The organism is Arthrobacter sp. E44 (assembly GCF_041877125.1).
Classification (GTDB): Bacteria; Actinomycetota; Actinomycetes; order Actinomycetales; family Micrococcaceae; genus Arthrobacter.
This window is the reverse complement of sequence record NZ_JBHDJA010000024.1, coordinates 1-56199: the sequence shown is the minus strand read 5'-3', so window position 1 is coordinate 56199 and position 56199 is coordinate 1. Positions and strand designations below refer to the sequence as shown.

The 56199-nt window shown below is 66.8% G+C and carries 50 protein-coding genes and 2 pseudogenes (1 of these 52 only partly in view); 19 read left to right on the top strand and 33 right to left on the bottom strand.

The window, feature by feature from the left end; translation table 11 throughout:
• Positions 1-484 carry the final stretch of a C40 family peptidase gene (locus tag ACETK3_RS18055; RefSeq protein WP_306968632.1) on the top strand. It extends 1022 nt beyond the left edge of the window, so 484 of the gene's 1506 nt are visible here — the last part of the coding sequence; its start codon lies off the left edge, out of view; it ends in the stop codon at positions 482-484.
• 60 nt (positions 485-544) lie between these two features.
• On the opposite strand, the gene ACETK3_RS18050 is transcribed toward ACETK3_RS18055, so the two are convergent.
• The 5 genes and pseudogenes from ACETK3_RS18050 to ACETK3_RS18030 all read right to left on the bottom strand — a co-directional run bounded on the left by ACETK3_RS18050 (position 545) and on the right by ACETK3_RS18030 (position 7559).
• Positions 545-1405, bottom strand: coding sequence for an ABC transporter permease (locus ACETK3_RS18050; protein ID WP_373993305.1), 861 nt, complete (start codon positions 1403-1405; stop codon positions 545-547).
• A 13-nt stretch (positions 1406-1418) separates the two neighbouring features.
• Positions 1419-2396 carry an ABC transporter ATP-binding protein gene (locus tag ACETK3_RS18045; protein ID WP_306968631.1) on the bottom strand — a complete coding sequence of 326 codons (978 nt, stop codon included), beginning with the start codon at positions 2394-2396 and terminating at the stop codon, positions 1419-1421.
• 44 nt (positions 2397-2440) lie between these two features.
• Complete coding sequence (locus ACETK3_RS18040) at positions 2441-3601, bottom strand: outer membrane lipoprotein carrier protein LolA (protein ID WP_373993300.1); 1161 nt, start codon at positions 3599-3601, stop codon at positions 2441-2443.
• 9 nt (positions 3602-3610) lie between these two features.
• Positions 3611-6464: pseudogene (locus tag ACETK3_RS18035) on the bottom strand (PEP/pyruvate-binding domain-containing protein).
• 54 nt (positions 6465-6518) lie between these two features.
• Entirely contained in the window at positions 6519-7559 is a 1041-nt protein-coding gene (locus ACETK3_RS18030) for a universal stress protein (protein WP_236800856.1), read from the bottom strand.
• A gap of 473 nt (positions 7560-8032) precedes the next feature.
• Here ACETK3_RS18030 and ACETK3_RS18025 point away from each other — a divergent pair, with 473 nt between their 5' ends.
• Positions 8033-8671 carry an NAD(P)-binding protein gene (locus ACETK3_RS18025; RefSeq protein ID WP_236821967.1) on the top strand — a complete coding sequence of 213 codons (639 nt, stop codon included), beginning with the start codon at positions 8033-8035 and terminating at the stop codon, positions 8669-8671.
• 55 nt (positions 8672-8726) lie between these two features.
• Here ACETK3_RS18025 and ACETK3_RS18020 read toward each other — a convergent pair whose 3' ends face one another.
• Entirely contained in the window at positions 8727-9362 is a 636-nt protein-coding gene (locus ACETK3_RS18020) for a copper resistance protein CopC (RefSeq protein WP_373993299.1), read from the bottom strand.
• Positions 9363-9473: 111 nt separating this feature from the next.
• Between ACETK3_RS18020 and ACETK3_RS18015 the strand changes: the two genes are divergently transcribed.
• Entirely contained in the window at positions 9474-10916 is a 1443-nt protein-coding gene (locus ACETK3_RS18015) for an NCS2 family permease (protein ID WP_373993298.1), read from the top strand.
• 78 nt (positions 10917-10994) lie between these two features.
• Here ACETK3_RS18015 and ACETK3_RS18010 read toward each other — a convergent pair whose 3' ends face one another.
• Positions 10995-12299: a sodium:proton antiporter gene (locus ACETK3_RS18010; RefSeq protein ID WP_236800851.1), complete on the bottom strand. Its 1305-nt coding sequence runs from the start codon at positions 12297-12299 to the stop codon at positions 10995-10997.
• A 205-nt stretch (positions 12300-12504) separates the two neighbouring features.
• Between ACETK3_RS18010 and hutG the strand changes: the two genes are divergently transcribed.
• Positions 12505-13491, top strand: a complete 987-nt coding sequence (gene hutG, locus ACETK3_RS18005) for a formimidoylglutamase (protein WP_373993297.1) — start codon at positions 12505-12507, stop codon at positions 13489-13491.
• Between the two features lie 39 nt (positions 13492-13530).
• Here the strand turns inward: hutG and ACETK3_RS18000 are convergent, their stop codons facing one another.
• Both ACETK3_RS18000 and ACETK3_RS17995 read right to left on the bottom strand, forming a co-directional pair.
• Positions 13531-14196 (bottom strand): response regulator, encoded by a 666-nt coding sequence (locus tag ACETK3_RS18000; protein WP_236800849.1) that lies wholly within the window; start codon positions 14194-14196, stop codon positions 13531-13533.
• The gene (locus tag ACETK3_RS17995; RefSeq protein ID WP_236802766.1) at positions 14193-15773 is read right to left on the bottom strand and encodes a sensor histidine kinase; all 1581 of its coding nucleotides are present in this window, start codon (positions 15771-15773) and stop codon (positions 14193-14195) included. Before ACETK3_RS17995 ends, ACETK3_RS18000 begins: the two co-directional genes overlap by 4 nt.
• Positions 15774-16091: 318 nt before the next feature.
• Between ACETK3_RS17995 and ACETK3_RS17990 the strand changes: the two genes are divergently transcribed.
• The 4 genes from ACETK3_RS17990 to ACETK3_RS17975 are packed head-to-tail and all read left to right on the top strand — an operon-like array spanning position 16092 to position 19569.
• Positions 16092-17102 carry a tripartite tricarboxylate transporter substrate binding protein gene (locus ACETK3_RS17990; protein WP_236800848.1) on the top strand — a complete coding sequence of 337 codons (1011 nt, stop codon included), beginning with the start codon at positions 16092-16094 and terminating at the stop codon, positions 17100-17102.
• Positions 17099-17602, top strand: a complete 504-nt coding sequence (locus ACETK3_RS17985) for a tripartite tricarboxylate transporter TctB family protein (protein ID WP_236800847.1) — start codon at positions 17099-17101, stop codon at positions 17600-17602. The genes ACETK3_RS17990 and ACETK3_RS17985 overlap by 4 nt, the downstream gene beginning before the upstream one ends.
• Positions 17602-19140, top strand: a complete 1539-nt coding sequence (locus tag ACETK3_RS17980) for a tripartite tricarboxylate transporter permease (protein ID WP_236800846.1) — start codon at positions 17602-17604, stop codon at positions 19138-19140. The genes ACETK3_RS17985 and ACETK3_RS17980 overlap by 1 nt, the downstream gene beginning before the upstream one ends.
• Positions 19141-19176: 36 nt before the next feature.
• Entirely contained in the window at positions 19177-19569 is a 393-nt protein-coding gene (locus ACETK3_RS17975; RefSeq protein WP_236800845.1) for a universal stress protein, read from the top strand.
• Position 19570: 1 nt separating this feature from the next.
• On the opposite strand, the gene ACETK3_RS17970 is transcribed toward ACETK3_RS17975, so the two are convergent.
• The gene (locus tag ACETK3_RS17970; RefSeq protein ID WP_306968623.1) at positions 19571-20461 is read right to left on the bottom strand and encodes a fumarylacetoacetate hydrolase family protein; all 891 of its coding nucleotides are present in this window, start codon (positions 20459-20461) and stop codon (positions 19571-19573) included.
• Between the two features lie 192 nt (positions 20462-20653).
• Between ACETK3_RS17970 and ACETK3_RS17965 the strand changes: the two genes are divergently transcribed.
• Positions 20654-20914: a hypothetical protein gene (locus ACETK3_RS17965; protein WP_236800842.1), complete on the top strand. Its 261-nt coding sequence runs from the start codon at positions 20654-20656 to the stop codon at positions 20912-20914.
• Between the two features lie 132 nt (positions 20915-21046).
• Here the strand turns inward: ACETK3_RS17965 and ACETK3_RS17960 are convergent, their stop codons facing one another.
• The 5 genes from ACETK3_RS17960 to ACETK3_RS17940 form a co-directional block, all read right to left on the bottom strand.
• The gene (locus ACETK3_RS17960; protein ID WP_236800841.1) at positions 21047-21292 is read right to left on the bottom strand and encodes a hypothetical protein; all 246 of its coding nucleotides are present in this window, start codon (positions 21290-21292) and stop codon (positions 21047-21049) included.
• Positions 21293-21454: 162 nt separating this feature from the next.
• Positions 21455-23047 carry a histidine ammonia-lyase gene (gene hutH, locus ACETK3_RS17955; protein WP_373993296.1) on the bottom strand — a complete coding sequence of 531 codons (1593 nt, stop codon included), beginning with the start codon at positions 23045-23047 and terminating at the stop codon, positions 21455-21457.
• 91 nt (positions 23048-23138) lie between these two features.
• Positions 23139-24845, bottom strand: a complete 1707-nt coding sequence (locus ACETK3_RS17950) for a urocanate hydratase (protein ID WP_236800839.1) — start codon at positions 24843-24845, stop codon at positions 23139-23141.
• Between the two features lie 125 nt (positions 24846-24970).
• Entirely contained in the window at positions 24971-25813 is an 843-nt protein-coding gene (locus ACETK3_RS17945) for an IclR family transcriptional regulator (RefSeq protein ID WP_373993295.1), read from the bottom strand.
• Positions 25814-25950: 137 nt separating this feature from the next.
• Positions 25951-27396 carry a hypothetical protein gene (locus tag ACETK3_RS17940; RefSeq protein WP_373993294.1) on the bottom strand — a complete coding sequence of 482 codons (1446 nt, stop codon included), beginning with the start codon at positions 27394-27396 and terminating at the stop codon, positions 25951-25953.
• Between the two features lie 455 nt (positions 27397-27851).
• On the opposite strand from ACETK3_RS17940, the gene ACETK3_RS17935 reads away from it, so the two are divergent.
• Positions 27852-29330 (top strand): amino acid permease, encoded by a 1479-nt coding sequence (locus ACETK3_RS17935; protein WP_373993304.1) that lies wholly within the window; start codon positions 27852-27854, stop codon positions 29328-29330.
• Between the two features lie 34 nt (positions 29331-29364).
• On the opposite strand, the gene ACETK3_RS17930 is transcribed toward ACETK3_RS17935, so the two are convergent.
• From ACETK3_RS17930 to ACETK3_RS17920, 3 genes are all read right to left on the bottom strand, one after another.
• Positions 29365-30294: a hydroxymethylglutaryl-CoA lyase gene (locus tag ACETK3_RS17930; protein ID WP_373993293.1), complete on the bottom strand. Its 930-nt coding sequence runs from the start codon at positions 30292-30294 to the stop codon at positions 29365-29367.
• Positions 30294-31616, bottom strand: a complete 1323-nt coding sequence (locus ACETK3_RS17925) for a CaiB/BaiF CoA transferase family protein (protein ID WP_373993292.1) — start codon at positions 31614-31616, stop codon at positions 30294-30296. The genes ACETK3_RS17930 and ACETK3_RS17925 overlap by 1 nt, the downstream gene beginning before the upstream one ends.
• A 140-nt stretch (positions 31617-31756) precedes the next feature.
• Entirely contained in the window at positions 31757-32530 is a 774-nt protein-coding gene (locus ACETK3_RS17920; RefSeq protein WP_236800831.1) for an IclR family transcriptional regulator, read from the bottom strand.
• 230 nt (positions 32531-32760) lie between these two features.
• Here ACETK3_RS17920 and ACETK3_RS17915 point away from each other — a divergent pair, with 230 nt between their 5' ends.
• The 3 genes from ACETK3_RS17915 to ACETK3_RS17905 all read left to right on the top strand — a co-directional run bounded on the left by ACETK3_RS17915 (position 32761) and on the right by ACETK3_RS17905 (position 35610).
• Positions 32761-33600: an ABC transporter ATP-binding protein gene (locus ACETK3_RS17915; RefSeq protein ID WP_373993291.1), complete on the top strand. Its 840-nt coding sequence runs from the start codon at positions 32761-32763 to the stop codon at positions 33598-33600.
• Positions 33597-34463 (top strand): ABC transporter permease, encoded by an 867-nt coding sequence (locus tag ACETK3_RS17910; protein WP_373993290.1) that lies wholly within the window; start codon positions 33597-33599, stop codon positions 34461-34463. Before ACETK3_RS17915 ends, ACETK3_RS17910 begins: the two co-directional genes overlap by 4 nt.
• Positions 34464-34527: 64 nt before the next feature.
• Positions 34528-35610, top strand: coding sequence for an ABC transporter substrate-binding protein (locus tag ACETK3_RS17905; protein WP_373993289.1), 1083 nt, complete (start codon positions 34528-34530; stop codon positions 35608-35610).
• A 102-nt stretch (positions 35611-35712) separates the two neighbouring features.
• Here ACETK3_RS17905 and ACETK3_RS17900 read toward each other — a convergent pair whose 3' ends face one another.
• Positions 35713-36576 carry an SDR family oxidoreductase gene (locus ACETK3_RS17900; RefSeq protein ID WP_373993288.1) on the bottom strand — a complete coding sequence of 288 codons (864 nt, stop codon included), beginning with the start codon at positions 36574-36576 and terminating at the stop codon, positions 35713-35715.
• Between the two features lie 139 nt (positions 36577-36715).
• Between ACETK3_RS17900 and ACETK3_RS17895 the strand changes: the two genes are divergently transcribed.
• Positions 36716-37090 (top strand): winged helix-turn-helix transcriptional regulator, encoded by a 375-nt coding sequence (locus tag ACETK3_RS17895; protein ID WP_373993287.1) that lies wholly within the window; start codon positions 36716-36718, stop codon positions 37088-37090.
• A gap of 166 nt (positions 37091-37256) precedes the next feature.
• Positions 37257-37520: a hypothetical protein gene (locus ACETK3_RS17890; protein WP_373993286.1), complete on the top strand. Its 264-nt coding sequence runs from the start codon at positions 37257-37259 to the stop codon at positions 37518-37520.
• 6 nt (positions 37521-37526) lie between these two features.
• On the opposite strand, the gene ACETK3_RS17885 is transcribed toward ACETK3_RS17890, so the two are convergent.
• Positions 37527-38276 carry a 3-hydroxybutyrate dehydrogenase gene (locus ACETK3_RS17885; protein ID WP_373993285.1) on the bottom strand — a complete coding sequence of 250 codons (750 nt, stop codon included), beginning with the start codon at positions 38274-38276 and terminating at the stop codon, positions 37527-37529.
• Between the two features lie 124 nt (positions 38277-38400).
• Positions 38401-39780, bottom strand: a complete 1380-nt coding sequence (locus ACETK3_RS17880) for an MFS transporter (protein ID WP_373993284.1) — start codon at positions 39778-39780, stop codon at positions 38401-38403.
• A gap of 127 nt (positions 39781-39907) precedes the next feature.
• Here ACETK3_RS17880 and ACETK3_RS17875 point away from each other — a divergent pair, with 127 nt between their 5' ends.
• The gene (locus tag ACETK3_RS17875) at positions 39908-40825 is read left to right on the top strand and encodes a LysR family transcriptional regulator (RefSeq protein ID WP_373993283.1); all 918 of its coding nucleotides are present in this window, start codon (positions 39908-39910) and stop codon (positions 40823-40825) included.
• Between the two features lie 28 nt (positions 40826-40853).
• Here the strand turns inward: ACETK3_RS17875 and ACETK3_RS17870 are convergent, their stop codons facing one another.
• From ACETK3_RS17870 to ACETK3_RS17820, 11 genes are all read right to left on the bottom strand, one after another.
• On the bottom strand, positions 40854-41783 hold the full coding sequence (locus ACETK3_RS17870) for a spermidine synthase (RefSeq protein WP_373993282.1): 930 nt from the start codon (positions 41781-41783) through the stop codon (positions 40854-40856).
• A 75-nt stretch (positions 41784-41858) separates the two neighbouring features.
• Positions 41859-43394, bottom strand: coding sequence for a D-glycero-beta-D-manno-heptose 1-phosphate adenylyltransferase (gene rfaE2, locus ACETK3_RS17865; protein WP_373993281.1), 1536 nt, complete (start codon positions 43392-43394; stop codon positions 41859-41861).
• Positions 43391-44842: an aldehyde dehydrogenase gene (locus tag ACETK3_RS17860; protein WP_373993280.1), complete on the bottom strand. Its 1452-nt coding sequence runs from the start codon at positions 44840-44842 to the stop codon at positions 43391-43393. The genes rfaE2 (ACETK3_RS17865) and ACETK3_RS17860 overlap by 4 nt, the downstream gene beginning before the upstream one ends.
• 103 nt (positions 44843-44945) lie before the next feature.
• Complete coding sequence (locus tag ACETK3_RS17855; protein ID WP_142131363.1) at positions 44946-45662, bottom strand: SDR family oxidoreductase; 717 nt, start codon at positions 45660-45662, stop codon at positions 44946-44948.
• 46 nt (positions 45663-45708) lie between these two features.
• Positions 45709-47106: a D-glycero-beta-D-manno-heptose 1-phosphate adenylyltransferase gene (gene rfaE2 / locus ACETK3_RS17850; RefSeq protein ID WP_373993279.1), complete on the bottom strand. Its 1398-nt coding sequence runs from the start codon at positions 47104-47106 to the stop codon at positions 45709-45711.
• On the bottom strand, positions 47103-47753 hold the full coding sequence (locus ACETK3_RS17845; RefSeq protein WP_373993303.1) for an SIS domain-containing protein: 651 nt from the start codon (positions 47751-47753) through the stop codon (positions 47103-47105). Before ACETK3_RS17845 ends, rfaE2 (ACETK3_RS17850) begins: the two co-directional genes overlap by 4 nt.
• A gap of 71 nt (positions 47754-47824) precedes the next feature.
• Positions 47825-49099 carry a glycosyltransferase gene (locus ACETK3_RS17840; protein ID WP_373993278.1) on the bottom strand — a complete coding sequence of 425 codons (1275 nt, stop codon included), beginning with the start codon at positions 49097-49099 and terminating at the stop codon, positions 47825-47827.
• On the bottom strand, positions 49096-50130 hold the full coding sequence (locus tag ACETK3_RS17835; protein ID WP_373993277.1) for a glycosyltransferase: 1035 nt from the start codon (positions 50128-50130) through the stop codon (positions 49096-49098). The genes ACETK3_RS17840 and ACETK3_RS17835 overlap by 4 nt, the downstream gene beginning before the upstream one ends.
• A complete protein-coding gene (locus ACETK3_RS17830; protein ID WP_373993276.1) occupies positions 50127-51215 on the bottom strand; it encodes a glycosyltransferase family 9 protein in 1089 nt (362 codons plus the stop codon). The genes ACETK3_RS17835 and ACETK3_RS17830 overlap by 4 nt, the downstream gene beginning before the upstream one ends.
• Positions 51215-51751, bottom strand: a complete 537-nt coding sequence (locus ACETK3_RS17825; protein ID WP_236800812.1) for an HAD-IIIA family hydrolase — start codon at positions 51749-51751, stop codon at positions 51215-51217. The genes ACETK3_RS17830 and ACETK3_RS17825 overlap by 1 nt, the downstream gene beginning before the upstream one ends.
• A 312-nt stretch (positions 51752-52063) precedes the next feature.
• Positions 52064-53020, bottom strand: coding sequence for a sigma-70 family RNA polymerase sigma factor (locus ACETK3_RS17820; protein ID WP_373993275.1), 957 nt, complete (start codon positions 53018-53020; stop codon positions 52064-52066).
• Positions 53021-53167: 147 nt separating this feature from the next.
• On the opposite strand from ACETK3_RS17820, the gene ACETK3_RS17815 reads away from it, so the two are divergent.
• A complete protein-coding gene (locus ACETK3_RS17815) occupies positions 53168-54208 on the top strand; it encodes an NAD-dependent epimerase/dehydratase family protein (RefSeq protein WP_373993274.1) in 1041 nt (346 codons plus the stop codon).
• Between the two features lie 51 nt (positions 54209-54259).
• On the opposite strand, the gene ACETK3_RS17810 is transcribed toward ACETK3_RS17815, so the two are convergent.
• Positions 54260-54907 carry a hypothetical protein gene (locus ACETK3_RS17810; protein ID WP_373993273.1) on the bottom strand — a complete coding sequence of 216 codons (648 nt, stop codon included), beginning with the start codon at positions 54905-54907 and terminating at the stop codon, positions 54260-54262.
• Positions 54908-55092: 185 nt separating this feature from the next.
• Between ACETK3_RS17810 and ACETK3_RS17805 the strand changes: the two genes are divergently transcribed.
• Both ACETK3_RS17805 and ACETK3_RS17800 read left to right on the top strand, forming a co-directional pair.
• Positions 55093-56097, top strand: a complete 1005-nt coding sequence (locus tag ACETK3_RS17805; RefSeq protein ID WP_373993272.1) for a hypothetical protein — start codon at positions 55093-55095, stop codon at positions 56095-56097.
• Positions 56097-56199: pseudogene (locus ACETK3_RS17800) on the top strand (phage holin family protein); the annotation flags it as partial. The gene ACETK3_RS17805 and the pseudogene ACETK3_RS17800, both read left to right, overlap by 1 nt.

Below are 56199 nucleotides of genomic sequence, written 5' to 3'. Positions count from 1 at the left end.
CCCCGCACCCGCGCCCGCTGCTCCCGCACCCGCGCCCGTCGCTCCGGCACCCGCACCTGCCCCCGCACCCGCGCCCGCTCCGGCGCCGGCGCCAGCACCTTCAACGGGTTCGGGCACATATGAAGCAGCAATCTCCGTGGCCCTGGGAAAGGTGGGCGCTCCGTATTACTACCAGTGGGGCGGAACCGGCGTCTATGGTTTCGACTGCTCCGGATTGGTGCAGAACGCCTTCGCCGCAGCCGGCACCTACCTGCCGCGCACCGCTTCCCAGCAGTACGCGGCCGCCCCGGTCCACGTCCCGATTTCACAGGCCCGCCGCGGCGACCTGCTGGTCTGGGGCTCGGCACCGAACTTCTACCACGTGGCGATCTACCTGGGCAACGGCCAGGTGGTGCAGGCCCTCAACCCGCAGGAAGGCATCACCGTGTCCAGCATCAGCTCCATGGTGGGCATGGAGCTTTACCCGTACGCGGCCCGCTACTGATCCTCACCCACGCGGACCGTCCGCCGGGCGGCGCGGCATTGAAATCCGCCGCCGCCGTCGTCAGCTCAGAATGTCCTTGGTGACGAACCGGCCGTAGGCGAGCGCCCCGAACACTGCCACGTAGCCTGCCTGGAGCAGCGCGTTGCTGGCGAAAGAATCCCACACCACCGGCTGGCGCAGCATGTCGCCGAAGCCAAGCCAGTAGTGGCTGAAAAGCCACGGGTGCAGCCACTCCAGCTGCGGCAGCTGGTCGGCGACCTGCGACACTACCGAGACAACCACGGTGGCGGCCATTGCCCCGACGGGAACCACTGTCAGGGTGGACAGGAACAGCCCAATCGCGGAAAGGCCCGCCAGGGATATCGCCAGGTAGGCGGCGATCAGCACGATGCGCAGGGCAGCTTCGCCCGGCTGGACCACACCCCCGGAGAGCAGCGTCACCGGGCCTACCGGGAAAAGCGCGGCTCCGATGGCCGCACCGGCTGCGCCCACCGTTAAGGGTGCCGCGACGCAGAAGGCCAGCGCGCCTGCGTACTTGACCAGCAGGAGCCGCACCCGTCCCGCCGGCGCCACCAGCAGGTACCTGAGGGTTCCCAGGTTCGCTTCCCCGGCGATGGTGTCCCCGGCCACCACGCCCACCGCGAGCGGCATGAACAGCGGTACGGAGACCAGCATGGCGGTGAAGGCAACGAACAGGCCGTTTTGGGTGATCCGGTCAAGGAAGGCGGGACCCCGGCCAGGCGGAACGTTGGAGGAGACCCTCACTGCGATGGCGATGAGGACCGGGATGGCCGCCAGGGCCAGGAGCAGCGCCCAGGTGCGCCGGCGCCCGAACAGGACCTTGAGCTCGGACCCAAGCAGGGAAAATCCGGAGCTTCGCGGGGCTGCTACCGGCCGGGCCGTTCCGGCGGCTTCGGGCATGTCGGCGGGCACGCTACTGGGCAACGTCGAATCCTTCCCCGGTAAGGGCAACAAAGCGGTCTTCAAGGCTTTCACGCTCGACGACGAAGCCCCGGACCCGGACGCCGGCCTGCACCAGGTGCGCCACAACGTCCTCCGGGAGCACCCCCGGCTGTTGGGCGCCGGTTTGAAGCACCGCTACAACAGTCTCCCCGTCGGGTTGAGAACGCGGTCCAGCCTGTCCGGGTTCAGGCGCCAGCCCGAGGCGGGCCAGGACCTCCCGGGCACTCCCGCCGTCGGGTGTCACCAGCCGGAGCCGGGTGGACCCGGCTTGCCGCAGTTCAGCGAGCGGCCCCTGCGCCACGAGCCTGCCCGCGCTCATGACGGCGGCGTGGGTGCACATCTGGTCCACCTCGGCCAGCAGGTGGCTGGAGACAAAAACGGTGGTGCCCTCATGCGCCAGCGACCGCACCAGGTTGCGGACTTCCCTGGTGCCCTGCGGATCCAGCCCGTTGGTGGGCTCGTCCAGCACCAGCAGGTCCCGCGGCGAGAGCAGGGCGTTGGCAATGCCCAGCCGCTGCTTCATTCCCAGCGAGTACGCGTGCACCCGTTTGCCTGCTGCGTGCTCCAGGCCAACGCGTTCCAGCGCCTGCTGCACGCGCGCCTTCCGGGTGGCGGGCACAGTATGCCGGCTGGCTGAATCCAGCCGGTGGAGGTTGGCGGCGGCGGAGAGGAAAGGGTAAAAGGCCGGCCCTTCAACCAGGGCCCCCACGCGCGGCAAGACCTCGTGGAGTTTGTCCGGCATCTCGCGGCCCAGCAGGCTTACCGTCCCGGCGGACGCAGCCGCCAGCCCCAACAGCATGCGGATGGTGGTGGTCTTGCCGGATCCGTTGGGCCCCAGGAAGCCAAAGACCGTCCCGTGCGGAACGGCCAGGTCCACGTGGTCGACGGCGGCCTGCTGGCCAAAGTGCTTGCTCAGGCCACGGGTTTCAATCGCCAGCGCGCCGCTCACCGCACCAGCCCCCGCCCGACCACCACTCCCCGTCCGGCCACCACTTACTGGGCCGCTGCTGCTGACTGCAGCCGTTCCGGCGGCACCATCCCCGCGAAGATCCGTCCGTCGTCGGTGACCAGGACGTTGACGAGTGCCGTGGAGAGCAGCCGGCCGCCGGGTACGGCGACGGCAGCCTGGGACAGCAGTGGATCCTTCAGGACGGATTCGGCAGCCGAGGCATTGCCATGCACCGTGCCCACCACGGTTTCCCAACCGGTGCCGGTGACGGACACCTGTCCCTTGGCACCCTTGTGCATGGCGTCCTGGTGGGAACCGTCCGGACGCTCACGGGACTTGTCCTGAACGGGGAGTTCCTTGACGGTGCTGCCCGGCGGCGGGGTGAAGGCGAAGACGGACTGGTCGGGGACGGCCAGGGAGAGGCTGGTGAAACCAGAGCTGAAAGCGGGCTTGTCCGCTCCACGTGCGGTCACCTGGACGGACAGGGGCAAGCCGTTGCGACCGTCGACGGCGATGGCCACCTTGCCCACCAGGGTTGCGTCGCTGCGTGGTTCGATCAGCAGGTTGTATGCTGCCCGGCCGGCAACGGAAACGTCCGGCCCCACGGAAACGGCGGTGGTGTGGTCAACCTTGGACAGGAACTGCTGGGCCACCTCGGCCGGGGTATGCACCCCGCCCGCCCCTTGATGGTCTTTTGGCTGTGCAGGGTCATGGGCGGGCAACGCCAGGTGCGCCGCCGTGTTGTCCTTCGACGAATAGAACCACACGTCGCTGCCGTGGCGGACCACGTCCCGCTCGGCCAGTTGGTCCATCACCTGGACCCGGGCATTGTCCTTTCCATCCAGGAAGACCCGCGCACTGTGTTTGCCGGACAAAAGCTCAATCACCGAAGCTACGCTGCCCGGGGAGGCAGGCGTGGACGGCTTTCCGGCGGCAGGCAGCTCTGGCAGCCCCAGGTCGGCCGACTGCTCCACGGTCCCCGAGAGTGCCTGGACCTGGTGGCTGGCTGCCAGTTCCAGGACCTGGGCGGGCGTCTTGGCAGGCAGGGGGTCGCTGGCCCCTGCCGGGAGGGATCCAGCGAGGGCGCCCGCGGCTATGACTGCCGGGGCCGCCACGGCAGGCAGCCACCGCAGCCACACCCGGCGACCTGGTGCTGTTTTATTGACCTGCAAGCGTCCGCTGGAACCCAGCCTGTTGGAGCCCATAAAGAAAGACTACGCCTGTGCTGGTGGCTCCGCGCCCCTTGGCAGCCCTCCATCCCGGAGCGTTCCTGGATGTTCCGGCACCACGGTTCCCGCGCCGCCGTCGACCGTTATTCTTTGGCCTGTGCTGATGCGCGCGGTGGCGTCCGCCACTCCCACTACGGCGGGAATGCCGTACTCCCTTGCCACCACGGCGCCGTGTGAGTTCGCTCCGCCCATCTCCATCACCAGCCCTCCGGCCGTGAGGAACAGCGGTGTCCAGCCGGGGTCCGTGGAGGGCGCCACCAGGATCTCGCCCGGCTCGAGGCGGGCGCCGACCGGATCCAGGATGACCCTTGCCGGGGCAGTGACCATACCCGCCGAAGCCGGGCTGCCGGCCAGAATTCCATTCCCGGAAGCTCCGTCCCCGGAGTTTCCGACGGCGGCCCGCACCGCTTCCGGTTCGGTCCCGTCCGAGAGCAGCACCCGGGGGATGTGCCGGCGCCTGAGCTCCCTTGCGTACTCCTGGCGGCGGGCTGCGACAACCCGCCGAAGGCCCTGGCCCGGCCCTTCGGTGTCCCGGGCGTTGTCCGCCAGTGCTTGACGGGCCTCAGCGAAGTCCAGGAAGAAGACGTCCTCCCGGCACTCAATGGTGCCCGCCTGCTCCAGCTCCCTGCCCACCAGGAGCAGCTGCCTGCGGACTTCCCCGAGGCCGGTCACCAGCAGGTACTTTGGCAGCTCCCGAAGGCCGGCAAACAACCGCGCCCTCCGCAGCGCAGCAGCCACCAGCATGCCCCTGATCCTGCCACGGGCGGCGGCCTGGGCGACCAACCGGGCCACCTGCTCTTCCGCGTCCTCGGCTGCCTTGCTGAACTGGGCATCAGGTGCCAGGGCCGGGTTATCCAGCCGGAGGTAGTTGGCAAGGACTCCCAGGATGTGTGCCGGCTCCTCCAACCATCGCGGCAGTCCGACGTCGATTTCACCCACTGCCCGCTGGCCGTACCTGTCCAGGAACCTTCCCAGGCCGGCGTCCAGGCGAGCCGGCAGCTCCCCGGCATGGAAAGCGGCCGCCAGGTCGGAAGGATTCTCCGTCAGGAGCGCGGTGCGTGAGTCAGCATCTTCCTGGATGGCCGTTGCGAGGCGCCACAATTCCAGGTCCATTTCCGTGGTGACATTGTGCGGCAGGCCGCGGATCACCGGCTGCAGTTCGTCCCAGGCATCCCCGCCAAGCAGCTTTCCGGCAAGGCCCAACATGGCGAAGCCCAGGGCGGGAAGGGGCAGGATGGCGGGCACAATCAAGAACAGTCGTGACCCAACCAGCGATTCGGCGTGGTCGAGGCGCGCCATGGTGTCAACGCCCGTATCGGGAGCCAGTGAGGCCTCAAAGTCCCGGGTGAACTGGTCCAGCCGGTGCAGTGCCGCGCGGGGCCGGAGGAGGGCATGGACGAGAGTGGTGGGAACCTTGGCGCGGATCGCCACTGGCGCGACGTGGCGCAGCAACCCGAACGGCGTCCTCCTGGTTACCGAAAAGGCCGGGTCCTCCATCAGGCGGCGCATGACGGGCGGTCCGCGCTTCCATGATGTCGAAGACCCGGGGAATGATGCGCCGGCCTATGGCGCTGCGGATGGGGGTGGTGAAGTCGACGTAGATCCGCTGCCCGGCCTCGGCATAGGGTGACGGTCCGCTCCGGGGATCAGGAACAGGAAAGCCGGCGGCCGTGGCCACGGAGGAAGCAATCAGGCGGACAGCCGCGAGCCCCATGGGGGTGAGCGGCCGGGTCAGCCCCTGGGCCAGGCTGAAGCAGAGGTACGCCCTGGTGCCGGCAACGGATTTCGCCCGCGGAGCCAGGCCCGCGGCACCGTTGCTCCTCGGAACCGGGTACAGAGTGGTGATCGGCCGGGACTGGGTGAGCCAGAGGACGCCTGCGTGGTCTACGGCCCACTCAGTGTCCTGCGGGGCGCCGAAGTGCTCCTGGGCCTGCAGGCCCAGGCTGGCAAGCGCACGCAACTGGCTGCCCGTCAGGCAGGCAGCAGCATGGCCTTCCGGCAACTCCCGGATCTGCGTCCCGCCACCAGGAAGTGGCCGCACCTCGATGCCCTTGACGCCCAGTTCCTGTTCCACCACCCTGCCGGTCAGCGCATCGACCACGAAGTGGTCCGGATTGACCGCGCCGGAGACCACCGCCTCGCCCAGGCCTGGACTGGCGTCCAGCATTACCTGCCGGCGGCTGCCGGTGAGGGGATTCGCCGTGAACATGACACCCGCGGTCTCGGCATCCACCATCCGCTGCACCACCACCGCGAGCGCCACCCCCGCAGGGTCAATCCCCAGGCTCGCCCGGTACGCCGTTGCCCGGTCTGTCCACAGCGAGGCCCAGCAATGCCGGACAGCCTCCAGCACCGCAGGCACTCCCACCACGTTGAGGTACGTGTCCTGTTGCCCGGCAAAACTGGCGAAGGGCAGGTCCTCAGCGGTGGCCGAAGACCTGACGGCGACCGGTACGTCGGGACCGAGGGCGGCGTAAGCCTGTTCCACGGCTTGGGCAACAGTGCCCGGAATTGGAGCTGCCAGGATTGCTGCCCGTGCGGTTCCGGCCAGCCCGGCTATGTCGGGTGTGTCCTCGGCGCCGGCCCGTGCTGCCTCCCCCAAGGCTGCGTAGACCCCTGCCAGCGCGGGAAGCAGGGTGTCTGAAGCGCCGATGGCCTGCCGGTACCCAACGGTCGTCAGGCAGAACCCGTCAGGGACCGGCAATCCGGCAGACAACAGCTCACCGAGGTTGGCTGCCTTGCCGCCCACCAATGCCAGCATTCCGGCGCCGAGGCCGCGCAACTCCAGCACCAGTGCGTCCGCGCCGGTGCCGGCCGACGGCGACCCTTGCTGCGCCATGTTCCAGGTGCCGTATGCCTGAAAGCCGTGCTGCCTGGCAGTCCCGGGCCTGGCCTAGGCGACGTCGCCCAGGATTGGGCCGAACCGTCCCCGGTCCGCCATGCGCGGGTCCTCCCTGTCCGGGACCACCATGACCGGTCCCTTGGCGTGGTGAAGCACGCCGTCGGACGTCGAACCCAGGAGCATCCCGGTGAAGCCGCCGCGGCCGCGGGTGCCCACTACCACCAGCTCCACGTGGCGGCTTTCTTCAACGAGCACGTCAACCGGCGAACCGTCCTTCAGCTCGTACTCGGCCTCAAGGTGGGGGTAGTGGCTGCGAAGCCAGGCCATGCCGGCCTCCAGGGTGACCCGGATGTCGTCGAACAGGGCCTTGCGGTCCATCGGCGCCGGCACCCAGGCCAGGGAACCGCTGTACTGGGGTACGGCGCACACCACGCGCAGGGAGGCGCCAAGACGTTCGGCCTGGTCAGCTGCTTCGAGGACGGCAACGCGCGCCTGCTCGGAACCATCCACCCCGACCACCACAACGTTCTCCACTTGCCGGTGCCCGGACTTGGCCTGCTCAGCCTTGACCCGGCGGTCCTCAGTGGTCTCGCCGAGCCGGTCCGAGCAGAACAAGGGCACCGTCACTGTGGGGCATTTGGCATGGGCGGGAAGTGCACTGCTGACCGAGCCCAGGAGCCGGCCCACGAAACCGCCGCGGCCGCGGGTTCCCACCACCAGCAGTTCCGCGCTTTCGGAGATCTCCAGCAGCACTCCTGCCGCGTCACCGTTTTCCACGGAGGAAGTCACGTCCACGTCGTACGGCGCAATCTTCTCCAGCGCCTGCTTGAGGATGGCCTCGGCACCTTCACGGATGACGGAATCGTCCACCGTGGCGTAGCCGCCGTCCAATCCGGACGCGGCGAAGATCGGGACAGAGTAGGCGGTGACGATATGGAGGGGACGACGGCGGCGCTGGGCTTCCCGTGCGGCCCACACCAGGGCGCACTGGCCATGGTCCGAGCCGTCAACGCCCACCACGATGCCATGGGGAGCGTCAGACGCACCGCCACCATCCCGGGCCGGGTCCGGATGCAACTCTCGTGAGCCCATGGGGGCCGCCTCCTCGCGATACGCCTAATGTTGCGGCTATTCTGCCAGAAAACGGCCCCTCCCCCGCACATCCCGATTCCGGGCTGCACCGGCAGGAAAAGACTGTTTCCCGCTTCCCACTATTCTCCGTCCCCACAGGCTTAGCAAGCCTGTTCAGAGGCGATTGAACCCGGTTATCCACAGGCTCGGCCAGGCTGCTCAGGCGTCGTTGGCTCCAGCTATCCACAGGCTTTCCGGCGGCCGCCGGAAAGCGCCTTCACGGCCGCAGGAATGTTTTCTCCATTGGGCTATTCACAGCCGCTTTTGTTCTGTAGTCTTCAGGACATTGTTGGTCCGGGACGCCAAGCGCAACTTCCTGCCAGGACGTTTCCGGCCATACTCTGCGTCCGGACTTTGGGAGTACCGGGACGCGGGCCGGCGAGGATGCCGGCGCCTGCTGAAAGCTTCGAAGGAGGGAAACTGTAGTGTCAAGCGTGCCTGGGGATGCGGGGACCGAACAGACCACCACGGTGATCATTGGCACGGGCCTGTCCGGGCTGGCCGTGGCCGCCGAACTGAGCCGCCACGGGGTGGACTCCATCGTGGTGGACGGGCTGGACATCCTTGGCGCCAACCAACCCGCCAACACCTCCTCACTCCAGCGCTGCGATGCGGCAGACAGCGATACCCTCCGGGAACGGAACGAGATCCTCCGCCATCTCCGCAACTACGCAGCAAGCCATCGTGTCGATGTCCGGAACACCACCCGCGCCGTGCAGCTGACCATGCTGGAAGGCCCGGGACACGAATCGACCCCGCAGTGGCACGTGCACACCCCCACAGGCGTCCTGGTGGCCGACCACATTGTGCTGACCCGGTGCGCCCACAGCCAACTGCGGCGCATGCTCAATGACTTCGGCATTACGGTTGGCCGCAACGTGGCCGCGGCTATGCGGGCCATCGGCATCTACCTGGTGGGCGTGGGCGAACTGATTACGCCCTCGCCCAAGGAAGTACTGCGCCAGGCCAAGACCGTGGGCCAGGCAATCTCCGCCAAGGTCAACCAGGGCACCGCCCAACTACCAGGCGGTACCTTCCCGGCAACGGGGAGCCTTGCGGTGCTGAGCTGCTGACGCTCCACCCCCTTCCCGCCGTCAGGCCCGGGCCTTCCGGCCCTGCTTGCGGCAGCTACTCCCCGCCCTTCCCTCCCGCGTCCCCGTCGCCGTTCAGCCGGCGCCGGGCCAGCACCCCAAGGGCCACCAGCAGCCCCACCGCGACGAGGGCAAAGATCACAATGCTCCATTGGAAGGGCTCCCCCGTCTTAGCCGGCCTGGATGGCTCTTCCGTCACTCCGGGCTGTGCCGTGCCCATGCTCGGTACCGTACCCGCCGCCGTCGAACTTTTCGCCGGGGAAGTTGCGGAGGGGGCAGCCCCAGCTGCGCCGACGGCCACGGTGAAGGTGAAGGTGCCTTCGATGGGGTGGGAGTCCGAGCCGACCACGCGCCACGCAACGGTATACGCACCCGACGGGCCTCCCTGCCGAAGCTTCTGGGTTGCCACGTTGTCGACAATCCGGACGGAGCCGTCAGCCCATTCCGTGCCGCCCGCATCCTTGATCGAGAAGGACGATCCGATGCCCAGCGGCGTGTTGCTGAAGGTCACGGAAACCTCCTCCGGCGGCGCGGCGAGCGAAGCGCCCTGGGCGGGACTGGTGGACTCTGCAGCATCATGGGCCAAAGCCGGGCCTGCCAGCCCCAGCGCTGCGGCGGCAAAGACAAAGGATCCGAGCACGAGGCCCAGCAACTGGCGGCGGATTTGGCGCATGTTTGGGCTGCTCCTTGTGTTGGCTTCCTTACAGACTAGGCGAATTTGGCGCCCCGCCCCGGGCCGCACCATTAGGATGCAGGTATTCCCACACACTCCCCCGGAGGACTAATGCTTAAGCAAGGCTCTGCCCTGGACCGGTATTTCAGGGTCACCGAGCGCGGCTCCAACCTTTCCCGCGAGATCCGCGGCGGGTTCGCCACGTTCTTCGCCATGAGCTACATCGTGGTGCTGAACCCCCTCATCCTGTCCGGCGCGGACTCCAACGGCACCACCCTGGGCTTCACCGCCGTCGCGGCCGTAACCGCACTGGTGGCCGGCGTCCTCACCATTCTCATGGGGGCCTGGGGACGGCATCCCTTCGCCCTGGCCACCGGCCTTGGCGTCAACGCCTTCGTGGCTGTCACCGTGGCCACCAACCCCGGTCTCACCTGGCCGGACATGATGGGCCTGGTGGTCCTGTCCGGCGTGACCATGCTGATCCTGGTCCTCACCGGTTTCCGGACCGCGGTCTTCAAAGCCGTACCGGAGGGACTCAAGACCGCCATCGTCGTGGGCATCGGGCTTTTCATCGCCTTGATTGGCCTGGTTAACGCCGGCTTCGTGCGGCGCATCCCGGACGTTGCAGGCACCACCGTTCCGGTCGGCCTGGGCTTCGAAGGCAAGCTTCTGGGCTGGCCCACCGCCGTGTTCGTGTTCGGCCTGATCCTGACCATCGCCCTGGTGGTGCGCAAGATCAAGGGCGCCATCCTGATCGGCATCATCACCTCCACGGTGCTGGCCGTCATCCTTGAGACCACCCTGCACATCGGGCCCAGCTTCGACGGCAAGAACTTCAACCCGCAGGGCTGGTCCCTGGTGGCGCCCGCATTCTCCGGCTGGGCCGCACCTGATCTCTCCCTGATCGGCAAGGCGAACCCCTTCGGTGCCTTCGGGCACCTTGGTTTCGTGGCCGCCACGCTGCTGGCCTTCGTCATCCTCCTCAGCATTTTCTTCGACGCCATGGGCACCATGGTGGGCCTGGCCAACGAAGCCGGCACGGTGGACGAGCATGGCAACATCCCCGACGTCGACCGTGTGCTCCAGGTGGACGCACTCGGCGCCATCATCGGCGGCGGCGCCTCAGTATCTTCCAACCAGATCTACGTTGAAGCCGGCGCCGGCATTGGAGAGGGTGCCCGGACGGGCATCGCTTCGATCGTGACCGGCCTGCTGTTCCTCGTGGCCATGTTCTTCACCCCGCTGATCAACCTGGTGCCGTTCGAGGCAGTGGCTCCGGCCCTGGTGGTAGTGGGCTTCATGATGGTGTCCCAGGTGGGCAAGATCGACTGGCAGGACTGGGGCATCGCCATCCCGGCGTTCCTGACCTTCGCCCTGATGCCGTTCACCTACTCGATCGCCAACGGCCTGGGCGCCGGCTTCATCAGCTACGTCCTCATCCGCACCGTTCAGGGCCGCGCCAAGGACATCCACCCCCTCATGTGGGCCGTGGCGGCAGCCTTCCTGCTGTTCTTCTCCATCGGAACCATCGAGGCCGCACTGGGCATGAAGTAACCCTTGCCTGCAGAAGGGGCTGGTGCGGCGGATGCCGTACCAGCCCCTTTGTGTATGACCGGGTTTCTGCAGGCGCGCCTACACCGGGGTGTTCGGGGCCAGCCCCTCGTCCCCGGATACTGCCAGGGCTTTGCGCTGCCGCAGCCGGTCGAGCCGGTTCATCAGCGGTGATGTGGTGGCACCGTGGATCACGATGGACAGCGCAATGACCAACCCAATGAAGGACCAGAGCCAGCGTGCCTGGTCCGTGAAGTGGCCCTCCGCCAGCGCAAACGCAACGTAGTACACGGAACCGATTCCGCGGATGCCGAAGAAAGACAGTGCCACGCGTTCCCGCGGGCCGGTCTTGCCGCCCAGCAGGCCCAGCCAGCCTGCCAGCGGCCGAACCACCAGCAGGAAAGCCAAGGCCACCAGCACTTCCGCAGGGCCGACGCCGGCAAGCAGCCCCCGGGCAATGGCTCCGCCGAGCAGGACCAGGATCACCACCGTCAGAAGCCGTTCCAGCTGCTCAACGTAGGAGTGCAGCACCCGGTGGTAGCCGTGGGTGCGTTCTGCAGCACGGATGGTCACGGCGCAGACAAACACTGCGATGAACCCGTAACCCTCCACCATGTCCGTCAGCCCGTAGGCCAGGAACGTCGCCGCCAGTGCCACGAACCCTTCCGAGTGGTTTGACAGCCGCAGGCTTTCGGCGCGGGCTGAAAAGAACAGCTTGGCCAGCAGCTTGCCGGTGAGGAAGCCGCCGAGAAGCCCGATGGCCAGCCGCCACAGCACGTCCAATCCAAACCATTCACCGAACCACGCGGACGGGCTGGCCCCGGCGACGCTGATGGCAATGGCAAGGTACACGAACGGGAACGCCAGGCCGTCGTTGAGCCCGGCTTCCGAAGTAAGGCCGAACCGGACCTCATCCTCCTTGTCCGCGTGCTCGTCCTGGTCTGCGGGCTCGCCCACCTGTACCTCCGAAGCGAGCACGGGGTCGGTGGGCGCGAGGCTGGCGGCCACCAACAGCGCCGCGCCCAGCCCCAGGCCCAGGAACCACATGCCCAGCAGGGTAAGTCCCACGATGCACAGCGGCATGGCGATGCCCAGGAGCCGCCAGGTGGTGGCCCAGCGCTTGCGTCCCACCGGCCGGTCCAAAGCAAGCCCGGCACCCATCAGCGAGATGATCACGCAAACTTCGGCAAGGTGCATCACGAAGTCGCTGTGTTCCACCGGGTTCGGGTCCGGCAGCGAGGGGATCAGGGCGAAGGCACCCATTCCTGCGCCAAGGAAGACCATCGGCATGGACAGCGGCATATTGCGCAGCAGCTTGGGCAGTACCGCGGCGATGAAAACGGCCAGGCCGGCCGCAGCAAAAAGGATGTCGGGGGGTTCAAACATGGGCTCTCCAGCCTGGAATTGTTGGGGTTGACGGCCGGCAGGAATTGCATGCTGCCGCGGACCCGCTGGGTCTCACCCTATTCCCTGTACCCATCGCGGGCGCGGTTTCCCGCCAATGACTGGCCACCGGCAGGGTTCTTGGATCCCGGACAGGACGACGGCGGTATTGCTGGCTTTCGCCGCCGGCATGCGATGAGCTTGGAGAATGTCGTTCCAGCTCTCCGCACTAGATGTCCCGCCCCAGCCTTGGACAGGAAGGTACGACGGCGACGGTCCCGGCCACCGCCGCTGGTGGCAGGCTGTGAATTCCGGCAGTGCGTCGTGGCAGGGAGCGGCCGGGGCTCCGGACAAGGGGTTGCCTCAGCCTGCCAGCCGGAAGCCTGCCGCCTTGCTGGGTTTCGCCAGCGATGAGGGCGTACGGCGCAACAAGGGCCGTACCGGGGCCTCCGCGGCCCCGGCTGCCCTGCGGAAAGCCCTTGGCCCGCTGGCCTTCCACCTGGACCGCGCGGTGGCTGACGTTGGTGACGTGGTGGTGTCCGGGGAAGGCCTGGAAGCCGGCCAGGAACGGCTTGGCCGGGCGGTGACGGCCCTGCTCGACGCCGGGCACCAGACTGTCGTGCTGGGCGGTGGCCACGAAACTGCCTACGCCAGCTACCTCGGCGTCGCCGCATCGTCCGCCGTCCAAGGTGGGCAGCGCCTCGGCGTCCTGAACCTTGACGCCCACTTCGACCTCCGGGACGAGCCCATTCCCAGTTCAGGGACGCCGTTCCTCCAGATGGCCCGCGCGGAAGCGGACGCCGGCCGCGGATTCCGTTACGCCGTCGTTGGTATCTCGGAACCGAACAATACGCAGGTCCTGTTCGACACCGCCGACAAGCTGGGCGTCCGGTACCTGCTGGACGAGGAGTGCGACGCGGACCGGGTGCGGGACTTTGTCGACGGCTTCCTGGCAGACATTGACGTCCTGTACCTGACCATCGACCTGGACGTGCTGCCTGCCGCCGTCGCGCCCGGGGTGAGCGCACCTGCGGCCTACGGCGTGCCGCTGCCGGTCATATCGGCGGCGTGCCGGCAGGTGGCGCAAAGCGGGAAGCTGCTGCACCTGGATGTAGCGGAACTCAATCCTGCGTTCGATATCGACGGCCGCACCGCCCGCACCGCGGCACGGTTGGTGGACACCCTCCTGCGCTGACGGCCTGTCGGGCTTGGCAGCCTCTTCCCGTTGGCCCGGTCAGGCCTTGAGCACGTACCGGCGCTCCGGACGGCCCACGCCGTACTTGAGCCGCACGTCCAGCGTTCCTTCGTCATGCAGATACTCCAGGTAGCGGCGCGCGCTGACCCTGGAGGTTCCGAGTTCCTCGGCCACTTCCGCCGCAGACACGTCGCCGGTGGCAGCGTTCAGGGCGGCCTCCACCAGCCTGAGCGTCTCGATGCTGCAGCCCTTGGGGAGTGGACGTTCAGCGCGGTCCAGGCCGAACACCCGGTTGACATCAGACTGTTCCGCAACGTCCTTGGACGCATCCAGGCTTTGGTAGGCGTTGCGGTAGTGCTCCAGCCGTTCCTGCAGGTCCGACTGCGAAAACGGCTTGATCAGGTAGTGGACAATGCCGCCGCGCAGGGCCTTCCGCACGGTTTCCACCTCCCGGGCGGCGCTGATCACCAGCACGTCCAGCTCGGGAGCCACGTCGCGCAGGCGCTGCATCAGGTCCAGGCCATTGATGTCCGGGAGGTGGATGTCCAGCAGCACCAGGTCGGGCTGGAGCCGTCCGGTTTCCGCGATGGCCTGGGCGCCGGTATGCGCCGCGCCCACCACGGTGAAGCCCGGCGTGCGCTGGATAAAGCCGGCATGCACCTTGGCCACCATGAAGTCGTCGTCGACGATCAGGACCTTGATCATGGCTGGTTGGTTCCTCGTTTCAGCACAGCAGTAAAGACAGCCCCATTATCGTTGGCCACGGTCAGGTTCCCGCCAGTCCGGCGGCAGACCACCCGGGACAGCGCCAGGCCAAAGCCGCGGCTGCCGGCGGGGCCCGGTTCCTTGGTGGTGAAGCCCTGGCGGAAAATACGGTCGGTGGAGCCACCCGGAACGCCGGGACCGTTGTCCCGCACCGTCACCACCACGTCTTCACCGGCCCTGCCATCCACCAACACCCTCACGGCTGCGTGCGGGAGGCCCGTGACGGCGTCGAACGCGTTGTCCACGAGGTTCCCCACCACTGTGGTGAGATCCCTGGACAGCGCGTCATCGACCCTGTCCAGCACTGAGTCCGGGTCCAGCTGCAGGGCTGCGCCGCGTTCGGCGGCAAGGCTGGACTTGGCGATCAGCAGGGCCGCGAGCGCCGGGTCCTTGATCCGGCCGGTCACCTCATCGTTGAGTCGGGTCCGGTCCACGGTGGCACCGTTGACGAACTGGACCACGGAATCGTACTCACCGATCTGGATCAGGCCTGAGATCACGTGCAGCTGGTTGGCGAACTCGTGGGCTTGGGCGCGGAGGGTGTCCGTGGCGGTGCGGGTGGTTCCCAGTTCCTGCTCCAGCTCGGAAAGTTCCGTGCGGTCGCGCAAAGTGGTGACGGAGCCGATCACGCGGCCCCGGGATTCGAACGGCAGCCGGTTCATCACCACCAGCCGGTCCCCCACCAGCAGCAGCTGGTCCGGCCCGGGCTGCTCGCGGGTGAGGACTTCCTTCAGGGCAGGTTCGACGGCGAGTCCCGCCACGCGCTTGCCCACACAGTCGGGCGGGAGGCCCAGCAGGGCACGGGCGCTGTGGTTGGCCACCGTGATCCGGTCGTGCAGGTCCAGCGCAACCACGCCTTCCTTGAGGCCGTGCAGCATGGCCTCGCGGTTTTCCACCAGGCTGGTGATTTCGCTCGGCTCCATGCCCAGGGTCTGCCGCTTCACCCGGCGCGACAGCAGCAGGGACCCGGCCACGCCCAGGACACTCGCAACACCCAGGTATGTCAGGAGGTTGGGGACGGCCTCGCCCAGCCGCTCAAGCATGGTGGGATAGCTGCGGCTGATGGAGGCGATCCCGATCATGTGCCCGGTGTCATCCAGGACCGGGACGTGCGCGGACAGCAGCGGGGCCGGCGTCCCGCCCACCACTCCGGTCCAGGCCCTGCCTTCCATCACCCTGCTGGCACCGAGCTCCAGCGGCTCGCCCAGCAGGCTGGGATCCGAGGACGCCACCACGGTCCGGTCGATTCGCGCCAGGGCCACCCTTGAGGAGCCCGACACGATGCGCACCGATTCCGCCACTGCCGGCAGCACGGCGCCGCCGCGCGGTTCCGTCTCGGGGAGGAGTTCACGCACCACCGGGTTTCCGCCCAGGGCTTCTGCAGCGGACAGGGCCCGCCTGCCTTCAGTGCGCTCGAAGGCGGCAGCGGACTGGGCCAGCGAGATGGCCACCACGCCCACCAGTACTGCGAGGACGATGAGCAACTGCAGCAGCAGGTATTGCCCCGCGAGGGACATTCCTCGTCGTCGAGTCACAATGGTCTTCCTGGTGGTGCGGCTGGGCGGGTTCTCCGGCACGGCGGGCTGGCGGGCGAAGTGCGCGCAGCAGCATGGGCGCAGGGCCGGGTGGTACCGGGAACTATATCCCAAAGCCGCGCTCCCGAAGCTCGGGCGGGGCGCCGTGGGGTTTTGGAAACGTGAACGCAATGAACACAACTTTCTCTGCGTACACAAGAGTGATCGGCGTCACGGCCGCCCCTAGCATCGGAACCGCAAGGCATCGGAAACACAAGTCAACTGATGCTGATCAGATTTGTTTTGAGAGAAGAGGAACACATGCGCCAGATCCGCGCATTGCGAATTGCCGCCGTTGCTGCCGGCATCGCCCTGATGGCAACCGGCTGCGGTGCCACCGGCAAGAGCTCCACCGGTTCGGAAAGCACCGGCGCCGCCGCCGGACCCATCACCGGCCTGCAGATCATGGTCCCCAACTCCCCGGGCGGCGGCTACGACACCACGGCCCGCGCCGCTGCGAAGGTCCTGGACGACGCGAAGATCTCCACCAACACCGAGGTCTTCAACCTGGCCGGTGCCGGCGGGACGGTGGGCCTGGCCCGGATCGTCAATGAGAAGGGCAACGGCGACCTGGCCATGCTCATGGGCCTGGGCGTCGTGGGTGCCAGCTACACCAACAAGTCCGAGTCCAAGCTGACCTCAACCACCCCGCTGGCCCGCCTCATCGAGGAACCGGGTGCCATCATGGTTGGCAAGGATTCGCCCTACAAGACCATTGACGACCTGGTGAAAGCCTGGAAGGCCGATCCCGGTTCCATCGCCGTGGGCGGCGGTTCCTCCCCCGGCGGCCCGGACCACCTGCTGCCCATGCAGCTGGCCGGTGCCGTGGGCATCGATGCCACCAAGGTCAACTATGTGGCCTACGACGGCGGCGGCGACCTCCTGCCCGCGATCCTGGGCAACAAGCTGGGCTTCGCCGCCTCCGGCGCCGGCGAGTACCTGAAGCAGATCGAATCCGGCGAAGTCCGCGTCCTGGCCACCAGCGGCGAGAAGCGGCTGGACGGAGTGGACGCACCCACGCTGAAGGAATCCAACATCGACCTGGTGTTCACCAACTGGCGCGGCGTCGTGGCCCCTCCGGGCATCAGCGACAAGGACAAGGAAGCACTGATCGCCGCCCTGGAGAAGATGCACGGCACCGACGGCTGGAAGGAAGCGCTGAAGACCCACAGCTGGACCGACGCCTTCATCACCGGTGACCAGTTCAAGACCTTCCTCACCGAGCAGGACAAGCGGGTGGCGGACGTCCTCACCAAGCTTGGGTTGGCGTGACCTCCCTGACCACAGGTCTCAAAGGCCGCTCCGAGCTGGGAGTCGCACTCCTGCTCGGGGCGGCCGGCGTCCTGGTCTTCCTGGACGCCAACGGCCTGGCAACCCCGTATTCGAAGTCTGACCCGGTAGGACCCAAGACCGTCCCGTTCATCGTGGCAGGCATGCTGGTGGTCTGCGCGGTCCTGCTGGCCATCAACGTCCTGCGCGGCGGCAAGGGCGAGGCCGAGGGCGGCGAAGACGTGGACCTGGACCACCCCGCCGACTGGAAGACCATCCTGCCGCTGGCAGGGGCCTTCGTTGCGAACATCCTGCTCATCGACTGGGCCGGATGGGTAATTTCCGGGACCGTCCTGTTCTGGGGCAGCGTCCTGGCCCTGGGCAGCCGCCGCTACATCCGGGACGGACTGATCTCCGTGGCACTGTCCCTGCTGACCTTCTACGGCTTCTACCTCGGCCTGGGCATTGCGCTGCCGGCCGGCCTCCTGGAAGGAATCCTCTAATGGACGTCTGGTCCTCCCTGATGGACGGCTTTGCCACCGCCCTGACCCCCATGAATTTCCTGTACGCCGTCATCGGCGTCATCCTGGGCACCGCCGTCGGTGTCCTCCCCGGCCTCGGCCCGGCCATGACCGTCGCCCTGCTGCTTCCGGTCACCTACGCCCTGGAACCCACCAGCGCCTTCATCATGTTCGCCGGCATCTACTACGGCGGCATGTACGGCGGCTCCACCACCTCCATCCTGCTCAACACCCCCGGTGAATCGTCCTCGGTGGTCACCGCCATTGAAGGCAACAAGATGGCCAAAGCAGGGCGGGCGGCACAGGCGCTTGCGACGGCGGCCATCGGCTCGTTCGTTGCCGGCACCATCGGCACCGCGCTGCTGGCCGTCTGCGCACCAATTGTGGTGAAGTTCGCCGTCAGCCTGGGCGCCCCCAGCTACTTCGCCATCATGGTCCTGGCCCTGCTGGCCGTCACCGCCGTGCTCGGTTCGTCACGGCTGCGCGGCTTCGCCTCCCTGGGTCTTGGCCTGGCCATTGGCCTGGTGGGCATGGACTCGGTCACCGGACAGCGCCGCCTGACGTTCGGCCAGCCGCTCCTGGCGGACGGCCTGGACATCGTGGTGGTGGCCGTGGCCATCTTCGCCGTGGGCGAGGCCCTCTGGGTGGCGGCGCACCTGCGCCGGACCCCGATGCACATTATTCCGGTGGGCCAGCCGTGGATGGGCAAGAAGGACTGGCAGCGGTCATGGAAACCGTGGCTGCGCGGCACGGTCTTCGGGTTCCCTTTCGGCGCCCTGCCCGCCGGCGGCGCCGAGATTCCCACCTTCTTGTCCTACGTCACCGAAAAGCGCCTGACCAAGCACCCGGAGGAATTCGGGAAGGGCGCCATCGAGGGCGTGGCCGGTCCGGAAGCTGCCAACAACGCGGCAGCAGCCGGTACGCTGACCCCCATGCTGGCACTGGGCCTGCCTACCAACGCAACGGCCGCCGTCATGCTTGCAGCTTTCACCAGCTACGGCATCCAGCCCGGCCCGCAGCTGTTCGAAAGCGAAGGGCCCCTGGTGTGGGCGCTGATCGCCAGCCTGTTCATCGGCAACCTGCTGCTGCTCCTGATCAACCTGCCGCTTGCCCCGCTCTGGGCCAAGTTGCTGCAGCTCCCGCGGCCGTACCTGTACGCAGGCATCCTGTTCTTCGCCACGCTGGGCGCCTACTCGGTGAACCTGCAGGCGTTCGACCTGGTGCTCCTGCTGGTGCTGGGCGCGCTCGGGTTCATGATGCGGCGCTTCGGGCTGCCCGTGCTGCCGCTGATCCTCGGCGTGATCCTGGGCCCGCGGATCGAAGGCCAGCTCCGCAAGACCCTTCAGCTGAGCGCGGGTGATCCGGCAGGGCTCTTCAGTGAGCCGATCGCCGTCGTCATCTACGTCATCATCGCCCTCATCCTGCTGTGGCCCTTTGCGTACAAGCTGATCCGGCGCAGCCGGGCGGAGCGCAAGCCCCTGGTTCCGGCCAATTCCGGGGCCGCGGACTACAGTGACTGAACAGCCGCCCAACCACCAGCAGAAAAGGAGACGAGCATGACCGTCGTTGTGGGATACGTCCCCACCCCCGAGGGCGAAGCCGCCCTCACGCAGGCCATCACCGAAGCCCGGAAGAACAACACCACCCTGGTGCTGATCAACTCCTCGAAGGGCGAGGCTGCGGTGGACAGCCGTTTCGCGCCCGAAGGCGAGATCCAGGACATTGAGCAGCGGTTGGCCAGCCAGGGCATCCAGTACCTGGTCAAGCGGCCCGTTCGGGGCCACGACGCCGCGGCCGAGGTGCTGGACGCCGCCGAAGAACACAAAGCCGAACTGATCGTGATTGGCCTGCGCCGACGCACCCCCGTGGGCAAGCTGATCATGGGCAGCACGTCCCAGCGCATCCTGCTGGAGGCGGACTGCCCGGTCCTGGCCGTAAAGGCCGGGTGAGTCAGGCCAGTTGGGCTTTAGTGGCCGCCGGCGTCCGGAACAACTCCTGGCGCTGGCGGCCCAGGCCCTCCACCTCTACTTCCACCACGTCGCCCGGCTGGAGGTAGGGGAAACGGCCGCTGAGGGCCACGCCCTGCGGAGTTCCGGTGAGGATCACGTCGCCCGGTTCCAACCGCATGTACTGGCTGCAGTGGTGAACCAGTGTGGCGGCGTCAAAGATGAGTTCAGCCGAGGTGGAATCCTGCCGCGGGTCGCCATTCACCCAGCTGCGCAACCGCAGGTTTCCGCCGTCGATCCCATCTGCCGGAACCAGCCACGGCCCCAGGGGCGTTGACCCGGGAAGCGACTTGCCCTTGGTCCACTGCCCGGCGGCCCCGGGCAACTGGTACTCACGCTCGGAGTAATCGTTGGCCGTGACGTAACCGGCAATGCAGCCTGCCGCTTCGTCAGTGGAGTGGAGGTAGCTGGCTTCCCTCCCGATAACGATGCCCAGTTCCACTTCCCAGTCGTACTGGGTGGAGCGCGGGGGCATCGGGGCGGGGTCGCAGGGGCCGGTGACGGTATTGCTTGGCTTGAGGAACACGACGGGTATGGTGGGCGGCTCTGCCCCGGATTCCGCGGCGTGGGCGGCGTAGTTCATTCCGATTCCCACCACGGAGCCCGGCCGGGCCACCGGTGAACCGATGCGGAGCACAGCGGCGTCTTTGATCTCCGGCAACTCCCCCGACTCCAGCGCCTTCCGGGCCTTGTCCAGGCCGCCGGACCCAAGGAATGCTGCGTCCACATCCCGCGTTACGGGCAGCAGGCTGAAGTACCGGTCGGTTCCGTCCGGAGAGGAAACCAGCACGGCGGGCTGCTCACTGCCGATATCGCCCAAGCGCATGATCTTCATACCGAATTCTCCTCAAGGTCTTGGTGGGACTTCCGGGCCGTGGAGGGCCATCTCCATGGTCCTTGATCGCCCTCCGGCACCGCGAATGAACGGTTTATGACCGGCAGCCAAAGGACGGACATCTGACATATATCCGGAGCAGCCGGTAGAATGTTGGAGCCATCTTGGCACGAAACACAGAAAGTTCAGTACATGACTACAGCCACTTTGGAGCGCACCCCCGCCGCTGCCGAGACCACCGAAGGGCCTGCTCCGCGGTCGATCAGCCTGGAGTTCTCCAGCGCCAGGGAGGTCCACGCCGGACTCGAAGAAGCCGTCGCCCAGCTGATCGAGGTTGCAGCAAAGGACGCCGCCTGCGGCATCCTTGTTACCAGGCTGCACCCTGGAAGCTACACGGTAGCCCTGGATGAAACGGTACCCTTCGGCGAAACCTACGAGTCCTTCGCCGCCTGATCCAGGCCTGATCACTTACGCGCCGGCGACCGCCGGCGCCTCCATCCCCGCCGCCTCCATCAAGGGGCGGCGGGAGCAAAAAATCCCCGCACGCCGTCTGGGCAGTGCGGGGATTTTTCGCTGCTGGCGGGACTACCCGCGGCGAACCTGGACGCCGTCGGACTTCAGGAAAAGCTCCTTCTCCGCCGGACCCGACGGGCCGGCGGGAACCAGCCAAAGGACGTTGCCGCTCTGCGATACCTCTTCCACTTCCCCGGCTGCCACCACATGCGCATGCTTGATGATCTCGACGCGGTCCCCGGCCTGGAGTGACTTCCAGTTGGACACAACAGCGGAATGGGCATTGCGCCTCGACAGGACTGCCCCACGTGCTTTCATTTGAACTTCTACCCCTTTGTATCGTTCTGCTGCCACAGCTTCTTTGATGTGACTTTCACTACACCTTCAGTTCTACTACACTCCCGGCGCCACGGCAGGCCATGGCGCCGGAAATTCCGCCTTTCGGACGGGAGTGCGGCAGGGGCTGAAGATCCTTCGGCGTCAGGCGAGGGGTCCCACGGCGGATTCGGCCGCCCGGAGCACGTCCCCTGCGGCCACCAGCCGGTCAGCCGCTTCCAGTTCGGGGGACAGGAACCTGTCGGTCCCCGGTCCCTCCACCACTTCCCGGAGGGCGGCCACGACGGCGGCCCCTGCAGGTCCCGGCGTCAAGACCCCTCCTGACAGCTGGGTCCGGATGTCCAGGGCCCGGGCCGAGGTCACCAGTTCGATGGCCAGGACCCTGCGCAGGTTCTCCACCGCCTTCCGCAGTTTCCGTGCGGCGTGCCAGCCCATGGACACGTGGTCCTCCTGCATGGCGGAGCTCGGGATCGAGTCCACGGATGCCGGAACAGCCAGCCGCTTGTTGTCCGAGACCAGGCCGGCCTGGGTGTACTGGGCGATCATGAGCCCGGAGTCCACGCCCGGATCCGCGGCGAGGAAGGCGGGCAGGCCGTGCGAGCGGGCGGGATCCAGCATCCGGTCCGTGCGGCGTTCTGCAATGGAGGACAAGTCCGCGACGGCGATGGCCAGGTAGTCCAGGACGTAGGCCACCGGTGCGCCGTGGAAGTTGCCGTTCGAGCTGACCCGGCCGTCGGGCAGCACCACCGGGTTGTCGATGGCTGCCGCCAGCTCGCGGGTGGCCACCAGCTCCGCGTGGTCCACGGTGTCACGCACAGCGCCGGCCACCTGCGGGGCGCAGCGCAGCGAGTAGGCGTCCTGCACCCGGGAGTCCCCCACCTTATGCGAGGCGACGATCGGCGAAGCCGAAAGCACGCGCAACATGTTGTCCGCGCTGGCCGCCTGGCCGGGATGCGGCCGGAGGGCGGCGTGCAGCTCGGGCAGGAACACCTGGTCGGTGCCCAGCAGCGCCTCGACGCTGAGCGCGGCGGTGATGTCCGCCGTCGACAGCAGGCGGCGGAGGTCCGCGATGGCCATCAAGAGCATGCCCAGCATGCCCTCCGTGCCGTTGACCAATGCCAGCCCCTCCTTTTCGGCGAGGGTGACCGGCTCGATGCCGTGCTCTGCAAGCAGCTCAGCGACAGGCCGCTCTCCCCGCCCGCCGTACGTGACGCCGTCGGGCCCTTCCGCTTCGCCTTCACCCATCAAGACCAGCGCACAGTGCGACAGCGGGGCGAGGTCCCCGGAACAGCCCAGGGACCCGAACTCGCGGACGACGGGCGTGATGCCGGCGTTGAGGACGTCCACCATGGCCTGCAGGACCACCGGGCGCACACCGGTACGGCCGGACGCGAGAGTCTTGGCGCGCAGGAACATGATGCCGCGGACCACCTCACGTTCCACCGCCGGGCCCATGCCTGCCGCGTGGCTGCGGATCAGGGACTTCTGCAGCTGGGTGCGCAATTCGTTGGGGATGTGCCGGTTGGCCAGGGCGCCGAAGCCGGTGGAAATGCCGTAGGCGGGGATGTCACTGGAGGCGAGGTCATCGATATGGGCCCGGACCTTGGCGACGGTCGCCAAGGTTTCGGGTGCGATGGTTACCTTGGCGTCGTGGCGCGCGACGGCGAGCACATCCCCGGGCGTGACGCCCGCCGGGCCAAGGGTCACGGTGAGCGGTTCGTGGGTAGTCAGGGTCATGATTCCTACTTTTTGTGGGCTTATGGGGATCGATTGCTCCGCACCTGTCGTTTTCGGAGTCCATAACGACAGGTACGGAGCAATCGATGGGCTATTTGGTCGCGGAAGGCTCTTGCATGGGGATGCGGACGCCGCGTTCCTTGGCGACGTCGAGGGCTCGCTCATAGCCGGCGTCGGCGTGGCGGATGACGCCCATGCCGGGGTCATTGGTGAGGAGGCGCTCAAGCTTCTGCGCGGCGAGGTCGGTGCCGTCGGCCACGGAGACCTGGCCGGCGTGGATGGAGCGGCCGATGCCTACGCCGCCGCCGTGGTGCAGGGACACCCAGGTGGCGCCGGAGGCGGTGTTGAGCAGGGCGTTCAGCAGCGGCCAGTCGGCGATGGCGTCCGAACCGTCCGCCATGGCCTCGGTCTCGCGGTACGGGGAGGCGACGGAACCCGAATCCAGGTGGTCGCGGCCGATCACGATGGGGGCCTTGACCTTGCCGTCCTTGACCAGCTGGTTGAAGAGCAGGCCGGCCTTGTGCCGTTCGCCATAGCCCAGCCAGCAGATGCGTGCCGGGAGTCCTTCGAACTCCACCCGCTCCTGGGCGGCGTCGATCCAGCGGTGCAGGTGCTTGTTTTCCGGGAAGAGTTCCTTGATAGCGTCGTCGGTGACGCGGATGTCTTCGGGGTCGCCGGAGAGGGCAACCCAGCGGAACGGGCCGAGCCCCTCGCAGAACAGCGGCCTGATGTAGGCCGGGACGAAGCCGGGGAACTCGAAGGCACGGTCGTAGCCGCCTTTGCGGGCTTCGTCGCGGATCGAGTTTCCGTAGTCAAAGACCTCGGCGCCGGCATCCTGGAACTCCACCATGGCCTGGACGTGCTTGGCCATCGATGCCTGGGCCTTCTTGGTGAAGCCTTCCGGATCGGATTCAGCCTCGCGGTGCCATTCCGCAACTGAGATGCCCTCGGGCAGGTAGGACAGGGGGTCATGGGCGGAGGTCTGGTCGGTAACGATGTCCACCGTCAGTTCGCCGGCCTTGTGGCGGCGCAGGATCTCGGGGAAGACCTCGGCAGCGTTGCCAACATAGCCCACGGACCAGCCGCGGCGCTCCTCCTTGGCCTTGAGCACCTTGGTGATGGCGGCGTCGAGGTCTGTTTCCACCTCGTCCAGGTAGCGCTTGCCGGCGCGGCGGCGGAGGCGGGACTCGTCGACGTCGACAATCAGGCAGGCGCCCTCGTTCAGGGTGACGGCGAGCGGCTGGGCCCCGCCCATGCCGCCGCAGCCGCCGGTGAGGGTCAGCGTGCCGGCAAGGGTGCCGTTCTCGTCTCCGGTCAGCTTGCGGGCGATCGCCGCGAAGGTTTCGAAGGTGCCCTGCAGGATGCCCTGGGTGCCAATGTAGATCCAGGAGCCTGCGGTCATTTGGCCGTACATCATCAGGCCCTCTGCCTCGAGGCGGCGGAACTCGGGCCAGGTGGCCCAGTCGCCCACCAGGTTGGAGTTGGCCAGGAGCACGCGGGGGGCCCATTCATTGGTGCGGAAGACGCCGACGGGCTTGCCGGACTGGACCAGGAGGGTTTCGTCCTTTTCCATGGTTTCCAGGGTGCGGGTGATGGCGTCGAAAGCGGCCCACGAGCGAACGGCGCGACCTGTGCCGCCGTAGACCACCAGGTCATCGGGGCGTTCTGCCACTTCGGGATCCAGGTTGTTCATCAGCATGCGCAACGGCGCTTCAGTCTGCCAGGACTTTGCGGTGAGCTCGGTGCCGCGGGCTGCTTTGACCGGGCGGGCACCGGTGGTGAAATCGGCGGGTGCCATGGTGGGCTCCTTCGGGTGGTGTCTGTTGGAGGAAAGAAGTTCTGTATCAACTAAAGCCTCTGGAAGAGCACCGTCACAGGGCTTTTGACCCTGCGGTGTCCGGTATTCCAGACGACCCCCGAAGGCTATTTGACGGGGCGTCCGTGGATCCGGGCGGAGAGCTCATCCGCAACCTTCTGGACGCGGGCGGCCAGCACCGCCCACTCCTCCGCGGGCAGCTTGTCCTCCAGGAAGGTCACGGCAACGGCGGCTGTCGGCCAGCCCAGGTGATCGGTGACCGCTGCGGCGATGGAGCCGAAGCCGGGTGTCACTTCGCCGTGCTCGGTGGCATACCCGCGCTGCCGGACGTGGTCCAGGTGCGACGACAAGGCCGAGTACTTCATGATCGCTCCCTCCACCTCATGGCGCGCACTGAAGGCCGCGGCGTTCGGATAGAGCGCACGCACCTGGGATTTGGGCAGCGCGGCCAGGATGGCGCGGCCGCTGGCGGTGAGGTGGCTGGGAAGGCGGACGCCGACGTCGGTCACCAGGGACGGGCGGTTCTTGGCCCGCTCCTCCACGATGTAGAGCACGTCCCGCCCGTGCAGCACGGCAAGGTGCGCGCTCTCGCCAATAGCGTCCACGAGGCTCGCAAGCAGGGGCCGGCCAAGACGTGACAACGGCTCCTGTCGGGAATAGGCAGAACTGAGCTCGAAGGCGCTGATGCCCAACCCGTACCGCTGCTCCTCATGGAGATGCAGGACGAAGCCGTTGGCCTCCATCACCCCAAGCAGGTGGTAGACGCTCGACCGCGGCAGGTCCAGGCTGGACGCGATCTGCGACGCGGCCATGGGACCCCGCCGCGATGCCAGCAACTTGAGGATGCGCAGGGTATTTTCCGCGGCGGGAACTTTTGACGTTGCCTTGGCCGCGGCGCGCGGTGCTGGCGTTTCGGCGCTTCTTGCGTCGTCGCTTAGTGCAGTGCTCATGAGGTGGAAGGGTCCTTCTGGGTAGCTGTGTCCGGTATCCCGTACTTAAGCTTGCGCCCTCCCCCGGCCCTTTGAGGCATGTGCAGCCGGCGTTGCTGTCTGGAATTCCGGACAGTCGCCGCAGGAGTTGTTCCGGCCTAGCCGCCGGACCTGGGTGCGAGGAGGATCTGTACTGCCTCAACCCGCTTGCCCATGCCCGTCGTGCCTGCCGTTCCGCCGTCGGCGACCCATGGCTGCCAGCCCACATCCTGCACGTGGGCGCGATAGTAGATCCGGTAATGGGTCGCCATCGCTCCGCTCAGCCTGATTTCAAAGGCTTCCAAACGCAGCCCCTGCCCTATGGTGCCGATGGGATTGGCCGAGGACGTCCATGGCTGCCAGCCGATGTCCTGCACATGCCCCCGCCACTGGATGTCGCCGGAGTAGGCCGTGCTGGACACGTTGAGGCGCAACGCCTCCAACCGAAGGGCCTGACCAGTGGTCCCGGCGACGGTCCCGTCCGAGACGTTGGGCATCCAGCCGAGGTTCTGGACGTGGGCGGCGTACACGGCGGTGAATGCCGGCGCGACCTTCGGAACCAGCTCGATGGTCACGGCCTCCATCCGAAGACCTTGGCCGACCGTGCCGGCCGTCGCGCCGTCGAGCGCGTACGGCTGCCATCCGACGTTCTGGACATGGGCGCGATACCTGATGCTGTACTGCGAGGCCAGATTCCCTGTCAGCCGCACTTCGAACGCTTCCAGGCGCAGACCGAGCCCGCTCGTTCCAACCGGGGATGCCGACGTCGTCCATGGCTGCCAGCCGATGTTCTGCACGTGCCCCCGCCACAGGATGTCACCCGACAGGCGGTCTCCTGCCACGGACAAACGCAATGCCTCCAGCGGCAGTGCCCGGCCGGTCGTTCCTGCGGTGGCGCCGTCCGAGACGCTCGCCTGCCAGCCGATCGTCGCAACGTGGGCCTGATAGACCCCGATGCACGTCATGTCGTGATCGTAGGTCCCGTCGGTCCATTGCGCGAGGTGGACTGTGCCACCGGAGAAGCTGGGGTTCACGCAGAGGTCCGATGCTTCACTTGGGAAGTCGAGACGGCCCGCCGGTGACCAGACGGGCTCGTCGGGAAGCTGCCACGAACCTGTGATGGCCTCCCAGGCGCTCGCATAGGAGTAGATCCCGTGCGGGTACCCGGCATCGGCCAGCGCGGCCAGGAGCCCGGAGACGACGTACCGGTTCTCCTGCCGCTGGGCTGCGGTGGAGCTGGGCCAAGGCTGTTGCGGACGGGGCTCGACGTCCACCCAGATCCGCTCCGGCCGCCATCCCACTTCCGCGAGGGACGCGAGAGCCGCGCGGCCCTCGGCGTATCCGACGTTGTACAGCCGGTCCGGCCTGGTGTTTGCAGGCAGGGGGCCATCGTCGCCGTAGGTGTCGTATTGTTCGGGGGTCGGGAATGTACCCATGGCGTAGGCCTGGGCCCGGACACCGTGGTCGCGCACCCACTGGTACTGCCCGTCCAGGCAGGGGTTTTCAGTGAACGCGAGTCCCCTGGTCAGCCCCACGACCACGAAGCCGGTGTCCTCCGGAGGCATCGGAAGACCGCCGGGACACTGGGGCCACGAAACGTCATGTCCGTAGTCCACTGCCCGGGAGGGTGGAGCGAGCAGCACGCTGAGCGCGAGTACCAGTAACACCGCCAGGAACCGGGCCATGGGTGCCCGGGAGCGGCGGCCAGGTCGAAGAACACCAAGGCCGGCCATCATGGCCCCCTACTCGAAGGATGACCAAATTATCCCACCCGGTCATGCTCGCCGCCAGCCAGGAGTGCAGCACTGGCCCGTTGCCCCCAGCTTCCAAAACCGGGTTCCCGGAACTCCTTGCGCGAGAGACCCCAAGCGGATCCTGCGGCCAGTCTGGAACCGAAGACACCAACCCTGCGTGAACCTCATCACGGCAGGGCCGAAAATGGTCTGCTGGTTACCGGCTCCCCTCCCAAAGACGAGAAGGTAACTCTGTGCAACCCACCCCAACCCGGACCGACAGTCCTCTGGAAAAGCAAAAGCCGGCAGCCGTCGTCGGACAAGCCCTTAACCGTGGCCTGAACGTGCGGCACATCCGCTTCATGGCCCTCGGCTCGGCAATCGGCACCGGCCTCTTCTACGGCTCAGCCTCGGCTATCCAGAAAGCCGGTCCGGCAGTGCTGCTGGCCTACATCATCGGCGGCGCAGCCGTGTTCATGGTGATGCGCGCACTCGGCGAAATGGCGGTGCGGCATCCGGTATCCGGCTCCTTCAGCCAGTATGCGAGCCGTTACCTGGGCCCCCTTGCCGGCTTCATCACCGGCTGGACGTACGTTTTCGAGATGGCGATCGTCGCCATCGCCGACGTCACCGCCTTCAGCATCTACCTGGGTTTTTGGTTCCCGCAGGTGGACCGCTGGATCTGGATCCTGGCCGTCATCTGCTTCCTGGCGGCACTGAACCTGCTCAGCGTGAAGGTCTTCGGCGAGCTCGAGTTCTGGTTCTCGCTAATCAAGGTCGCTGCAATTATCGCCATGATTGCCGGCGGCGCCGCGATCATCGTTTTCGGCTTCCAGACCGCCGATTCCCCGGTCGCCCCAGGCCTGGGCAACCTGGTTGGGCACGGCGGCCTGTTCCCCAACGGCTTCGAAGGCCTCCTGGCATCCTTCGCCGTGGTGATGTTCGCCTTTGGCGGCGTTGAGACGCTGGGCATCACTGCGGGCGAGGCTGCCGATCCGAAGTCGGTCATCCCGAAGGCGGTCAACACCGTCCCCGTTCGCGTGCTGCTGTTCTACGTACTCACCCTGGGCGTACTCATGAGCCTCTTCCCGTGGGACCAGGTGGGCACCAGCGGCAGTCCGTTCGTTCAAATCTTCAGCAGCCTGGGCGTCCCGGCTGCACCGCACATCCTCAACGCGGTGGTCATCACAGCCGCCCTCTCGGCCATCAACAGCGACATCTTCGGCGCCGGACGCATCCTCTTCGGACTCTCCAACCAGGGCCACGCGCCCGCCGCCTTCGGCAAGGTCTCCCGACACGGCGTCCCCTGGATGACCGTGGTCATGATGGCAGGCATCCTGCTGGTGGGCGTGGTCCTCAACGCCGTCATTCCGGAAGACGTATTCCTGGTGATTGCCTCGATCGCCACCTTCGCCACGGTCTGGGTATGGGTGATGATCCTGGCGTCCCACGTGGCCATGAAGCGGGAAATCGCGCGGAAGGGCCTGCCTGCGTCGGAATTCCCGTCACCGTGGTGGCCTGCCACTTCCGCGCTCACCATCGCCTTCATGGTGCTGGTGATCGCCGTCCTGGGCGCTTTCGAGGACACCCGGATCGCCCTCTATGTCGGCGCGGTGTGGCTGGGGCTGCTGGTCCTGGCTTACCGCCTGTGGGTCAAGGGTGACGGACGACGCCGGGCCTACCTTGAGGACGAAACGTCGCCGCTGCCGGCGGTCGGCACAGCCGGAACAACGGCTGCCGCCTGGAGTAGGCGGAACCAGGTTTAGGACTGCTGTTGCCCAGCCCGCAGCACCGCTGGGCCTATGCGGCCTTGGGGAACACCCCTGCTCCGGCGAGGCCGGAGCGGGGCGCAGTCTCTACCTTGGCGCAGATCCACCGGCCCAACTCTGTGGCAGCCAGAGGGTCGATCGATGTGGAGAACCCGGCCCGCTCCAGCATCCAGGCCAGATCCTCCGTGGAGATGTTGCCCGCAGCACCGGGGGCAAACGGGCACCCGCCCAGCCCTCCCACCGCACTGTCGAAGACCCTGACGCCCGCTGCCATCGCTGCATAGGTATTCGCGAGGGCAGTGTGGCGGGTCTCGTGCAAGTGGGCCCGCAACTGCACGTCCGTTTCAGATGCCACGGCGGCAAAGACCTCATTGACCTGCCATGGGACGGCGCAGCCGATGGTGTCGGCAAGGGCAACTTCGGCCAGCTCACTCCTTTTCAGGGCGCTGCGGACGACACTGAGGACCTGTTCCTTTGGCACGTCACCCTGGTACGGACAGCCAAAGGCGACGGCGGCAGTCACCGTGAGGGGGATGGAAGCACCAGCGGCAATCGTTGAAACTTCCTCCAGGGCATCGAGGGCGGCGTCCACCGTGGTGTTCTGGTTGGCCGCCGCGAAGGCATTCGTGACGGGCAGGACGTAATTCATCTCGTCCACCCCGGCTTCGAGAGCCCTGTGTGCTCCCCGGGTGTTAAGCACCAGTCCGATGTAGCTGGCACCTGTATCCCGCGGCACGCCCGCCATCACGGCGTCCGCATCGGCCATTTGCGGAACCCTCTTGGGATTCACGAAGCTCACCGCCTCGATCCGTTTCGCACCCAGGGCTATGAGGTCGTTGATGAGACGCAACTTATCGTGCGTACTTACTGGGACCTTCTCATTCTGGAGTCCATCGCGGGGACTGACGTCCACAATGGACACTGCACCCCCGGGCCTGCCGGTTCCCGCAATTCCGTTCATTAGATCGCACCTTCGTTCTTGGCATCCTGCAATTCTTCGGCACTGAGCTTGAGCAGGCCAGCGTAGACGTCGCCATTGTGGGAACCTGGCACCAGGGGCCCGTTCCATGCGATGCCGCCGCCGGTGCGGGACAGCTTGGGAACAACGCCCGGCTGGACCACCGCTCCCAGCTGTTCATCAGGCACTTCCAAAAGCATTCCCCGTGCCCGCAGCTGGGGGTCCTCGAAGATATCCTCGATGGTGCTGACGGTGCTGTTGGGAACAGCATGCTGGTCAAGGCGCGCCACCAAGTCCCCGTGGTTGAATCCCGCGGCCCATTCGGCAATCAGTTGTTCCAGCTGGTCCTGGTTGGCACCGCGGGAAGCGTGGTTGCTGTACCGGGGGTCGGAGGCCAGCTCCGGCATGTCCATCGCACCGGCAAGCCGCACGAACACCGAGTCCTGGTTGGCGGCGATGACCACCCATTTCCCGTCACTGGAGCGGAAGATATTCGACGGCGCTATCCCCTTCAGCCCTGAGCCACTGGGTCCGGGGACGATCCCTGCGGCCGCGTAGTCCGGCACGGCACTTTCCAGGAGGGAAAAGCATGCCTCCACGAGGGAAACGTCCACGACTTGCCCTGTCCCTCCCCTGGCGTCCCGCCAATACAAGGCCAGCAGGATGCCCTGCAGCGCATAGAGCGACGCCAAGCTGTCCCCCAACGAGATGCCTGTCCGTGGCGGGGCCTGGTCCGGATATCCATTGAGGTGGCGCAGGCCGCCGCGGGCTTCGGCCACGGAAGCGTAGCCCGGCTTGTTCGCGTCGGGCCCGGTCTGGCCGTAGCCGGAGACCCTGGCAATCACCAGGCCGGGGTTGCTCTGCCAGAGCACCTCAGGGGAAAGGCCCAGTTTCTCGAGTGTTCCGGGGCGGAAATTCTCGAGGATGACATCGGCTTCCCTACAGAGTTCCAGGAACAACTCCCGCCCGCGGGGCGACTTGAGGTCCAAGGTCACGCACTTCTTCCCCCTTGACTGGACTGACCACCAGAGCGTGTGGCCCTCGATCCGGGCCCGGCCCCATTCGCGCATGGGATCGGGACGGTCAGGAGACTCAATCTTGATGACCTCAGCACCGAAGTCCGCCATCTGCCGTCCCGCAAAGGGGCCCGCTATGAGTGACCCGAGCTCCAGAACACGCACGCCGGCCAGGGGCCCGCCAACCGCTCCCACGGCAGCACTGGGGTCAGGGACAGCAACCGTCCGGGTTTGAGTGTCAGCGCCGGAGCCCGGGTTCTGACGACCGCGCGTTCCGTCAGGTGCTGCGGTCTGTGAAGTTTCCACCATCTTTGGGACTCCTGTTCTGCCGGCAGCCAACACCGGGCCGCCCTGCCCGGCCTGCCGTGGATCGCGAACTATCGTTGGCTCGATAACTCATATTGTGGACCCAAATTCACCATGTGGATAGAGACGGGACCAAAACAGCATCATTGCGGAATGGTGCCCCCGATGACCCTGGTGGATTCCTCGGCCGCAGCGAGGACCTGTTCCAGCCAAGACGCGCAGACGTCATAGGGCATCCTCAGGGCGGGCCCCATCACCGTAAGCGCCCCGAAAAGTTCACCCTGGGGTCCGAAGATAGGCGCCGAAATACCACTGGCGCCGGATACCCGCTCGCCGGTGGTGATGGCGAAACCGTCTGCGCGGGCTTTGGCGACTGCCTCCTCCAGGCTCGCGGCATCGGTAATCGTCTGGTTGGTCAGGGATTTCAGGCCCGACCGGTACACCCGCTCCGCAACCTCCGGATTCCAGGCCAGGAGGACACGCCCTGCCGCCCCCACGTGCAGCGGCATGATTTCACCCACGCTCACAACGCGCCGGAGCATGCGCCGGGTTTCGGCCAAAGCGATGCAGACACGCTTCCCTTGGGATTCTCGAAAAATGCACGCCGTCTCACCCAAGTCATCACGCAGCCGGCGCAGCACCGGCGTTAGCAGCTCCAGGAAATCCAGCCCCTGGGTTGCCGGTGCCGCCCAGTGGGCCATCCGCACCCCCACCCGGTACCGGTCCCCGTGCCGGTCCAGGATTCCTTCCTGCACCATGTTCGCAACCAGCCGCTGGACCGTGGAGTGCGGGACGCCGGTGCTGGAGCGGATCTCGGCCAGTGACAACTCGGGCCGGGCAAGGGAGAAAGCATCAAGGATGGCGGTGATTTTCCGCAGGACCAACAAGGGTGTGGCCGACGTTTCGCTGGAGCTCATGGGGAAAGTGTATGAGTCACGGAGGCGTTGAGTGTGACCGAAGTAACTGTTAGCATCAGGTCCACATCATGATGGAGAACCCACGATGTGGCAGGTGCACTACCTGTTTTGAGCAATAACACCGGAGCCCGCAAGCAGGTCTCCGTTCGCGGACCGATGCACCACTTCGTTCTGCAAGCGTGAACCAGCAGGGGGAACAAGCGGCCGGAGCAGGCCGGGAAGAGGCAAAGATGCCAGCTGCACAGCCAGGCACGTCCGGATATGCGGTGGAGCTCACCGGGTGCACCAAACAATTTCCAACATCCGGAGGCGAGACCTACTTCGCCGTTCGGGACATCGACCTGAAGGTCGAACCCGGCCGCTTCGTCTCGATCGTTGGCCCTACGGGATCCGGCAAGTCCACCATTCTCAACATGGCAGCGGGCCTGCTGACTCCCAGCTTCGGGGAGGTTAAGAGCTTCGGAGAACCCGTGACCGGAGTGAACCGCCGCGCGTCGTACATGTTCCAGCAGGATGCCCTGCTGCCGTGGAAGACCGTCATCGACAATGTGAGCCTGGGCCTGACCATGGCAGGCGTCTCCAAATCGGAGGCGCACGCAGAATCGCGGCGCTGGCTCGAAAAGGTGGGCCTAAAGAATTTTGCGGACCGCTACCCGCACCAACTCAGCGGCGGCATGCGCAAGCGCACCGCCATCGCCCAGGCGTGGATCGTGAACCCGGACATCCTCTTGATGGACGAGCCCTTCTCTGCCTTGGACGTCCAGACCCGCCAGATCATGGAGAACGAACTTTTGCAGCTTTGGCAGGAATCCGGCAAGGCAGTGGTTTTCATTACCCACGACCTCGACGAAGCGATCGCACTGTCCGATGAAGTGGTCATTTTGGGGGCGGGACCTGGAAGCACGGTGGTGGGAAGCTACGAAATCGACATTCCACGCCCCCGCGATCTGCTGGACATCCGTGACGATCCCCGCTTCGTGGCGCTGCACCGGGAAATCTGGGGTCGACTGAAAGTCGAAGTCTCAAAGACCTACGAAAGCGCCATGGCAGAGGAGGGTGAGGCAGCATGACCATCCTCGGTTCCAGGAGGCCGGGCTCCCGCGGGAACGGCTCTCCCGGCGGTGCCCAGGACCCCAGCCCCGCCAGCCGGTCCTCCCGCCGCGGAGAAATGTCCCCCCTGGCAATGCGGAGCATTCAACTCCTTCTCACGGTTGTCGTCCTGGCAGCGTGGGAGGCTTTGGGGCGCGCCGGGGTGATCGACGAATTCTTCTTCCCCCTTCCCTCGGACATCTTCCAGACCGTGTGGCTCTGGGTGTCCTCGGGGTTCGTGTTCCCCCATCTTTGGGTGACCATGCAGGAAGCCATCCTCGCCTTTTTAGTGGGGGCCGCCGTCGGACTCCTCCTGGGCTTCATCCTTGCCCGGGTCCGTTTCCTGGAACGACTGCTGGACCCCTTCCTCCAGATGTTCAACGCGCTCCCGCGCGTAGTCCTAGCTCCAATCTTCCTGCTCTGGTTCGGCCTGGGCATCTGGTCGAAGGTCGCTTTCGGCTTCACCCTTGTGTTCTTCATCGTTTTCTTCAACACGTTGGAAGGCGTCAAGAGCGTAGACCGGGTCCTGGTGGACAACGCCAAAATGCTGGGCGCCAGCGAAAAGCAGCTCCTGCGCCACGTCTTCATTCCCAGTGCCCTCACCTGGATCTTCTCCAGCCTGCATATCAGCGTGGGCTTCGCCATCACCGGCGCAGTGGTGGGCGAGTACCTGGGTGCCTCGGGTGGCATGGGCTACGCCATTGCCCAGGCCCAGGGCGTATTCGATACAAAGGGCGTCTTCGCCGGGATGTTCATCCTCATGATTGTGGTGCTGATCATCGACCTCCTCGTCAACCGCCTGGAGCGGCACCTCCTCAGATGGCGCCCGGTCCGGTCCTCCTGACCAGCCCCCCAAAGCCAAGAGCCGCGCCAGCGCAAACTTTCAAAACCGCCTGAAAGGGATACCCATGACAGACAAAGCAACCCGGCGCCGTGGCCGGGTCCTCCTCCGACCACTGACCTTGATCGCTGCCGTTGCCGTGGCGCTCTCCGCCTGTGGCGCCCCCGCCGCAGCCCCTCCCGGCCAGAGCGGATCAGCCGCAGCGGGCGGCGGAGGCGGAGGCGGCAAGGTGGTTATCGGCGTGGGCGGCCAGACCCTCCTGACCTACCTTCCGACAACGCTGGCCCAGCAGCTCGGGTACTACAAGGATGAGGGCGTGGACGTCGAACTCCAGGACCTTCAGGGCGGCTCGAAGGCCCTGACCGCCATGGTTGGCGGCAGCACCAACGTGACAAGCGGCTACTACGAGCACACCATCCAGATGCAGGCCAAGAACCAGCAAATCAAGGCCTTCGTGGACATGGGTCAGTCTTCCGGCCTAGCGCTGCTGGTGGCGCCGAAGAACGAAGGCCAGATCAAAACCATTGCAGACCTAAAGGGCAAGAACGTCGGAGTCACGGCCCCGGGCTCCTCCACGGACATGTTCGTGAAGTTCCTGCTGGCCAAGAACAACATGCAGCAGTCCGACGCAGCGGTGTCCGCCATCGGCGCAGGATCTTCCGCTGTTGCGGCTGTTGAGCAGGGCCAGGTTGACGCTGCCGTGATGCTGGAACCGGACGTCTCGGTCCTCACGAAGCGCATTGGCCACAATCCTGTAGTGCTGGAGGACGTCCGCACCTCCGAGGGGCTGAAGGAGGTGTTCTCCACTGATTCCTGGCCTTCCGCCTGCCTGTATGCCAAGACCGACTGGCTGAACCAGAACAAGGAAACGGCCACCAAGCTGGCAAAGGCCATCAAGCGCACCCTTGAGTACATCGATGGTCACTCTGGCGCCGAGATCGCTGCCAAGATGCCGGAAAGCTTTGCCGGCGGAGACAAGGAGCTCTACGCCAAGGTCATTGATGACCTCAAGAAGACGCTCAGCAAGGACGGCACATTCACTGAGGACGGAGTCCAGGCGGTCCTGAAGACCCAGCAGGTAGCCAATCCGGATGTTGGGAGCAAGGAGATCAAGCTTGCCGAGACGTACACCAATGATCTTGTGAAGTAATTACTGCAGAAGCAATTGCACGGCGGCCCTTAATGAGGGCCGTTCCACAACGCAAGGTGCCCGGTCCCCCAACGGGGCCGGGCACCTTTTCGTTCGGCTGTCTTAGGCGGAAGCAGCGGCGGAGCGGACCGCCTGGCCGAGGGACGTCGTCGGGCGCCCAATCAGCCTGCGCAGGTCGCCGCTGCTGACCAGCAGATCGCCGCGCGAAATGCCCAGATCGGAGTCCGCCAGGATCTCGGCAAAGGCCTCGGGCACGCCCACTCCGGCGAGCAGGCCGGCGTAATCCTGCGCGGGCAGGTCGTTGTAGGTGATGGTTTTGCCGGTGGCCGCGCTGATCTCGGACGCGAGTTCCGCCATGGTGAAGGCATCGTCACCGCCCAGTTCGTAGATCTTGCCGGCCTGGTCCTCGGCCACCAGCACCGCGGCTGCGGCATGGGCGTAATCAGCCCGGGCGGCCCCGCTTACCCTGCCTTCACCAGCGCTGCCGGCAATTGCACCCTGGGCCAAGGTGCCGGGCAGCTGTTCGGTGTAGTTCTCCAGGTACCAGCCGTTGCGCAGCAATGCGAAGGGAACCCCGGACTCGCGCAGCAGCGCTTCCGTGGCCTTGTGCTCGTCGGCCAGCAACATGGCTGTGGTGTCCGCGTTTGCGATGCTTGTGTAGGCCAGCAGCTCCACGCCTTCGGCTTTGGCGGCGTCAATGACGGTGCGGTGCTGCTCAACACGCTGCCCCACTTCGCTGCCGGAGATCAGCAGCACCCGGGTGGCGCCGCTGAGGGCAGCTGCCACTGACTCGGTGTCTGCATAGTCCATAGGCTGGACACGCACGCCACGCTCTGCGAAGTCCGCTAGCTTCTCAATTGACCGCCCGGCGGCGACAATCTCCCCGGCAGGTACTCCCCGCTCCTGGAGGGCTGCAATGACGTGACGGCCCAGCTGGCCGGTGGCGCCGGTAACGACGATGCTCACGATGGTTCCTTTCGGGTTTTTTGCTCTGTCAGAGGGAACAACCAACGGCCACGCAAGGAACTTCCCGGAAGGGAGTACGCACTTTGAAGTAAGGTACTAACCCACAAGTAAGGTATGTGCCCTTGAGTAAGCTGTAGGCATGAAAGCAGTTCCCCTGCCCCTCGCGTTTACCGACGGCGTATTCCCCGCAGGATGCCCCAGCCGCACCGTGCTGGACCACATCACCAGCAAATGGGGAGTCCTGATCCTGCTGGCGCTGTCAGAGGGCGACCAGCGGTGGAGTGATCTACGACGGCGGGCCGAGGGCATTAGCGAGAAAATGCTGGCACAGACACTCAAGACCCTGGAGCGCGACGGCCTGGTCAGCAGGAACGCGCAGCCGGTCATTCCGCCACGGGTGGATTACAGCCTGACGGAGCGGGGTTATGAGTTGAGCGCACTCCTGGTACCGCTGGTGGCCTGGGCGTTCGAGAATGCCGAGGATATCGTGAACGGGGCCGGGCAGGGCAAGTAGTGCCCTTCCCAAACTTGAGTACCTGTTACTGGTGTTACCCATGTGAATCTTGCCTAGCGTGGACTTACGGTGGCGGCCGGAATGGGAGGACCATCCTCTGCTGGGAGCGTTCCGCCAACCAGCACCGTTAGCAGGCGGCAGGCCGCCATCTGGAGGAGTTGGTCACGTGGCCAAGGACTATGCACCAGATTTTTCCAACTTGGGCCAGCCCGTCAGCCTCGGCACTGCCCTTGCGGGCGCCTGGGACCGGACGCTGGCAGCCTTCGGCCCCCGATGCCCCTACCGGGTGGGGGACACGGTGGTAGGCGACGACCCCTTCAGCGGCAGGCGCGAAGGGGTCGTCGTATGGCAGGACCGCCGGTCAGTGGGAGTCAAGACCCCGTACGGCGTCTTCTTTTTCGACCACCGGCTGGTCAAACCTTTGGAGTAGCGGGCTTTAGCGCGCGGACCAGCCGCCGTCCATGGTGTAGCTGGCGCCGGTGACCATACCGGCGTCGTTCGATGCCAGCCACGCCACCAGGGACGCGACCTCTTCCGGTTCCACCAGTCGCTTGATGGCGGCTTCGGTGAGCATCACCTTGGACAGCACCTCGGATTCGGGGATGCCGTGCACCTGGGCCTGGTCCGCCAACTGCTTCTCCACCAGCGGCGTGCGCACATAACCGGGGTTGATGCAGTTGGAGGTGACACCGTGCGGGCCGCCCTCCAGCGCCGTCACCTTGCTCAGCCCCTCCAGGCCGTGCTTGGCGGAGACATATGCACTCTTGAACGGGGAGGCCCTGAGACCGTGCACTGAGGAGACGTTGATGATGCGGCCGAACTTGTTGGCATACATGTGCGGCAACGCGGCCCGGATCAGCAGGAACGGCGCCTCCAGCATCAGGGTGATGATCCGGCGGAAGTCCGCGGGGTCGAACTCCTGGATGGGGTTGATGCGCTGGATTCCTGCGTTGTTGACCAGGATGTCGCAGTCCAGGCTCAGGGTGGCCAGCGCATCCACGTCCAGCAGGTCTACACCCCATGCGCTGCCGCCCACCTCGTCGGCGAGGGCCTCCGCAGCGGCGGTGTCGACGTCGGCCACCACCACCTTCGCGCCCCGCGCCGCGAACGCGCGCACGCATGCGGCGCCGATTCCGCTGGCACCGCCGGTGACCAGTGCCTTGCGTCCATTCAACGTGTTGTCCATTTCAGTTCTCCTCTACCCCCACATGGTTTGTGCGGCGGCCTCATGGTTTGTGCACCCACACGATCCAACTGCTTCACCTATCCGGGGCGGCTGGTTCAACCCCGCAGCCCCGGCAACTGACGGTTTAGCGGCGTGCTGCAGTCAGCAGCCCTTCGCGGGCAGCATCTTCCCTGTCAACGTCCTCCAGCGCAATGCCCTTGGTTTCCTTCAGGCTCAGGACAGCCACCACCGTGATAACGCAGGCAACCACCAGGTAGATGGCGGTGGGGACCCATGATCCCGTGTCCTTCAGCCACTGGGTTGCCAGCAGCGGAGCGAGCGAGCCGGCGAAGATGGAAGTCACCTGCGAGCCGAGTGATGCACCTGAGTAGCGCATGCGGGTGGGGAACATTTCGGCCATGATGGCCGGCTGCCCGGCGTACATGAGGCCATGCAGGCACAGTCCGATGGTCACGGCAAGGACGATGACCACGGCGTTCCGGGTGTCGAACATCGGGAAGGCAAAGAACGGCCAGGTGGCGCCCAGGACGGCGCCGGCCAGGTAGACGGGTTTGCGGCCGATCCGGTCCGCCAAGCGCCCGTACTGCGGAATGATCGCGAAGTGGATGACATGCGCGATCAGCAGTGCCAGCAGCAGCGATGAGGTGTCGTACTTGTGCACGCTCTTGAGGTAGACGATCGCGAAGCTGACCACCAGGTAGTACATGATGTTCTCCGCGAACCGCAGGCCCATGGCCTGGAAGATGCCCTTGGGGTACTTGCGGAGGACCTCGAACACGCCATAGCTGACGGCCTGCTCCTTTTCGACCAGTTCCTTGGCCTCAAGGAAGATGGGCGACTCGCTGACGTTGGTGCGGATGTAGTAGCCCACGAAGACGATTACGGCGGAGAGCCAGAAGGCCACGCGCCAGCCCCAGCCGAGGAATGCCTCGCTGCTGAGGGTGGTGGACATGATGTACAGCACCAGGGTGGCCAGCAGGTTGCCCACGGGGACGGCGGCCTGCGGCCAGCTTGACCAGAAGGCGCGGGTCTTGTTGGGGCTGTGCTCAGCCACGAGGAGCACCGCGCCGCCCCATTCGCCGCCGAGTGCGAAGCCCTGGATGAAGCGCAGGACCACCAGCAGCGCCGGGGCCAGATATCCGATGTCGGCGAAGCCGGGGAGGCAGCCCATCAGGAACGTGGACACGCCGATGATGATGATGGTGAGCTGCAGCGTGGGCTTGCGGCCCAGCTTGTCGCCGATCTGGCCGAACACGATGCCGCCCAGTGGGCGTGCGATGAAGCCCACCGCATAGGTCAGGAAGGCCTGGATGATCCCGTCCAGGTCGTTGCCTGTGACGGGGAAGAAGTACTTGCCGAACACCAGGGTGGCCGCAGTGGCGTAGAGGAAGAACTCGTACCACTCCACCACCGTGCCCACCATCGAGGCGGCGACAATCTTCTTAAGTCCTGATCCTTTGGCTGCATGCCCGGCATCGTTTGCCGGGCGTTGCTCTACGCTCATGGTTTCTCCTAGTGTCCACATTGACACGCGCTGTGATCTCCAGCACAAGTGACTCAGATGAGTATTGCTGCACAAAGGTGCAGCTTCAATGGCCAAAGCAGCACGAAGCCTGTGCATAATTGCAGATATGAACGCGAACCCCGACGACCTGTTGGTCCTCCTTGCGGTCTCTCGCTCGGCGAAATTTACGACGGCGGCCCAGGCCCTGGGCTTGAACCACACCACGGTCTCGCGCAGGATCGCCGGGCTGGAAAAGGCGCTCGGCGGCAGGGTCCTGTCCCGTGCCGCCGGGGGCTGGGAATTGACGGAACTTGGCGGGCAGGCGGTGCGGGCGGCGGAACAGGTGGAGGCGGTGCTGGGAACGCTGGGACCCACGGGCCAGGCACCCGACGCGATTGCCGGCGTCGTACGCATGACCGCAACGGATGGCTTCAGCGCCTATATTGCCGCGCCGGCCGTGGCGCGGCTGCGCCGGGACCACCCGGGCCTCAGCGTGGAAGTGGTGACCATGACCCGCCGGGCCCTGCAGCAGCGGTCCGGTCTGGACATCGAGGTGGTGGTCGGCGTACCCCAGGTGCACCGGGCGGAGGCCATCAGGCTGGGCGACTACCGGCTCGGAATGTATGCCTCCCGCGCCTACCTCGAGGAGCACGGGACGCCGGCCACCGTGGCCGAACTCAACCAGCATCCGCTGGTCTACTTTGTGGACTCCATGCTGCAGGTGGACGACCTCGACGCGCCACGGCGGCTGGTCCCCGCCATGCGCGACGGCCTCACCTCCACCAACGTCTTTGTCCACGTGGAAGCCACCCGGGCCGGTGCGGGCGTGGGGTTCCTGCCGTGCTTCATGGCCGACCTCCACGATGACCTGGTCCGGCTGCTGCCCGACAAGATTGGCGAGCTGCTCCCGTACTGGATGGTCCTGCGCCCGGACTCACTGCGCCGTCCCGCGGTGGCCGCCGTCGTCAAGGCGCTCCAGGAGCGGATGGCCGAGCACCGCGAAGCGCTCCTGGGGAAGGACAAAACCTCATCCACTGCTGAGTAACTGTCGTTTTCAGCGTCCAAAACGACAGTTACCCAGCAATCGATGGGGGTGGGTCGGGGTCGTGGCGGACCGGCGCGCCGGCGGCGAAAGCTCGGACCTGCGCGTCGTCCCAGAGGTGTGCCGGGACGGCACCGCCCAGGAGCCGGCGGCGCAGCTGGGGGTCGTCGCCAAAGGGCACGTCGCTGCCTGCCATCACCATGTTCCCGTAGCGCCTGCCCTTGAGCATGGCGGGGTCGGCGATGATCACGGTGTGCTTGAAGGCTGCCGCGATGGTGGCGGCATCCTCCCTTGCGTTCTTGAGGTCGGGGGCATCGCCGGAGTTGGCCACGTACAGGCCGTCCGGTGCCAGGACCCGCTTGGCGTGGGCGGTGAACTCGGCCGTGGTCAGCGGGCGCGGGGTATGGGCGCCGGCGAACACGTCCCGGATGATGAAGTCACGGGTCTGGGCGGTGAGGGTTTCTGTCACGGCGCGGGCCTCCCCCACGCGGATCCGCAGCAAGGGCGCCTTGGGAAGGTCGAACCAGCCGCGCACGTATTCGGCCAGCTTCCCATCCAGTTCCACCACCACCTGCCGGGCATCGGGGTAGGCGGCGGAGAAGTAGCGCGCCATGGAGCAGGCCCCGCCGCCCAAGTGCAGCCCCCGGAGTTTGTGAGCGCCTCCAGCAGATGGACCGGCGGAGGAGGACGGCGGCCACCGGGACTCGATGAGCGCCGCCATCCACCGCATGTACTCGAAGTCCAGGAACAGCGGATCTGCCAGGTCGATGTGTGAGCTCATGACACCGTTGATCTTCAGGAGCCAGCCGGTGGAGTTGTCCTGGTCCGCCACGAGCTCGCAGTCACCGGTGTCAATGTAGTAGACACCCTCCACCGGTCCAGTCGGGGCGGCACCCTTGGGCACCTCCACCACACCCGGCGCGGGCCGGCCCCGGGCGCCTGACTTTCCGCGTTTGCCCATTACCCGTGCCCCGCTCCAGTCATGCCTCAACCCTAGTTGACCGGGCCGGCCGCCCAGTCCCTGCTTGACCGGACCCTAGTTGACCGGGCTGGCCGCCCCCTTGCCGTCCCGGATCCGGTTTACCACGGCCGTGGTGGACCGCTCGGCCACGTAGTCCAGGATGGCAACGCGTCCCCCGTATTCCTCCACCGCCGGGGTTTCCTCCAGCATTTCCGGTGTGTAGTCCCCGCCCTTCGCGTACACCTCGGGCCGGAGCCTGCGGATCAGCGGTGTGGCCGTGGGGGTGTCGAACACGGTGACGTAATCGACGCAGCTAAGGGCCGCCACCACCGCTGCCCGGTCCACCATGTTGTTGATGGGCCGGCCGGCACCCTTGAGCCGGCGCACGGAGTCGTCGCTGTTCAGTGCCACCACCAGGACGTCACCCAGCTGTTTGGCCTGGTTCAGGTAGCGGGTGTGGCCGCTGTGGAGCACGTCAAAGCAGCCGTTGGTCAGCACGATCCGCTGGCCCTGGGCCCGGTGCAGCTCCATCTGCCGCTCCAGTTCCTCTTCGGTCAAAGCAGTGTCCGCGAAGGCCTCCAGGTACCGGCTGAGCTGGGCGGTGCTGCATACGGATGTACCGGGCTGGTGGACCACCACGTCGGCGGCCGACTGGGCCAGGTCCAGGCTGGCGGTCAGCGGCAGCCCGGCCGCGCGGGCCAACGTCAGGGCCGCCACGAAGGTATCGCCCGCCCCGGATGCCTGTTTCTCCGCTGCCGGCCGTGCCCACGTTCGGTGCCGCACGCCGTCGGACGTCAACAGCACGGTGCCGTCCCGGTCCAGGGTGACCACCACGGCGCGCGCCCCAGTGCCCTGCAGCAATGCCGCCGCCTCCGCGCCCACCGCGTCAACCCGTTCCTGGCCTTCCGGCAGTTTCCGGTCCAGCAGCTGCGCGGTCTCCTGCGCATTCGGGGTCACCAGATCAGGCTGCAGGGCTGCCCACGGGCGGGGGTCGTGAGCGTCCACCACCACCAGGGGACGGTCAGTCCCGGCAGTGCCGCTGCCCAGGGCATCGGCCAGTGCGGTGCGGACGGGGTCCGCCACCACGCCGGTTCCGTAGTCACATACCAGGACAGCATCCTGGCGTTCGACGGCGGCACCCACCGACGCGGTGAGCGCAGCGAGGGCTTCAGCGGGGACAGTCCGGGCTGAGTCGTCGAGGCGCAGCATCACCTGCCCCCCGCTGCTGATCCGGATCTTGGTGGTGGTGACCATGTCCGGGTGCGTGAGCAGGTGCTGGACATCGATGCCCGCGGCGGCAAGCTGCCCCCGCAGGTCCTCGCCGGCGTCGTCGGCGCCGACGATCCCCGCAACGGAGACTTTCGCACCCAAGGCGGCCAGGTTCATGGCGGTGTTTGCCGCCCCGCCCGGGACCGATTCGCGGGTCTGGATGTCCACCACCGGCGCGGGAGCTTCCCGGCAGAGCCGTTCAATACTGCCGCTCCACCAGCCGTCCAGCATGACGTCACCGATCACCAGGATCGACGGCTGCTCCGCGGCCAGGCGCCCCGGCAGCCAGTCGGACAATGCCCGCTGGGTGGAGAGATCCACAGGTTCCGGGGACGCGCTCATGGCAGGTCCTGTTCCTCGGGGACGGAACCGGCTCCGGAGCCTGCCGGCGCCGGCGGAGCTTCGATATGCACCACCTTGACCTGGGTGAACTCGTCCAGCAGTTCGGGCCCGTAGCCGAACCCCGCACCGCTCTCACCGCGGGGCTGGGCCGCGCCTCCGGGGGCGCCGCCAAAGACCGCATTGATCTTTACGGTGCCCACCGGCAGCGCGGCCACTGCCTGCTGGATGTGCGCGATGTTGCTGCTCAGGACGGTGGCGGCCAGGCCGTACTTGCCGCTGCACGCCAGCCGCAGGCCGTCGTCGAACGTGTCCACTACTTGCACCGAGGCAACCGGACCGAACGTTTCCTCCGTCATCACCTGCATCCCGTCCGTGCAGTCGAGCAGGACGGTAGCGGGGTAGAACGAGCCCGGCCCGTCCGGCACCGCACCGCCTTCAACCGCCCGGGCGCCCTGCGCCAGGGCATCGGCAACGTGGGCGTGGACGGCATCCCGCATCCGCAGGTCCACCAGTGGCGCCACGGTGCCGTTGCTGTTCCGGAGCGCCGCCTCTGCCTCCAGGGCACTGCAGAATTCCTTGGCGATGTCGCGGTGGACGTAGATCCGTTCCACAGAGGTGCAGATCTGCCCGCTGTTGGCGAACGCGCCGATCGCGGCCTGCCCGGCGGCCCATGCGGGGTCCACGTCGCGGTCCACCAGCAGGGGGTCGTTGCCGCCGTTTTCCCTGATGACGTGGGCACCCGTGAGGGCGCCCGCCCGGGCAATCCGGGACCCCGACGCGCTGGATCCCACGTGGGCAATCACGTCCACTTCCGCCTGGGACAGGGCCGCACCCACTCCGGCCCCGCCGGAGATAGTCAGGAAGACGCCCGCGGGGAAGGCTGGGGCCAGGACCTCGCCCAGCGCCTCCCCCAGGCGGGGGCAGCGCTCACTGGGTTTGTGGATCACCGTGTTGCCCGTGACCAGCGCTGCGCCGATCAGTCCGCAGGCTACGGCTACGGGGTCGTTCCATGGTGTCAGCAGCACCGCCACTCCGCGCGGTTCGGCAACGGTGTAGTCGGTGGCTGAACGGCTGCCGCGGAGGCTGTGGCCCCGCTGGACCGGGCCCAGTTCCGCATACTGCTCCAGGGTGGAGACACCGGCGGCAATGCCTGCCAGCGCCTCAGCCTCCGGCCGTCCGGTTTCGCTCGCGTTCAGGCCGGCGAGCTCCTCCGCAGCTGCCTCGAGCGCCTTGGCTGCGGCCCGGAGGGCGGCGCCGCGTTCGGCGGGGGCGGTTCCTGCCCAGCCGGGCGCAGCCCTCCGGGCCACGCTCACGGCATCGTTGACTGCGTCCGGTCCCGCTTCAGGCACCGTCCAAAGCACCTCTCCGGTTCGCGGGTCCTGGATGGTGACGCCGGCGCCCCGGGTTGTTTCATTGCCTGCGGTTGTTTCGATGGCTGTGGTGGGCATGGTGTTCCTCCCGCCTTTCGGTGCTGGGTGTGTCGCTGCTGGTGGTCCTGCTGCGGCCACACGAGGTGGTGTGGCCGGAGCAGGTGGTGTAGCCGGTTCCGGTTTAGGGCCAGGAACCTTCTTCCTCGTGGCAGATCAGCATTTCGCGGACTTCGCAGCCCGTGGGCTGGTTGAGGGCGAACAGAATGGCCTGGGCCGTGTTGGCGGGGTCGTTGAGCCGGGAGTCATCCTGCGGCTTGTACTGCTCCGTCCGGTCATCGAAGAAGCGCGTCTTCATGCCGCCGGGGATCATGGTGGTCACGCCGATTTCGCCGCCGGTTTCCGCGGCCAGCGCGTGGCTGAAGCCCACAACGCCGAACTTGGACGCGCAGTAGGCGGTGGCATCGGCCACGGCGCGCTTGCCCAGGGTGGAGGCCACGGTGACTACCCGGCCGTGGGTTTCCTTGAGGTAGGGCAGGGCCGCGCGCACGGTGGAAACGGTGCCCATCAGGTTGACCCCGATGACCTTCTCCCACTCGGTGGCTTCGACGTCGGCCAGCTTACCGCAGCGGTCGATCCCGGCCGCGGTAACCACCGCGTCCAGGCCGCCCAGGGTTTCCGCGGCTTCGCGGACGGCGTGCTCCACGGCGGCGCGGTCGGCCACGTCCACTTCGAACGCCTTCACGCCGGAGACGCTGCTGATGTCGCGGTCCAGGACCACCGGAGTGCCGCCTGAGCGAAGGACGGCTTCGACGACGGCGGCGCCCAGTCCGGAGGCACCTCCCGTCACCAGGACGCGGCCGGGCGTGGTGGAGGCAGTTGCAGTAGGTTCTGCAGTCATGGTGTTCCTTTCAGTGGGGAAAACAAGTTTGAAGGGGTAAGCAGGATCAGCTGACCTTGGCGAGTGCGTCCGCCAGGCCTGTGGTGGAGCGGGCGGGGTGGAAGGGGACGGTGAGGCAGCGTCCGCCCCAGCTTTCCACCAGGTCCGATTCGGGGAGGCTGGCGCCCTTGTAGTCGCCGCCCTTGACCCAGATATCGGGGCGGAGCCGGTCCAGGACGGCCTCGGGGGTGTCCTCGTCGAAGACCATCACCGCGTCCACGCATTCCATGGCCAGGAGCAGTTCGGCCCTGTCGTGCTGGCCGATGATGGGCCGCTCGGGGCCTTTGAGTCGCCGCACGGAATCATCGGAGTTCAGGCATACGATCAGGCAGTCGCCCAGTTCCCGGGCTGCCGTGAGGGACCGGATGTGGCCTGCGTGGATCAGGTCGAAGCAGCCGCCGGTGGCCACCACCTTTCCACCGCTTTCGCGCACCGAGCGGGCCAGCAGCAGCGGCTCCGTGGTCCGCCGGGCCGGCGCGGGGCGCGGACCCGCGGCGTCATTGGTTTCACTTGTCTCCGGCAGTGCCGCCACCCCTCCGGCAGCCAGGAAATCCGCGGCGTCATGGACAGCCAGGGCCGCTGCTTCCGGCAGGTCGCGGCCGGCCAGGAGGTGCACCGCAAGGCTGGCGGCCAGGCGGTCGCCGGCGCCGCAGGGATCGCCCGCTTCCACCCGCGGCGCGGGAACGGCGCGGGAAGCGGCCTCCCCCTGCTGCAGCAGGACGGCCCCCTCCTCGCCCTTCGTCACCAGGACGGCCTGGCTGCGCCAACGCTCCAGCAGGACCTCCGCGACGGCGGCCGCAGGGTCCTCCCGGTCGGTAAGGTTGCCGGCTCCGGACTGCACTGCCTTGGTGGCTTCGGAAATGTTCGGCGTCACGACGGCGACGCCCGGCACGGGTTCGGGCCCGGAGGGGTGCGGATCCCAGATGATGGGCACCTCGCCGGCAAGCCGTGCGAGCACGTCCCGCAGCTGTTGGTTGGCCGCCAGTCCCCTGCCGTAGTCGGCAACGATGACCACGCCGGCTTTCTCCACTGCACGGAGCATGGCGGGGCTGACGTCGGGGACCGGTGTCTTTTCGCAGCCCTGGTCGAAACGGACCACCGCATGGGACCCCGCCCGCACGCGGGTCTTGACCGGCGAGGGGTAGCCGCTCGCCCCCGCCACGAGCCGCACCCCGGCGAGGTGCGCACGGAGCTGGTTGCCGGCGTCGTCATCCCCCAGGACTGTCACCAAGGTGACAGGCCAGCCGTCCTGCGCGAGCATGCGCGCCACCAGGCCCGCGCCTCCGGCTCGGCGGCGGACGCCCGAAACGTCCACCACGGGAACGGGCGCGTCAGGGCTGAGCCGGGTTGCTTCACCGGAAAGGTCGACGTCGAGCATCACGTCGCCCACCACAACGATCCTCATCGCGGGCCTCCTTTTGCCGGCCCGGCGCCCAGGGACGGAGTGTGCCGGGCAACCTCAAGGTCGAAGGCACGGCAGACGGCGTGGAGCGCGATCAGGTGCCCTTCCTGGGCGTTGGCGTTCAGGGCGTCGACCATGACGGCCTCATCGCAGGCATCGGACAGCGGGTTGGGTCCGGAGCCGGTGAGTGCCCAGGTGGTCACGTTCAGGCGGGACGCAGCTTCCGCCGCGCGGAGCAGGTTGGGGCTCTTGCCGCTGGTGGACAGCAGCATCAGCACGTCGCCGGAGCGGCCGTGCGCCCTCACCTGCCGGGAGAAGACGTCGTCGTACCCGTAATCGTTGGCGATTGCGGTGACGGCGGAGGACTCCGCGTGCAGGGAAATGGCGGAGAAAGGCACCCGCTCGGTGTCGAACCGGCCCACCAGTTCGGCGGTCAGGTGCTGGGCTTCCGCCGCTGAGCCGCCGTTTCCCGCCGCCAGGAGCCGCTGCCCGCGGAGCAGGCGCTGGGCCAACTCCACACCCCAGGCGGCAAGCCGCCCGGACTGGCTGCGCAGCGATTCCAGCGCCGGGACCACGTTGTCCAGGTGGGCGCGGACCGCGTCCGCACTGGCCGGGTCAACGAACGTGGCGCCCGGGAGCACGGCAGGCAGTGGCGGTGAGGCGACCAGGGTGCGCAGGTCCGCTTCGCGCAGGTTCGATTCGCGCAGGGTCGATTCGGCAGTCACAGTGCGGCTCCTTCCATCGGTACGACGCCGGCCGGAGCGCCAGCCTGGGCGCTTTTTTGGAGGCCGGCCACGGCCAACTGGTAGGCCTTTTCGGTTTCGGCGGCCACACGGTCCCACGAGTAGCGGGTGCGGGCGCGCCGCTCGCCTGCCTGGCCGAGCCTGGCCCTGAGGTCGGGGTTTTCCAGAAGCAGCGACAGGGCCGACGCAATGGCTTCAGGGTCCTTGGGCGGCACATGCAGGCCCGTGGCATGGTCCACCACCGTGTCCCGGAGACCGCCCACCGCGGCTGCCACCACGGGCACACCGCAGGCCATGGCCTCCAGCGGGACGATGCCGAAGGGCTCGTACCAGGGTGCGCACACCACGGCGTCGGCGCTGCGGAAGATGCTGGGCATTTCAGCCCGGGACACCTGGCCCTGCAGCGTTACCTGCTCGGATACGCCCAACTGGGCCGCAAGGTCCATGAGGCGGCGGATTTCCGGGTCGGCGTGCATCCCGTTCGAGTCGCCGCCGCCCACGATCAGGAGTTCGACGTCCTCGAATCCGGCCGCCTTGAGGTACGGGAGCGAACGGATGACCAGGTCCACGCCCTTGCGGGGCACCAGCCGCCCTACGGACAGGATCCGGTAGCGGCGCTTGCGCGCGGCGGCCGGACCCTCCGGTGAGAAGAAGCCAAGATCCACGCCGCAGGGCGCGATGGAGATCTTGCCGGTGGCGATGCCCATGGCCTTGAGCTCGGAAACCTCGTCCGAACAGGTGGCGATGATGCGGTCCGCAGAGCGGCCCACCCCTGGTTCCAGCCAGCGGCGCGCCTCGGGGCTGGTGTCCTCGGCACCCTGGTGCCTGCGCTTGACGGTTCCCAGCGCGTGGAAGGTCTGCAGCATTGGCACCCGGTAATTGGTGTCCGGCCGGCGTGCCGCGTCGAGGGCGGCAAGGCCGGACATCCAGAAGTGCCCGTGCACCACGTCCGGCGGCCGCTGGCCCCAGTCGGCCGCCACACCGTCAGCGAGTTCACCCATGTACGGCAGCAGCTCGTCCTTGGGCACGTGCCGGGCAGGGCCGGCGTCGACGTGGACCACCTCGAGGCGCCGTCCCACCCGCACCCTCCCGGGGAGCTCCGTTGCGTCCCTGCGCGTATAGACGGTGACGTGGTGGCCACGCTTGGCAAGGGCTTCCGACAGCGCGGCAACGTGCACGTTCTGCCCGCCGGCGTCCACCCCGCCAAGTGCCGCCAGCGGACTGGCGTGCTCGGAAATCATGGCGATCTTCATGGGGTCTTCCTCTCCCGCGCCGGAACGAGGATCCGCTCGTCCGGACGTCCGTTGTCGGAGTGCCGGGGCCGGGTCCGCAGGTCCGCCAGGAGCTCATCCCAGCGGTCCTGGAACTTGCCCAGGCCGTAACGCTCCAGCGCCGCCTCACGGGCGGCAAGTCCCCGCCGTCGGGCTTCATCCGGATTGGCAACCAGCCGCGCTGCGCAGCGGAGCAGTTCGTCGACGTCCGCGGAAACAATGCCGGCTTCCTGCGGCACCGCCCGGGGGGCCTCCGTGGCCGCCAGCACCACCACCGGCATGCCCAGATGCATGGCTTCCAGGAGGGACAGGCCCAGCGAGGTCCAGCGCATCGGATGGACGTAGACCCGGCAGCGGGCCAGTTCCCGGTGCAGCTCAACGGTTTTCAGGTCGCCCCGGGCTGTCAGCAGTGAAGGTTCGATTCCGGTGGCTTCGGCCAGGCCGTCCGTCTTCATGCCGAACACCTGCAGCGGTGCCACAGAGGCAAAGGCGGGCAACAGGTCCGTACCAGTAACGCGGCCGCGGCGGACGGGTTCGTTGATCACGACGCCCAGTTCGGGCAGCTCGCCGGTGTAGAGCTGCCCCGGGTCGGGGATGCCGTGCTCGATCACGGTGGTGGGAGCGGAGCCGTTGTCCCAGGCCAACCGGTTGAAATGGGTCACGTGGACAACGGGGATGCTGTTTTGGCCAGCGAGCGGATGGCTGATGTTCGGGAAGTTGCCCTTGGGGGTGTTGTGTTCGACGAACACGGCCGGAAGGTCGACGCCGGGCATGCGCCCCAGCGTGCGGACCACTTCGTCGATCTCTTCGGGCCGTTGAAGGACGACGGCGTCCACGGCGTCGGCGTCGAGCGTCGCCAGATCCACCTCCCGCGCGGAGTCCGGCCAGTCCCTCCCGGCGCGGCCCAGTCCCCAGGTCCCACCTTCGGGCAGGACGGGGAGCAGGTACTCATGACGGCCGCGGACAAACGCGTCCGTCCAGGAACCGTGAACATGCCAGAGCAGGATTCTCATCTGTTGCGGGCCTTTCTACGGGTACTCACATGGGTGCTGAAGGAGCTCACCCCGCTGATCAGGCGCTCCACCGCGGCCACCACTTCTTCCGGCGAGACCGAGTCGAGGCAGGGGTGGCCGGGGACGGGGCAAACCCGGGCGCGGGACATGCGGCAGGGGGCGTTCTGGTCCCCGAGGAGTTCCAGGGGCACGCCGTAGGGCGCCCAGCGGATGGCCGGGACCACGGGGGAAAACAGGCATGCCACGGGGGTTCCCACCGCAGCTGCCAGGTGGGCAGGCCCGGTGTTGCCGCTGACCACGGCATCGGCGCCGGCCATCACGCCAGCCATAGTGGAAAGATCGGTGCGTCCGCCCAGGTCCAGGGCCGAGGGGCCGGCCACCGTGGCGGTCAATGACTTTTCCGCCGGGCCGCCGGTCACCACCACGCGGTACCCAGCGCCCTGGAGGAGTTCGACGGCGGCTGCATGGTGCAGCGGGGGCCACGCCCTTGCGGGGACGGCCGCTCCGGGGTGGACCACAACGTAGGGCTCGTCGCCTACCAGGTCGGTTACGTCGGGGACGGAGTCGACGTGCAGCTTCCCGTCGTCCCCGGCTGGCAGCCGGAAACCGGCGGCCTCGGCAATGCCCAGCGCCCGTTCCGCCTCGGGTTGGTCTTCCGGAAAGTCCTCACCGGGCTTGAGGCGTACGTCCAGCAGTGAACCTGCGTAGTCAGTTGAGGCCCCCGTGATGCGCTCCACTCCGGCCAGCCGAAGCAACAGCGCCAGCGGCAACGGTGACTGGTGGAAGGACGTAAGGATGACGGCTTCGGTGATCCGGGAATTGCGGACATATTCGATCAGCCGGTCGGCATGCGGGCCGGTCATCCTGGGCGCCGGGTTCATGATCCAGGGGCTGTCCCAGCTGTAGACCTCTGCGGCCCCAGGGAGCATCGCGGCCGCAGCTTCACCCTGCCGGCCGCACAGCATGACCACGTGGTTGGTGCTGCCGCCGTACTGTGCCCGCCCGTTTGCCACTGCCCGGACAGCGGGACCGGCCAGCAGGACGTCGCCCATGCTGTCCAGCCGGGCCACCAGGACGCGCCCCATCAGGCGGTCCCCTGCAGCAGTCCGACGGCGGAGGCAAGATCAGGGGCGACCAGCCGCGCAGCGGCTACCTCTTCGACGCGTGTCACGGGGGTGGGCACCAGTACTCCGGTGGCCCCTGCCGCTTCCGCGGCACCCACGTCGGCACCGATGTCCCCGATCAGGGCGGCTTCGGATTCCGTGATCCCAAGTTTGCGGCAGGCGCTGTGCACCATCCCGGGAGCAGGTTTGCGGCAGTCGCAGCCATCCTGTTCGGCATGCGGACAGACCTCCCACACGTCGAACGGTCCCAGCAGTTCTTCCACGCGTGCATTGACCTTTGCCACGTCCTCGGCCGTAATCAGCCCGCGGGCAATGCCCGACTGGTTGCTGATCACACCGGTGGCAATGCCGTCCGCCCGCAGGCTGTCCAGCACGGCCTTGGCACCGGCCATGGGCCGTACTTTGCCGGGGTCCCCGTTGTAGGGCACATCGACCACCAGGGTCCCGTCCCGGTCGAACAGGACAGCCCGGAGCTTGGAGGTTTCAGAGCTTCCCATAAACAACCTGTTCCCTCCTGCTCCTGCTCCTAAACAGCACCGCAGGCTTTTTCGGCTGCAGAGGCTTGTTCTGATACCCGTTTGAACAGGCAAGATAGGGGTCGGGGCCGCTGCAGTTGCTCCTTTCAGGGCTCTTTCCAGCCTTTCCGCACAGGCCCGAACCGGCGCCTTCGAAACGGCGTACCGCCGTCGTAACAAGCTGCTCTGTCCCCAGAAAGTGCACTGTCCTCAGAAACCCACTGTCGCCGGAAATTCCGCCGTGGCCACACTCCCGAGGGCGTGCTAGGGGGACTGCTGCTACCTGATCCCCTGCTACCGGGTCCGCGTGCCGCCGAGGCGGCGGCCGCCAGTGCGGGCAATGCCCTGGTGCCCTGCGTTCCGGGCCTGGCGGAACGGCGCAACCGGACTGCCCATACCGCCGGCTTGCTCGGCGTGGGTTGAGGTTCCATTGCCGGCCATGTCCTCAGCCCGGGAGAACTGGGCGCTTGTCTCCAAGCGCCGCTGCAATTCCACCAGCACCTTTGCCAGGCGTCGGGATACCTGCATCTGGGACATCCCCAACCGCTTCCCCAGCTGCACCTGCGTTTCCTCGCAGAAGTAGCGCCGGTACAAAAGCTCGCGGTCCGAGTCGTCCAGGTCCTGCATGGCGTCCCGCAGGCATGCCAGTTCCTCAAGCCGCTCGAGTGGCGTGTCCGGGCATGCCAGCACTTCTCCGATGGAGGGTGCGTCGGAGTTCGGGTTCACCGCGTCCAGGGAATCCGGATGCATGCTGCTCGACGCCGAAATCGCTTCCTGCACTTCCGCGGGATCAGTCCCCAGCTCGCCGGCCAGTTCCGCAACGCTGGGGTTCCGGCCCAACGACTGGGTCAGCTCGGGCTCCGCCCGGAACAGCCGGGTCCTCAGGTCCTGGATATGGCGCGGCGGGCGAACAACCCACGTCCGGTCCCGGAGGTACCTCTTGAGTTCCCCCGTGATGGTGGGAGCGGCATAGGCGGGGAAACTTTCGCCCTTGGCCTGGTCAAAGCCGCGGGCCGCTTTCACCAGGCCCAGGTAGGCCACCTGGTTCAGGTCTGCGCGTTCCCTCCCGCGGGCTTCAAACCGCGCAGCGAGGGCTTCGGCGAGGTCCAGGTAGCGCAGGACCAGGTCGTTTTCGAATGTCTCCCGCAGCCGCCCTGAAGTGGCGGGAGGACTTTGTTGTTGTGCCGGTTCCGGCTGTTGGCGATGGACAGGCGCAGCATCCATGGCAAGTGCGGCAAAGGATTCGGGCATGAGTGTTGGTTTCCCTCGGTCTGGTTCCGAAAGCCTGCGGCAAGACTTAGAAGCAGCAAATCATAAGGTTGCTTATAAAACAATCCTTCTCCGCTGTAGGCTCGGAATATAAGCGGCGACCGGACCAACCCGCCAAGGAGTTTTGCCATGCGCATCGCCATCACCGGAGCAAGCGGAAACGCCGGAACAGCACTGCTGCGCAACCTGCAGGGCCAACTCGCCCGGAAGCCCGGCAGCCTGCAGCTTGTGGGCATCAGCCGCAGGCTCCCCGACACCTCACTGGCGCCCTACGCCGGCGTGGAGTGGCACACCCTGGACGTGGGTCTGGAGCAGGACGGGCAGAAGCTGGAAAAGGCCCTCGCGGGCGTTGACGCAGTGGTCCACCTGGCGTGGCAAATCCAGCCGAACCACAACCTGGACCTCCTGCACCGGACCAATGTCACCGGCACGAAGAACGCGCTGGAAGCTGCCGGCAGGGCAGGCGTGAAGCAGGTTGTCTGCGCGTCCTCCGTGGGCGCCTACAGCAAGTCAAGCAAGGAGCCGCGCAGGGACGAGTCCTGGCCGGCAACCGGAATGGCAGGCTCCCACTACAGCCGGCACAAAGCCGAGCAGGAAAAACTGCTGGATGAATTCGCCGCCGCACATCCGGACGTTTCGGTGGCCCGGCTCCGGCCGGGCCTCATTTTCCAGGGCCGGGCGGGAAGTGAGATCGGCAGGTACTTCCTTGGGCACATTTTTCCGCGGCTCGTCCCGTGGAAACCTTGGCTCCCGCTGCTGCCGGCCCCGGACAACCTGGTTTTCCAGGCAGTTCATGCGGACGACGTCGCAGAGGCTTACTGGCGGGCCGTGGACCAGCGGGCCAGTGGCGCCTTCAACATCGCCGCAGAGCCCGTCCTGAATCCCCAGGAACTGGCCCGCATCCTCGGGGCGAAGAGAATATTGCCCATCCCCATGCGGCTGCTCCACGCGGTGGTGGACCTGACGTGGCGGGCAAGGATCCAGCCCACCGATTCAGGCTGGGTGGAGATGGCCGCCGGCGCACCCATCATGGACACCAGCCGGGCCCGGCGCATCCTGGGGTGGGAACCGCAGGTGTCCTCCATCGACGCCGTCAAGGAACTCCTCCAGGGCATGGGAACGGGGGAAGGGGCAGCCCCTTCCCCCGTCCTGAAGCCGCGCAAGCCTTAGCTACGCCGCAGCGACTATCCCGCGGTTGATTCCACCACCGGGACAGCCGGACTAGATGCGCGGATTTTCCTCTCCCCGTACATCCCGCCCGGCGGAAGTGTTCCCGGGGCCAGGCTGACGCCTCAGCCCGGATTCATCCTCAGGAATTTCCGCATTGGCACCTGCAGCTGTCGCTTCCCGGTGTGCGCCGCGGCCAGGCTCGACGTCGGACTGTCCGATGTTCGATTGTCCAGCGTTCGTCTGGCCGGCATCTGGATTTCCAGTGTTCGGATGCGCGGTGCCGTCAGGTGTATTGTCCACGTACCGCCTGTCGCTGCCGGCAGGAGTATCGTGGCGCCGGCTGCGGTCCACTCCGGCGTCGGGGTCGATCTCGTCCGCCTTGCGGGTATGGCTGGCAACATCTCCGCGCAGGGACTGCGCCTCGTGACTGCGCTGTTCAGCTTCTTTTTGGAGGCGCGCCGCGTCAACCTTGGCCTGTTCGGCGTCCGCCCGGGCCCGGATGGCCTTGGCTTCCCGTTCGCGGGCATCAATCTCCATATTCTCGGCTTCGCGCCGGATCTCGGCAGCCTTTTCCCGGTGCTCCTGGTCCCGCTTCTCCTGCATTGCTTTCCGGCGCCTTCCTCCGGCCAGAAGCAGCACCACGATGAGCACCACCACAACAACGGCAACTATCACCCATACCCATGGAGCTGTGTCCATTTTTCCCACCACTTTCCACTTCGCTGTGACCGGGCAGGCATGGCCATTCCGGCTGACATTTTTGGAACGGTTATAACTCGCTTAGCAAGGGTACTTACCTTTTATTAGTAATCATGCTTATCATTTTACGGCCAGTATTGCTGGTTCTTGATTCAACAACCGGCCTTCTTGGAAAGAGAGCGAAGATGACAGAGAACCAATGGTCCGAGGATCCCGCTTACACGGCCCCTCCGGCCAGCACAGGAATTCCTGGCGAGCGGGAGCCCGCCACCTTCCCGTCCACCGCCACTCCCCTCACCGGCGAGAGCCAGACCGGCTACGCCCAGGCCAGTGACGCCCAGGCCGGGGACGCCGCTGGTTCATCCCGAAAGGATGCAGCCAAGGAAGAAGCAGCCGACGTAGCCCGGACCGCCAAAGGATCGGCGCAGAACGTGGCGGAGACGGCCAAGAGCGAGGCCGCGAACGTGGCGCAGGAGGCGAAGTCCAATGCGCAGGATTTGCTGCACCAGGCCAAGTCGGGGCTGACCAGCCAGGCCGGCACACAGCAGCAGAAAGCGGCCGAAGGCATCCGCAACATTTCCAGCCAGCTCCACAGCATGGCCAGCGCCCCGGACCAGCAGGGCATGGCCAGCGACTTGGTCCGGCAGGCAGCTGAACGCACCTCCTCAATAGCGTCCTGGCTGGAGAACCGCGAGCCCGGTGACCTCCTGAACGAGGTCCAGCGCTTCGCCCGCAACCGCCCCGGCACCTTCCTGCTCCTCGCAGCAGGCGCCGGCGTCCTGGCCGGACGCCTCACCCGCGGCCTCACCGCAGGCGCGCCGGAGGCCTCCCCCTCGTCTGCCGGCACCAGTGCCGCAGGCCTGTCCGGACAGTACTCCGGCAGCACGTACGGGGACCAGTACAGCCAGTCCTACCCCGTTGCCGGTGGAACCGTCCCTCCCCCGCCCGTGCAACTCCCCGCCCCGGCCACCACCACGGCAGGCTACGACGGCGGCGCACCGGGCAGCGGCTACTCCGAGTCCGCCGGTCCGGCCAGTGGGCTCGACAGCCCGCAACTGGTGGAGGAACCCTGGTCCGGCAACCAGCTGTCCGACGACCCGCTGCGGGACCGAGCGCTTGCTGACGATCCCATGGCGAACGATCCCCTCACCCAGGACCGCACCCGGGGTGGCCAGACGGGTGGTCTGTGATGAGTAGCCAGATTCCTGAGCCGCCGCCCAGCGCGGCGCATGTGAAAGCGGACAACGCGTCCCTGGGCGATCTGCTCGGTGATGTGACCCGGGACCTGTCCA

Coding starts and splice junctions, on each gene's coding strand:
- ACETK3_RS18050 (WP_373993305.1), bottom strand. CDS start 1,405: ATGCCCGAAGCCGCCGGAACGGCCCGGCCGGTAGCAGCCCCGCGAAGC.
- ACETK3_RS18040 (WP_373993300.1), bottom strand. CDS start 3,601: ATGGGCTCCAACAGGCTGGGTTCCAGCGGACGCTTGCAGGTCAATAAA.
- ACETK3_RS18030 (WP_236800856.1), bottom strand. CDS start 7,559: ATGGGCTCACGAGAGTTGCATCCGGACCCGGCCCGGGATGGTGGCGGT.
- ACETK3_RS18020 (WP_373993299.1), bottom strand. CDS start 9,362: ATGCGCCAAATCCGCCGCCAGTTGCTGGGCCTCGTGCTCGGATCCTTT.
- ACETK3_RS18015 (WP_373993298.1), top strand. CDS start 9,474: ATGCTTAAGCAAGGCTCTGCCCTGGACCGGTATTTCAGGGTCACCGAG.
- ACETK3_RS18010 (WP_236800851.1), bottom strand. CDS start 12,299: ATGTTTGAACCCCCCGACATCCTTTTTGCTGCGGCCGGCCTGGCCGTT.
- hutG (WP_373993297.1), top strand. CDS start 12,505: ATGTCGTTCCAGCTCTCCGCACTAGATGTCCCGCCCCAGCCTTGGACA.
- ACETK3_RS18000 (WP_236800849.1), bottom strand. CDS start 14,196: ATGATCAAGGTCCTGATCGTCGACGACGACTTCATGGTGGCCAAGGTG.
- ACETK3_RS17995 (WP_236802766.1), bottom strand. CDS start 15,773: ATGTCCCTCGCGGGGCAATACCTGCTGCTGCAGTTGCTCATCGTCCTC.
- ACETK3_RS17990 (WP_236800848.1), top strand. CDS start 16,092: ATGCGCCAGATCCGCGCATTGCGAATTGCCGCCGTTGCTGCCGGCATC.
- ACETK3_RS17980 (WP_236800846.1), top strand. CDS start 17,602: ATGGACGTCTGGTCCTCCCTGATGGACGGCTTTGCCACCGCCCTGACC.
- ACETK3_RS17975 (WP_236800845.1), top strand. CDS start 19,177: ATGACCGTCGTTGTGGGATACGTCCCCACCCCCGAGGGCGAAGCCGCC.
- ACETK3_RS17970 (WP_306968623.1), bottom strand. CDS start 20,461: ATGAAGATCATGCGCTTGGGCGATATCGGCAGTGAGCAGCCCGCCGTG.
- ACETK3_RS17965 (WP_236800842.1), top strand. CDS start 20,654: ATGACTACAGCCACTTTGGAGCGCACCCCCGCCGCTGCCGAGACCACC.
- ACETK3_RS17960 (WP_236800841.1), bottom strand. CDS start 21,292: ATGAAAGCACGTGGGGCAGTCCTGTCGAGGCGCAATGCCCATTCCGCT.
- hutH (WP_373993296.1), bottom strand. CDS start 23,047: ATGACCCTGACTACCCACGAACCGCTCACCGTGACCCTTGGCCCGGCG.
- ACETK3_RS17950 (WP_236800839.1), bottom strand. CDS start 24,845: ATGGCACCCGCCGATTTCACCACCGGTGCCCGCCCGGTCAAAGCAGCC.
- ACETK3_RS17945 (WP_373993295.1), bottom strand. CDS start 25,813: ATGAGCACTGCACTAAGCGACGACGCAAGAAGCGCCGAAACGCCAGCA.
- ACETK3_RS17940 (WP_373993294.1), bottom strand. CDS start 27,396: ATGCCTCCGGAGGACACCGGCTTCGTGGTCGTGGGGCTGACCAGGGGA.
- ACETK3_RS17930 (WP_373993293.1), bottom strand. CDS start 30,294: ATGAACGGAATTGCGGGAACCGGCAGGCCCGGGGGTGCAGTGTCCATT.
- ACETK3_RS17925 (WP_373993292.1), bottom strand. CDS start 31,616: ATGGTGGAAACTTCACAGACCGCAGCACCTGACGGAACGCGCGGTCGT.
- ACETK3_RS17920 (WP_236800831.1), bottom strand. CDS start 32,530: ATGAGCTCCAGCGAAACGTCGGCCACACCCTTGTTGGTCCTGCGGAAA.
- ACETK3_RS17915 (WP_373993291.1), top strand. CDS start 32,761: ATGCCAGCTGCACAGCCAGGCACGTCCGGATATGCGGTGGAGCTCACC.
- ACETK3_RS17910 (WP_373993290.1), top strand. CDS start 33,597: ATGACCATCCTCGGTTCCAGGAGGCCGGGCTCCCGCGGGAACGGCTCT.
- ACETK3_RS17905 (WP_373993289.1), top strand. CDS start 34,528: ATGACAGACAAAGCAACCCGGCGCCGTGGCCGGGTCCTCCTCCGACCA.
- ACETK3_RS17895 (WP_373993287.1), top strand. CDS start 36,716: ATGAAAGCAGTTCCCCTGCCCCTCGCGTTTACCGACGGCGTATTCCCC.
- ACETK3_RS17885 (WP_373993285.1), bottom strand. CDS start 38,276: ATGGACAACACGTTGAATGGACGCAAGGCACTGGTCACCGGCGGTGCC.
- ACETK3_RS17880 (WP_373993284.1), bottom strand. CDS start 39,780: ATGAGCGTAGAGCAACGCCCGGCAAACGATGCCGGGCATGCAGCCAAA.
- ACETK3_RS17875 (WP_373993283.1), top strand. CDS start 39,908: ATGAACGCGAACCCCGACGACCTGTTGGTCCTCCTTGCGGTCTCTCGC.
- ACETK3_RS17870 (WP_373993282.1), bottom strand. CDS start 41,783: ATGGGCAAACGCGGAAAGTCAGGCGCCCGGGGCCGGCCCGCGCCGGGT.
- rfaE2 (WP_373993281.1), bottom strand. CDS start 43,394: ATGAGCGCGTCCCCGGAACCTGTGGATCTCTCCACCCAGCGGGCATTG.
- ACETK3_RS17860 (WP_373993280.1), bottom strand. CDS start 44,842: ATGCCCACCACAGCCATCGAAACAACCGCAGGCAATGAAACAACCCGG.
- ACETK3_RS17855 (WP_142131363.1), bottom strand. CDS start 45,662: ATGACTGCAGAACCTACTGCAACTGCCTCCACCACGCCCGGCCGCGTC.
- rfaE2 (WP_373993279.1), bottom strand. CDS start 47,106: ATGAGGATCGTTGTGGTGGGCGACGTGATGCTCGACGTCGACCTTTCC.
- ACETK3_RS17840 (WP_373993278.1), bottom strand. CDS start 49,099: ATGAAGATCGCCATGATTTCCGAGCACGCCAGTCCGCTGGCGGCACTT.
- ACETK3_RS17835 (WP_373993277.1), bottom strand. CDS start 50,130: ATGAGAATCCTGCTCTGGCATGTTCACGGTTCCTGGACGGACGCGTTT.
- ACETK3_RS17830 (WP_373993276.1), bottom strand. CDS start 51,215: ATGGGGCGCGTCCTGGTGGCCCGGCTGGACAGCATGGGCGACGTCCTG.
- ACETK3_RS17825 (WP_236800812.1), bottom strand. CDS start 51,751: ATGGGAAGCTCTGAAACCTCCAAGCTCCGGGCTGTCCTGTTCGACCGG.
- ACETK3_RS17820 (WP_373993275.1), bottom strand. CDS start 53,020: ATGCCCGAATCCTTTGCCGCACTTGCCATGGATGCTGCGCCTGTCCAT.
- ACETK3_RS17815 (WP_373993274.1), top strand. CDS start 53,168: ATGCGCATCGCCATCACCGGAGCAAGCGGAAACGCCGGAACAGCACTG.
- ACETK3_RS17810 (WP_373993273.1), bottom strand. CDS start 54,907: ATGGACACAGCTCCATGGGTATGGGTGATAGTTGCCGTTGTTGTGGTG.
- ACETK3_RS17805 (WP_373993272.1), top strand. CDS start 55,093: ATGACAGAGAACCAATGGTCCGAGGATCCCGCTTACACGGCCCCTCCG.